This is a genomic window from Bradyrhizobium sp. NC92, from assembly GCF_025200865.1.
Lineage (GTDB): Bacteria > Pseudomonadota > Alphaproteobacteria > Rhizobiales > Xanthobacteraceae > Bradyrhizobium.
In genome coordinates, this window is record NZ_CP104171.1 from 1,360,170 (window position 1) to 1,417,062 (window position 56,893).

The window sequence follows — 56,893 nt, forward strand, 5'->3', positions numbered from 1 at the left end:
GCCGTGAAGGGATCGCAGATCGCGACGCCAAGCCCTGACGACACCATGCCGCACATGATTTCCGACAGCGTGGTCTCAACGCGCAGCACGCGGCGAACATCATGGCGATGGAAGACCTGGTCGACGAGATGACGGCTCGACGATCCCGCGGACAGCGAGATGAAGGTCTCGCCCTCGAAATCGCGCGGCTCCAGGACTTCCTTCTCCGCGAGGCGATGGCCGGTCGGGAGCACTGCAACGCGCGCTGGCGCTGGCAGCCGCTGGCTCGGCAGGCCGGAATGCGCGATCGGCACCTCGGCAAAGCCGACGTCACATTGATTGTTCAGCACCCAGTCGACCACGATCGGCGAGATGACACCGAAGAAGGCCAGGTTGAGGTTGGGCCGCTCCTTCAGAAAGTGACCGGTGAGCCGCGGCAGATAGCCGTTCGACAGCGCCGGCAGTGCTGCGATGCGTAGCGAGCCGGTGCGGCGGCCGCGGATTTCTTCTGCTGCCGCAGTGATGCGCTCCAGGCCGACGAAGGAGCGCTCGACCTCGGTATAGAGCGCCATCGCCGCCGCGGTCGGCACCAGGCCGGTGCCGCGCCGTTCGAACAGCTCCATTTTCAGCAGGGCCTGGAGGTCGCGCAGCAACCGGCTGACGGCCGGCTGCGTCACCTTCATCAGCGCCGCGGCCTCGGTCACGCTGCCCGTCAGCATTGTCGCGCGGAAGGCCTCCACCTGCCGCGAATTGATCCGCGCCATTCCCGATTCCAATCATAACATTTTGGCATGCAGAGGGTGCCATTATTCATTGGACGATGGAAGTATAGGTTGCGATCTTTTTCATCAGGACTGGAGACAGCCCGCTTTTTCGGCAGATTGGAGGGGTTCAAACCTCCAGATCGCGCCAAAAACCCGCCGAACAGGGGCCGGAGCCCTGATCGGAGAGGGTTTGCGCGGAAGGGAATGCGGAAGGTGCTTCAGCCAGCGAGACTCGTCGGCACGTCACCTCATTCCGGTATTGGAGATCGGTCCACATGAAGACTTTTCGCCTTCTGACCGCGGTCAGCATCGCAGCGCTCATTGCCTCCCCATCAGTCGCCTGGGCCCAGCAGAAAACGCTCTATGTCGCCGGCTATGGCGGCTCGTTCGAGAAGACCATCCGCGACGAGGTGATCCCGGCCTTCGAGAAGGAGAACGGCGTCAAGGTCGAATACGTCGCCGGCAACTCCACCGACACGCTGGCCAAACTCCAGGCGCAGAAGGGCAACCAGCAGATCGACGTCGCCATCGTCGATGACGGCCCGATGTACCAGGCAATCCAGCTCGGCTTCTGCGGCAAGCTCGACGGCCTGCCCGCCGATCTCTACGACACCGCGCGCTTCAAGGACGATCGCGCGGTCGCGATCGGCATCGTCGCCACCGGCCTGATGTACAACACCAAGGTGTTCAAGGAGAAGGGCTGGGCGCCGCCGACCTCGTGGAACGACCTGAAGGACACGAAATACGCAAAACAGCTCGTGATCCCGCCGATCAACAACACCTACGGTCTCGAAGCGCTGGTGATGCTGTCGAAGATGAATGGCGGCGGCGAGACCAACGTCGATTCCGGCTTCAAGATCTTCAAGGAGCAGATCAACCCGAACGTGCTGGCCTATGAGCCGTCGCCGGGCAAGATGACCGAGCTGTTCCAGTCCGGCCAGGCCGTGATCGCGGTGTGGGGCACGGGCCGCGTGCAGAGCTTTGCCAATACCGGCTTTCCCGTCGACTTCGTCTACCCCAAGGAAGGCGCGGCGACGCTGCTGACCACGGCGTGTCCGATCAACAAGCCCAATGCTTCGCCGCTGGCGGCGAGCTTCGTCAAGATGCTGCTCGATCCAAAGATCCAGCTCGTGATGCTGAAGGATTACGGCTACGGCCCGGTGCTGAAATCGCTGGTGATCCCCCCGGAGCTCGGCAAGATGGCGCCGATCGGCGAGCGCGCGGCGAAGCTCTACAATCCGGACTGGACCGTGATCAACGAGAAGCGCGAGGAGTGGACCAAGCGCTGGAATCGCGAGGTCGAACGCTGATCGGTCGCCGCGGAGACAGCGCCATGGCCTATCTCGAGCTCGATCGGGTCGCCAAGCAGTTCGGCACGCAGACTGTGGTCGACGACTTCAGCCTGTCGGTGGGGAAGGGGGAGTTCATCTCCTTCCTCGGCCCGTCCGGCTGCGGCAAGACGACGACCTTGCAGATGATCGCGGGCTTCCTCGATCCCACGCGCGGCGCGATCCGCCTCGAGGGCAAGGACCTGACCGCGATCCATCCGGCCAAGCGCGGCCTCGGCATCGTGTTCCAGAGCTACGCGCTGTTTCCGCACATGACCGCGGCGGAGAACGTAGCCTTTGGCCTGGAGATGCGTGGCGTGCCGCGCACCGAACGGGCCGAGCGCGTGCGCGCCGCGCTCGCGATGGTGGGGCTCGCCGGATACGAGGACCGCCATCCGCGCCGCATGTCCGGGGGCCAGCAGCAGCGCGTGGCGCTGGCGCGTGCGCTGGTGATCAAGCCGAGCGTGCTGCTGCTCGACGAGCCGCTGTCGAACCTCGACGCCAAGCTGCGCGAGGAGATGCAGATCGAGCTGCGCCAGATCCAGCGCACCGTCGGCACCACCACGATCCTGGTCACCCACGACCAGAACGAGGCGATGTCGCTGTCCGACCGCATCGTGGTGATGAGCCAGGGCAAGATCGAGCAGATCGGCACGCCGCAAGAGACTTACGAGAAGCCGGCCTCCGCCTTCGTCTCGCAATTCCTCGGCAAGACCAACGATTTTGCCGGAACCATCGACCGGACCGTCTCGCCGACGCAACTGGTGGCGGGCTCCTGGCGCGCACCGGCGCCGGCCGCGCTCGGCGGTCCCGTCACCGTCAGCGTTCGCCCGGAAAGAATCGGCTTTGGCGATACAGGGCTCAGCGCAAAAATCATCACGCGCATCTTCCAGGGCAATCACTGGCTATTCCAGTGCGACAGCGAATGCGGCCCGGCGATCGTGATCCGCCAGAATGACGGCACGGCGCAGCCAGGCGAAGGCGATGCCGTCCGCCTCACCTGGCGGGCCGAGGACATGAGCGTGCGCGCGAGGGCCGGCACATGAGCATGGCCGCCGAGGAGCGCAGCCTACGCGCGCCGTGGGCGCTGACCGCGCCCGCCTTGATGCTGTTCGTCGGCGTGCTGCTGATTCCGCTGGCGATGACGGTGATGCTGTCGTTCCACGATTGGGGCCAGTACAAGGGCATCGAGCCGGTCTTCATCCTGAAGAACTGGCACGAGATGGCGACCGATCCCTATTACGCCGAGATGTTCTGGCGGACGTTCCGCATCGCGATCCTGACCACGCTGCTCACCGCGCTGCTCGGCGCGCCCGAAGCCTACATCCTCAACCGCATGAGCGGCCGCTGGAAGAGCTTCTTCCTGCTGGTCATTCTCGGGCCGCTGTTGATCTCCGTGGTGGCGCGCACGCTCGGCTGGGCACTGCTGTTCGGCGGCAACAACGGTCTCGTCAACAAGCTCCTGATGTCGCTCGGCGCGATCCGTTCGCCTATTCCGTTCATGTTCACCGAAACCGGCATGGTGGTCGCGCTCGCGCATGTGATGATGCCGTTCATGGTGCTCTCGGTGTGGGCGGCGCTGCAGCGGCTCGACCCGCAGATCGAGAATGCCGCGATGTCGCTCGGCGCGGGCCCCGCGACCATCATCCGCCGCATCATCATGCCGCAGATCATGCCGGGCGTGCTGTCGGGCGCCATCATCGTGTTCTCGCTCTCGGCCAGCGCTTTCGCCACACCGGCGATCATCGGTGGCCGCCGGCTCAAGGTCGCCGCGACGCTCGCCTATGACGAGTTCCTCAACACCCTGAACTGGCCGCTGGGAGCTGCGGTCGCAACGCTGCTGCTGGTCGCGCTGGTGCTGATCGTGGTCGGCAGCAATGCGCTGATCGAGCGCCGCTATGCCGAGGTGTTCCGATGAGGCAGAACGGTCCGCTCGCGCTGATCTTCCATACCATCTTCGTCATCGTCATGGTGGCGCCGATCCTGGTGGTCTGCCTCGTCGCCTTCACCCCCGAAGGGTTTCTGTCGCTGCCGACCAACGGGTTTTCGCTGCGCTGGTTCAGGACGATCCTGAACTATCCCGAATTCATTCACGCGTTCTGGGTCAGCCTCGGCCTCGGCGCGCTGTCCTCGCTCGTGGCGCTCCTGTTCGCGGTACCGGCGGCGCTGGCGATCGCGCGCTATCGCTTTCGCGGCCGTGATGCGCTGGCGGCGTTGTTCCTGTCGCCGCTGATGATCCCGCATGTCGTGCTCGGCATCGCCTTCCTGCGCTTCTTCACCTCGGCGGGCCTCGGCGGCAGCTTTGCAGCGCTGATCATCGCCCATGTCATCATCGTGTTTCCGTTCGCGCTGCGGCTGACCTTGGCGGCTGCGACCGGCATGGATCGCTCGGTCGAAATGGCTGCCGTCTCGCTCGGTGCGGGCGGCTGGACGCTGTTCCGTCGCGTGACGCTGCCGCTGATCCTGCCTGGCGTCATCAGCGGCTGGGCGCTCGCCTTTATCCAGTCCTTCGACGATCTCACCATGACCGTCTTCCTCGCCGCGCCGGGCACCGAAACATTGCCGGTGCGGATGTTCCTTTACATCCAGGACAACATTGATCCGCTGGTGACGTCTGTCTCGGCCTGCGTGATCGCGATCACCATGACCGCCCTCATTCTGCTCGACCGCTTCTACGGGCTCGACCGTGTGCTCGCCGGCAAGGGCGATACGGGACGATAGGAGAACCTATGCGAACGGATTACGACGTCGCCGTCGTCGGCGGCGGACTGCTCGGCTCCGCCATTGCCTGGGGGCTCGGCCGGCTCGGCAAGAAGGTCGCCGTGCTCGACGAAGGCGACATCACCAAGCGCGCCTCGCGCGCGAACTTCGCGCTGGTGTGGGTGCAGAGCAAGGGGCTCGGCATGCCCGCCTATACGGTGTGGACCGTGCAGGCCTCGCAGGCATGGGGACGGCTTGCCTCCGAGTTGAAGCAGCAGACTGGCCTCGACGTTGCCCTTCAGCAGAATGGCGGTTTTCACCTCACCCTCGGTGAGGACGAATTCGGCCAGCGCACCGAGCTCGTCAAGCGCATGCACAACCAGGCCGGCGCGGCCGACTACAAGATGGAAATGCTGCGGCCGTCCGAGCTGAAGAAGGCGCTGCCGCTGATCGGGCCCGAGGTCTCCGGCGGCAGTTATTGTCCGCTCGACGGCCATGTCAATTCGCTGCGCACGTTCCGCGCCTTCCACACCGGCTTCGTTGCGTTCGGCATCGATTATTTTCCGGAGCGTTCGGTCTCGGCGATAAGCAAGAGCGGCGGCGAATTTCGCCTGACGACGCCGCAGGGCGAGCTGCGTGCCGCCAAGATCGTGCTCGCCGCCGGCAATGCCAACCAGACGCTGGCGCCGATGGTCGGCCTCTTTGCTCCGATGGGCCCGACCCGTGGCCAGGTCGTCGTGACCGAGCGCACCATGCCGTTCCTGCCGCATCCGCTGACCACGATCCGTCAGACCGACGAGGGCACGGTGATGATCGGCGACAGCAAGGAGGACGAGCTCGACGATCGCACGCTGAAGCCGTCGATCAGCGGCGTCATGGCCGATCGTGCGCAGCGCATGTTCCCGCATCTGGCGAGGCTCAACGTGGTCAGGAGCTGGTCGGGCATTCGCGTCATGCCGCAGGACGGCTTTCCGATCTACGACCAGTCGGAGACGCATCCCGGCGCCTTCGTCGCCTGTTGCCATTCCGGTGTGACGCTGGCTTCCAACCATGCCTTCGAGATTGCGCGCATGGTGGCGCAGGGCGCGCTCGAGCCGGAGCTGGTTGGTGCGTTCTCCGCCAGCCGCTTTGGTGGCGCAGGTGCTGCCAACAGCAGCGGCTACTAGAGATCACAGGAGCCAAGGGCATCCCATGTTTAGACGATCCGAACAGGACAAGCGCCCACAGGTGCAGATCTTCGTCGACGGCGTCGCCGTCGCGGCGCGCCAGGGCGACACCGTCTCGGCCGCGCTGCTGGCCTCCGGCGTTGACGCACGGCGTTCCACCGCAGTCAGCGGCGCACCGCGTCTGCCCTACTGCATGATGGGCGTCTGTTTCGACTGCCTCGTCACCATCGACGGCGTCGGCAATCGGCAAGGCTGTCTCGTGCCCGTCGCCGAGGGCATGCAGATCGAGATTCAGAAGGGCAAGCGGGAGATCGGAAGATGAGTGTGGCTCCCAAGCGCAATGACTACGACGTGGTGGTGATCGGCGCCGGCCCTGCCGGCCTCGCCGCTGCGGCCACATCTGCCGAGGCCGGCCTGTCGACGCTGCTGCTCGATGAGAACATCGGCCCTGGCGGTCAGGTGTTTCGGGCGATCGCCTCGACACCTGTGACGGACCGCAACCAGCTCGGCCCGGACTATTGGGTCGGGGCCGATCTCGTGCAGTCGCTGCGCGCGAGCAATGCCGAGGTGATCCAGCGTGCCACGGTCTGGAGTCTCGACCGCAATCTCGACATCGCCGTCTCGATCGGCGGCGCCTCCGCCTTCGTGAAGGCCAAGCGCGTGATCCTTTCGACCGGCGCGCTTGAGCGGCCGTTCCCGATTCCCGGCTGGACGCTGCCGGGCGTGATGACCGCAGGCGCGGCCCAGACCATGCTGAAGTCGTCAGCCCTGGTGCCCGACGGACGCACGGTGATCGCAGGGCAGGGGCCGCTGCTCTGGCTGCTCGCCGCGCAGATTTTGCGGCTCGGCGGCCGCATCGATCGCATCCTCGACACCACCGAGCGCGGCAATTATTTCGCGGCGCTGCGGCACGCCTTTGCATTCCTGACGTCGCCCTATTTCGCCAAGGGCCTCTCGATGATGCGCGAGGTGAAGGCGAAGGTGCAGGTCGTCTCGGGCGTCACCGAGCTCGCCGCGGCTGGCGACGGCCAGCTCGCGAGCGTCAGCTATGTCGCCGGCGGCAAGCGCGAGACCATTCCGGCCGATCTGTTGCTGCTGCATCAGGGCGTCGTGCCCAACGTCAATCTGGCGATGTCGGCCGGCATCGAGCATCGCTGGGATGATTTACAGCTGTGCTGGTCGCCGGTGCTCGATGCAAGCGGCAATTCGTCGGTCGCGGGCATCGCGATCGCGGGCGATGGCGCGGGAATCGGCGGCGCGAATGCCGCTGTGGTGCGCGGTCGCATTGCCGCGGGCGCCGCGGTGGAAGCACTTGCGCCCGCTTCTGCCGCAAAACTCCCCGCAATGGCGACACTTCGTTCCGACCTCGCCAAGGCCGAGCGCGGCCGACTGTTCCTCGACACGCTGTTCCGCCCGGCGCCGCAGTTCCGCATTCCCGCGGGCGATACCATCGTCTGCCGCTGCGAGGAGGTGACCGCCAAGGACGTTCTGGATTCCGTCGCAATCGGTGCGACCGGGCCGAACCAGCTCAAGGCCTATCGCCGCACCGGCATGGGCCCGTGCCAGGGCCGGCTCTGCGGCCTCACCGTCACCGAGCTGATGGCGCAGGCGCGGGGCAAGAATCCGCAGGAGATCGGCTACTACCGGCTGCGCGCGCCGGTGAAGCCGATCACGCTGGCCGAGCTCGCCGCTGTTCCCAAGAGCGAGGCCGACGTCAAGGCGGTGGTGCGCGGATGACACGAAACGTGGATGCGATCGTCATTGGCGGCGGCATCCACGGGTGCTCGACCACGCTGCATTTGTGTCTCGCCGGCCTGAAGCCGCTGCTGATCGAAAAGGACTATGCCGGCCGTCACGCCTCGGGCGTCAACGCCGGTGGCGTTCGCCAACTCGCCCGGCACATTCCAGAAATCCCACTCTCGATCCGCTCGATGGGCATCTGGGAGAAGATTTCGGACCTCCTCGACGACGATTGCAGCTTCGAGAGCTACGGTCAGGTGCTGGTCGCCGAAAACGAGGACGAGCTCGCGGTCTGCCGTGCGCGTGTCACCGAGCTCAATGCGCTGGGCTTTACCCACGAAGAACTGATCGACGCGGCGGAATTGCGCCGGCTCGTGCCGGCGGTGGCCGAGACCTGTCCCGGTGGCGTGGTCTCCCGCCGCGACGGAGCAGCCAATCCGGCGCAGACGACGACGGCATTCCGGCGCAAGGCGGAGCAGTTAGGTGCGACCGTGCGCGAAGGCGTGGCCGCAGGCAACATCCGCTACAGCGACGGCCTCTGGCATGTCGATGCGGGTTCGGAGAGTTTTGCCGCGCCGGTGCTGGTCAACGCCGCCGGCGCCTGGGCCGGCAAGATCGCGGCTGATCTCGGCGAGCCGGTGCCGGTCGAGACCGTGGCGCCGATGCTGATGATCACCTCGCGCGTGCCACACTTCATCGATCCCGTCGTGATCCTGCGCGGGCGAAAGCTCTCCTTCAAGCAGTTCAAGAACGGCACCGTGCTGATCGGCGGCGGCCATCTGGCAACGCCCTATCAGGACCGCAACGAGACAGTGCTGGACTGGAAGAGCCTTGCGACCAGCGCGCAGACTGTGTTCGAGCTGTTCCCGGTGATGCGCAGCGCCACCATCGTCCGCGCCTGGGCCGGCATCGAAGCCAAGATGAAGGACGACATTCCCGTGTTCGGGCCGAGCTCCCGTCACAAGGGCCTCTATCACCAGTTCGGCTTCTCGCTGCACGGTTTCCAGCTCGGCCCCGGCGCCGGCGCCGTGATGGCGGAGCTGATCGTCAACGGCGGTACCCAGACCCGCGTCAGCGATCTCGGCATCGACCGCTTCCACCCTTCCACGCTCTAAAGAAGAGGACATCATGAGCATTACCCGCAGCATCCGCACGCCCATCATGCACCGCGCCGTCGAAGCCAATGGCTTCGTCTTCCTCGGCGGCACCATCGCCGACGACACCTCGGTCTCGATGGGGGACCAGACCCGCAACATCCTCGGCAAGATCGCCGGCTATCTGAAGGAAGCGGGAACCGACAAGTCGCGCGTGGTCAGCGCCTCGATCTTTGTCACCGATCTCTCCAAGAAGAAGGAGATGGACGCGGCCTGGACCGAATTCTTCGGTGACAACCTGCCGACCCGCGCCACCGTCGGCGTCGCCGATCTCGGCGGCGGCGCGCTGATCGAGGTGGTGGTGACCGCACTGAAGGGCTGATCGCGATCGGCGGGACCGAGATCGGGCGATCGCCCGATCTTGCCAGCGCATTCATGAGAGGGAATTCGACCCGCCGCCAGATCGCATGCGGTAATGATTTTCAAAAGCCCGACGCCCTGCCCCCAGCGCGTCGGGCGGAAAGAATGAGTATCAATCCGTGATCCCAACGCCATTGTTGTGACGCGGACCGCATCGATTTTCTACTCCGGGAAACTACCGCATTGGAACTAGGCGTCGTCTGCTCACCGACTGCGCGGACTACGACGCCGCGCCTCCGCCCGGCTCCAGCGCCTCGCCGATCTCCAGCGGATGCGCCATGGTCTCGTGCAGCGCGTCGCGGTCGAGCTCGCCTTCGGAGATGCTGATGACGACGCAGGCGACGCCATTGCCGATCAGATTGGTGAGCGCGCGGCATTCGCTCATGAACTTGTCGATGCCGACAAGGATCGCGATCGACTGGATCGGGATATCAGGCACGATCGACAGCGTCGCGGCGAGTGTGATGAAGCCGGCGCCGGTCACGCCCGAGGCCCCCTTGGAGGTGATCATGGCGATGCCTAAAATGCCGAGCTCCTGCCAGATGGTCAGATGGGTGTTGGTTGCCTGCGCCAGGAACAGCGTCGCCAGCGTCATGTAGATGTTGGTCCCATCGAGATTGAAGCTGTAGCCGGTGGGGATGACGAGGCCGACCACGGAGCGTGAGGCGCCGAGATGCTCCATCTTCTGGATCATCTGCGGCAGCACGGTCTCGGAGGACGAGGTGCCGAGCACGATCAGGAGCTCGTCCTTGATGTAGGCGATGAAGCGCAGGATCGAGAAGCCGGCGAGCCGGGCGATCGCGCCCAGCACGATCAGTACGAACAGGATGCTGGTCAGATAGAACGTTCCGATCAAAGCGGCGAGATTGAGCAGCGAGCCGAGCCCGTAGGCGCCGACGGTGAACGCCATCGCACCAAAGGCGCCGATCGGCGCGACGCGCACGATGATGCGGATGATGCCGAAGAACATCTTCGCCGCCTTGTCGATCGCGTCCGCAATGGGCTCGCCGGCCTTGCCGAGAAAGGCGATGGCGAAGCCGGAGAGGATCGAGATCAGCAGCACCTGGAGCAGGTCGCCGCGCGCAATCGCGCCCACATAGCTGTCGGGAATGATTGCCATCAGATGGGCGACGATGCCCTCCTCCTTGGCCTTGGTGACGTAGGTCGCCACCGAATTCGGGTCGATCGTGGCCGGATCGATGTTGAAGCCGTGCCCGGGCTGGAGAATCTCGCCGACGAGCAGACCCACCGCGAGGGCCACGGTCGAGACCGTCTCGAAATAGATCAGCGATTTCAGCCCGACCCGACCGACCCGCTTCAGATCGCCCATCGAGGAGATGCCGTGCACCACGGTGCAGAAGATCACGGGCGCGATCATCATCTTGATCAGCGCGATGAAGCCGTCGCCGAGCGGTTTCAAGGCCTTGCCGAGATCGGGATAGACATAGCCGATGAGCACGCCGAGCACGATCGCGATCAGCACCTGGACGTAGAGGATCTTGTACCAGGGCTGGTGCCGGCGCTGGATGGCTGACGGAATTGCGATCTGTGTCATAATGCAGGCTCGGGAACGGATTGATCGTGCACGATTTGCATCATGTGATGGGCGCCGCAGAAGCGATAATCACATTTTTGTCTGTTGGCACGACCATCGATCGTTGCGCCGCAACTTGGGTGGGAACATGACGATCGCAACAGGCTCGGGCGAGCAGGGGCAAGGCTATTTTCCACGTTGGAAGCTCAAGACCTCGGGCGTGATCATGCCGGAGGAGCGGCTGTCCTGGGGGCAGACCATCGTCTCGGGTCTTCAACATTGCGTCGCGATGTCCGGCGCGACGATCATCGCGCCGCTGCTGATGGGGTTCGATCCCAACGTTGCAGTTCTGTTCTCGGGCGTCGGCACGCTGATCTTCTTCGTCGTCGTTGCCGGGCGCGTGCCGAGCTATCTCGGCTCGAGCTTCGCCTTTATCGCCGTCGTCATCGCCGCCACCGGCTATGCCGGGCAGGGGCCGAACCCAAACCTGTCGGTCGCGCTGGGCGGCATCGTCGGCGCCGGGGTGCTGTATGGTCTGATTTCGCTGGTCGTGATGTGGTCCGGCGTCGGCTGGATCGAGCGGCTGCTGCCGCCGGCCGTCACCGGCGCTGTCGTCGCCGCGATCGGCCTCAATCTCGCGCCGGTGGCGGTCAAGGCGGTGAGTGCCAATGCGTTCGACACGGGAATCGGGCTCGCCACCGTGCTGATCATCGGCGTGGTGGCCGTTGCAGCGCCAGGCCTGTGGCGCCGCCTGCCGATCATCCTCGGCGCGGCCGGCGGCTATCTGTTGTATCTGCTGTTCGCGAACGGCCTCGGCTTCGGCAAGCCGATCGACTTCACCCAGCTCTCGGCCGCGCCGTGGCTCGGCCTGCCGAACTTCACCACGCCGAGCTTCCATGCCGATGCGATCTTCCTCATCGCGCCGGTTGCGGTCATTCTCGTTGCCGAGAACCTTGGGCACATCAAGGCCGTCGCCGCCATGACGGGCCGCAGCCTCGATGCCTATCTCGGCCGCGCTTTGTTCGCCGACAGCCTCGCGACCATCGTGGCGTCCTGCGGCGGCGGCACCGGCGTCACCACCTATGCAGAGAACATCGGCGTGATGGCGGCGACCAAGGTCTATTCGACCCTGCTGTTTGCGTTCGCAGCCTTGGTGTCGATCCTGCTCGGCTTCTCGCCGAAATTCGGCGCGCTGATCCTGTCGATCCCGGGTCCCGTCATCGGCGGCCTCTCGATCGTGTTGTTCGGCTTGATCGCCGCGATGGCGGGGCGGATCTGGGTCGAGAACAAGGTCGACTTCGCCAATCCTGCGAACCTGATCACCGTCGCGGTGGCGCTGACCGCAGGTGCCGGCGATCTCACGCTCAAATTCGGTGCGTTCACGATCGGCGGCATCGGCACCGCGACTTTCGGCGCGATCATCCTCTATCAGATCCTGACCTCGCCGCTCGCGCAGCGAGCCGACTAGATCCCAGCACTGCAAGGGATGGAACAAATCGCCGGTTCCATCCATGATGGTGCATCCCGGAGAGAACACATGCCGCAAACCGAACGCTCGACCTCGTTTCCCTCGCGCCTCGTCGGCCAATACGCGCTGGTGACCGGCGCCTCGCAAGGCATCGGCCGCGCCGTTGCCATCCGGCTGGCGCAGGAAGGCGCGACTGTCGCCATCAATTATTTCGATCACGCTGGAAAGGCCGAGGAGACCCTTGCCCTTGCACGAAGCGCGTCGAGCGATCGCGGCCACGGCAGGCTCGACCATATTGTCGTCAAGGCCGATATCGGCAATGAGCAGGACATCGCCGCGATGTTCGAGACCGTCCTGGCGCGCTTCAAGCGCCTCGACTGCCTCGTCAACAATGCCGGCTTCCAGCGGGAATCGCCGAGCGAGGCGCTCGACGTCGAAACCTACCGCCGCATCATCGACGTCAATCTCAACGGTGCCGTGCTGTGTGCGCAGAAGGCGCTGGCGCATTTCGTCGCGCGCGGGGCAGGCGGCAGCATCATCAACTGCTCCAGCGTCCACCAGATCATCCCGAAGCCCGGCTATCTCGCCTATTCCATCAGCAAGAGCGGTATGGCCGGTCTCACCCGCACGCTGGCGCTCGAATTCGCGCGGCACGGCATCCGCGTCAATGCGGTCGGTCCCGGCGCTATCGACACGCCGATCAACGCCGCCTGGACGGGAGATCCCGCAAAGCGCGGCGTCGTCACCTCCCATATTCCCATGGGGCGCGTCGGCGCGCCCGAAGAGATCGCCGCCGTGTTCGCCTTCCTCGCCTCCGACGATGCCAGTTATATCACCGGGCAGACCATCTATGCCTGCGGGGGTCTCACGCTGTTTCCAGAGTTTAGGGAGAACTGGGCAAGCTGAGAATCGGCTTGGGATGACGCGTCCCTCGCGCGGGATAGAGGGGCAGGTCCGGTTGGGGGTCTGCGGCGCCGTGTGCTATCGACCGTGGACGATGCTGCCGCTATTGGCAGGCGCCGACACATGACGGGCTCGTGACCACAACCATCAACATCAATGCCTATAGCGACGCGCTGGTGGTGCTCGGGACCGCCGGCGTGGTGGTGCCAATGGTCCGGCATTGGGGCATCAATCCCGTGCTGGGCTATCTTGGCGCCGGCGCCATTCTCGGTCCGCTCGGGCTCGGCTCGCTCGTTCGCGACATCCCATTCCTGTATTGGTTCACGGTGACGGACGCGCAGAACGTCGAAGGTATCGCCAATCTCGGCATCGTGTTCCTGCTGTTCCTGATCGGGCTCGAGCTGTCGTTGCGCCGGCTCGTCACGATGCGACGCTTCGTGTTCGGGCTTGGCGGCCTGCAAGTCCTTGCGACCTCGGCCATGATTTTCGGCGTGGCGCTTCTCTTTGGGCAGAGCTCCGATACGGCCGTTATCCTCGGGGCGAGCCTTGCGCTGTCCTCGACTGCGATCGTGCTCGAGCTTCTATCCACCGAGAGGCGGCTTGCGACCACAGCCGGGCGCGCCAGCTTCGCGGTGCTGCTGGCTCAGGACCTTGCCGTGGTCCCCGTCCTCGTCCTTGTCGCGGTGCTCGGCGCGGGCAGCGGCGGCTCGGTGGTGGCGCACATCTCCACGGCGATCCTGAAGGCCGTGCTGGCAGTCGTTTTCCTGATTCTGATTGGACGGCTGCTGATGCGTCCGCTCTTCCAGATGGTTGCAGGCACCCATTCGACGGAGCTGTTCGTTGCCGCGACCCTGTTCGTCATTGTCGGCGCAGGGCTTGCCGCCCACCAGGCCGGCCTATCGATGGCGCTCGGAGCATTCGTTGCAGGACTGATGCTGGCGGAGACCGAGTATGGCAAGGCCATCGAGGCCACCGTCGAGCCGTTCAAGGGCCTGCTGCTCGGCATCTTCTTCTTCACCGTCGGCATGGCCATCGACTTCCGCGTGTTCGCGCGGGAGCCCGGTTGGCTGCTGGCGGCCGTTATCGGCATTGTCGTCGGCAAGGCGATCGTGCTCATCATCTTAGGCCGCCTCTTCAGGCTGTCATGGCCGGCGGCGATCGAGATCGGCTTCCTGCTGGGCCCCGTCGGCGAATTCGCCTTCGTCAGCATCGGAATGGCGGCGGCCGGCGACCTGATCGAGCCCCGCGTATCGAGCTTTGCCGTGGCCGTCACCGCCGTGACGATGGCGTTGACACCGCTTCTGAGTATTCTCGGACGAAAATTGGCCGCGAAGCTGGGCAGCGAACGCGCGCCCGATCCGGAGCTTGCGGTTCGGCCGCCCGGCGATCAGGCGCAAGCCATCGTGGTCGGCTACGGCCGTGTTGGAAAAGTCGTCTGCTCGCTGCTGACAAGCCACGGCCTGAACTACATCGCCGTCGATCACGAGGCCGCCAGCGTGGCGCGCGACCGCCGCGACGGCCACAGAGTCTATTTCGGCGATGCGACAGAACCGGGATTCCTCGAAGCCTGCGGCCTGATGCAGACGACCGGCGTGATCATCACCGTCCAATCACGGCCGGCGATCGACGCCGTCGTCGAGCGGATCCGGGCGGTGCGGCCGGATGTGCTGATCGTTTCACGCGCGCGGGACGCCGATCATGCCCGCCACCTTTATGCGATCGGCGCAACCGATGCGGTGCCGGAAACGATCGAGGCGAGCCTGCAGCTCTCCGAAGCCGCGCTGGTCGGCCTCGGCGTTGCGGTCGGCCATGCGATCGCCTCGGTGCACGAGAAGCGGGACGAATTCCGGCGCACGCTGCAGCAGGCCGCCCGCATCGCCGGACAAGAGAAGGCTCCTCCGCCCGATCTCACAGGGCGCCGGTCCTCACGATAGCCACTCGTCCGGACGGCTGTGCGCCGCCGACGCTCGTGATCTGGCAAAATGCACTTGCGCGAACTACATCTACGCCATGACAAATGCTGCGCCGGGAAACAGATCGCTCCAGGATTTTATCGAGCGGCACGAGAACCTGTTCGTGCTGACCGGCGCCGGCTGCAGCACCAATTCGGGCATTCCCGATTATCGCGATAGCCAGGGCAATTGGAAGCGGACCCAGCCCGTCAACTTCCAGGCCTTCATGTCGGACGCGCCTACGCGCCGGCGCTATTGGGCGCGCAGCCTGATCGGCTGGCGGCGGTTCGGCCAGGCGAAGCCGAACGATGCGCATCGCGCATTGGCCCGGCTCGAGGCGAATGGGCGATGCGGAATGTTGCTGACGCAGAATGTCGACCGGCTGCATCAGTCGGCCGGCCACCGGCAGGTGATCGACCTGCACGGCCGGCTCGATCTGGTCCGCTGCATGGGCTGCGGTCGCAAGACCCCTCGCGACGCGTTCCAGCACGCTCTCGGCCGCGCCAATGCGGCATGGCTGACGCTGGATGCCGCGGACGCACCCGATGGCGACGCCGATCTCGAGCACGAGGATTTTTCCTCCTTCGAGGTGCCGCCTTGCGAGGCCTGCGGCGGCATCCTCAAGCCCGACGTGGTGTTCTTCGGCGAGAACGTGCCGCGCGAGGTGGTGGCCACGGCGCAGGATCATCTGGCGCAGGCCGATGCCATGCTGATCGTCGGCTCGTCATTGATGGTCTATTCCGGCTTCCGCTTCGTCCAGGCCGCCGCGAAACGGCAGATTCCGATCGCCGCGGTCAATCTCGGCCGCACCCGCGCCGACGATCTCTTGACGCTGAAGGTCGAGGAGCGCTGCGAAGCGGCGCTGGCGTTTTTGCTCTGAGCGCATGGCCAACAGGGTGGCCTGGCTGTTGATCAGGCTCGGCCCGGCACTGTAGCAAGTCTAGTTTGGAGCAATTGCGGCCTTGTTGCCGGCACGCGCGAGCCCATCTTCGAAAAGTTTTGCCTCCTTGTCGCGGCGCTGCTGTAGTCCGGAGACGGTCGGCCATAGTCTCTTCATCGCCCGAATCTGATCGGCAATCTTGTCAAACTCCCGTTTCTCGATCAGCTCCTTGATGGCTCGCATTTCGATGTAGCGATCACCTTGCGAGTCGAAGGACAGGCCCCTGTTGTATGCGATCGACAGGATCGCTCCGTAGCAATCGGGAGGAAGCTCGCGGGCATTTGGCAGGCGCCCGTCAACCAGGCTCGACCAGCGTTCGATCTGCTTGCCGAATACAATGACCGCGTCATCCCAATCGATCACGATGTCCTGCAAGCTGTTTGCGAGATCGCGCGCGGCTTGCCCTCTGATCGAGACAGCTGTTGTCAGCCGGTTCAGGTCGGCCGAGGCAATCAGGCCGCCCCAGTCCTGATTCATCTGGCTTGGAGAAACCGAACCCAGATCATAACCGATCCCGATGGTGACGCCGCCCATGCCTGTCCATGTTGGATGCGCATAAGTCTTTTCGTAGTTCTCGCGGCCGAGAACCTCAAAGCTCGCTATCATTTCAAGCGCTCTCGGCGAAAGCCTCCGGGATAGCGAGTCGGGAACAGGGAAGTTGGCTGCCCCGGCCGGCGCTGGGAGAACGGGCGCATCCGTTCTTGCAAGGATTCTCGTGACCAGCGCCTTGTCTGTAATGAGTCCGGTTTCAGCAAGGTATCGAATGTTCTTCCGGGATTGCTCGACGTCACCGACGCTGGCCATCTTCAGGATCAATTCGTGCTCCTGCTTCTGGCTTTCCAACTGCTTGGTGCTTTCGAATTTCCTGGTTTCCAGCTCGAGTGAATTGCGGCTCTGCATCGTGGTCGCGACCACGGATCCGAAGATGGTCAGAACCCCCGCCATTAGGGCCGTCGTCAGCGGCGAGAATGCCCGGGCAAGCCAGCCGTTCTCGCGAAGCTTCTGTTCGAGTTCCAACCGCTTGAGCGGGAGCTCGTCGCGCCATCGCTGTTGTTCGAAAAGGAATTTGCGCTCCTCGAGCGGAGTATCATCGGCCATGCAAGTCACTCCTGGGAATGGCTGCTGCGGGAAAATAATCACGGATGCAATCTTTGGTAAAGGCAGAACGCATCCGCTGCTTGGTCGCGCTGCGCCGGCGATCTCCTCGCGTCAGGTCGAGGAGCGCTGCGAAGCGGCGCTTGCATTCCTGCTCTGATCGCTCAGGCGCGAACACGCCTTGCCTATTGCATAGGTGCCGCGCAAAATAGCCGGGCACAGCGCTGCCGGCATGCCTCATGGCACGGGAATTGCTGCTCTTTTTGGACCCAGTCTTGACGACCAGCACGGAGAAAATTGGAATGCTTGAGGGAGCCGAGGTGCGGCTTGCCGTCGATATCGGTGGCACGTTCACCGACATCGTGCTGGACGTGGGACAAGATCGCAAAACCCGCAAGGTGCTGACGACGCCGCAGCGGCCCGAGCAGGCGGTGCTGGACGGCATGCGGCTCATCCTTGCCGATGCACGCGCCCATATCAGCGATATCGACGTCTTCATCCACGGCACGACGCTCGCGACCAATGCCATCATCGAGCGGCGCGGCGCCAAGACGGCGCTGATCGCAACCGAAGGCTTTCGCGACGTGCTCGATATCGGCACCGAGAGCCGCTACGACCAGTACGATCTCGGCATCGACAAGCCGAAGCCGCTGGCCCCGCGCAGCCTCCGCTTGACGGTGCCCGAGCGCATCGACGCCCATGGCGGCGTCCGCCTCCCGCTCGACGAGACGGCCGTGCGCGCGCTCGCGCCGAAATTGCGTGAGCTCGGCGTCGAGAGCGTCGCGATCGCCTTCCTGCACTCCTACGCCAATCCCGAGCACGAGCGGCGCGCGGCCGCAATCATCGCGGAAGAGATGCCCGGCATTTCGGTGACGGTGTCCTCGGCGGTCTGTCCCGAGATCCGCGAATACGAGCGCACCTCCACGGCCGTTGCGAACGCCTATGTGCAGCCATTGATCGACGGCTATCTCGCCCGCATGGCCGATGCCCTGCAGGTCGAGCAGTTTCGCGGCGCGATCTATCTCGTCACGTCGGGTGGCGGCGTCACCTCGATCGAGACCGCGCGGCGCTTTCCGGTGCGTCTTGTCGAGTCCGGTCCTGCTGGCGGCGCGATCTTCGCGGCGCAGATCGCGGCGCGGCTCGGGGAGAGCAGGGTGCTCTCCTTCGACATGGGCGGGACCACGGCGAAGATCTGCCTGATCGAGAAATACCAGCCCGAGACCTCACGCGTGTTCGAGGTCGATCGTGCCGCGCGCTTCCTCAAGGGCTCCGGTCTGCCGGTGCGCATCCCCGTGATCGAGATGGTCGAGATCGGCGCCGGAGGCGGCTCGATCGCCCATGTCGACGCGATGAAGCGCGTCACCGTCGGCCCGGAGAGCGCCTCGTCGGAGCCGGGCCCGGCCTGCTATGGCCGCGGCGGCCAGCGTCCGGCGGTGACCGATGCCGACGTTGCGCTCGGCATGATCGACCCTGACGCCTTTGCGGCCGGCACGATCAAGCTCGATCCGGAGCTGTCGAAACAGGCGCTGCTGCGCGATGTCGGTGCGCCGCTCGGCCTGTCGGCGGAGACGGCCGCCTATGCCGTGCACGAGGTCGTCTGCGAGAACATGGCGAGCGCGGCGCGCGTGCACGCCGTCGAGCGCGGCGCGGTGGTCGGCCAGCACACGCTGATCGCCTTCGGCGGCGCTGCGCCGCTGCATGCGGCGCGCGTCGCCGAGAAGATCGGCGTCTCGCGTGTGATCGTGCCGTCGAATGCCGGCGTCGGCTCGGCGGTCGGCTTTCTGGCGGCGCCGATCGCCTATGAGCTGGTGCGCAGCCGGCACGTCCGCCTCGATGATTTCGACACTGAGGCCGTCTCCGACCTCTTGCAGGAGATGGCAACCGAAGCGCGTGCGCTGGTCGAGCCTGGAGCTGCCGGCGCACCGGTGCGCGAGCGGCGCGCGGCCTTCATGCGCTATGTCGGCCAGGGCCACGAGATCACCGTCGAGCTGCCGAACCGGCGGCTCGCCTCGGCCGATCTCGCCTCCCTGCGTCAGCAGTTCGAAACCGACTATTCGGCGATGTTCGAACGTCCGATTCCGGGCGCGGCGATCGAGGTGTTGAGCTGGTCGGTGCTGGCGACCACGGAGGCGCGCAATCCGCCTGCCGTTGCGGCGGTCGCGCGCAAGGCCGCGGCCAAGGCGTCGGGCAGTCGAAAATTCTTCGACGGCCGGGCCGGAGAAGTGATCGAGATCCCGCTCTATCGCCGCGAGGACATGGCGCCGGGGACGACCATCGCGGGTCCCGCCGTGATCGCGGAAGACGAGACCTCGACCTTCGTCTCCACCAGTTTCGACGCCCATATCGACGGTGCAGGCAGCATCGTCATGGAACGAAAGGCGGCCTGATCATGAGCAAGGCAAATGGCGCGAGCCTGATCGACCTTCAGATCATGTGGCACCGGCTGATCGCCGTGGTGGAGGAGCAGGCGCAGGTGCTTCTGCGCACCGCCTTCAGCCCGATCGTGCGCGAATGCGGCGACCTCTCGGCCGGCGTGTTCGACCTCAGGGGCCGGATGCTGGCGCAGGCGGTGACCGGCACGCCCGGCCACGTCAACTCGATGGCGGAATCGGTCAAGCACTTCATCGCTCACTTCCCGATCGAGACGATGAAGGAGGGCGACGCCTACATCACCAACGACCCCTGGATGGGGACCGGTCATCTCAACGATTTCGTCGTCACCACGCCCTGCTTCAAGGACGGCAAGGTCGTCGCGCTGTTCTCCTGCACCAGCCATCTCATGGACATCGGCGGCATCGGCTTCGGGCCAGACGCCACCGACGTGTTCATGGAGGGGCTCTACATCCCCATGCTGAAGCTGATCGATCAGGGCGCCGTCAACGAGACGCTGATGGCGATGATCCGCACCAACACGCGCCTGCCGATCGATACCGAGGGCGACACTTACTCGCTCGCCGGCTGCAACGACGTCGGCTGCGAGCGCCTGGTCGAGATGATGACCGAGTTTGGCATCGACACGCTCGACGAGCTCGGCGATTACATTTGCGAGCGCTCGCGCGAGGCCGTGCTGGCCGAGATCGCAAAGCTGCCGAAGGGCAGCTGGCGCAACACCATGGTGGTCGACGGCTATGATGCGCCAGTGACGCTGGCCGCGACGCTGACGATCTCGGAGACCGGCATCCACGTCGATTTCGACGGCACATCCGCCGCCTCGAAGTTCGGCATCAACGTGCCGCTGTCCTACACCACGGCCTACACCGTGTTCGGCCTCGGCTGCGTCGTCGCCTCGCAGATCCCGAACAATGCCGGCTCGCTTTCGCCGCTGACGGTGTCGGCGCCGGCGGGCGCGATCCTCAATGCGCCGAAGCCGGCGCCCGTGGCTTCGCGTCACGTCATCGGCCAGATGCTGCCTGACGTCGTGTTCGGCTGCCTGCGCCAGATCATTCCCGAGCGCGTGCCCGCTGAAGGCACCTCCTGCCTGTGGAATCTCAACGTGCGTGGCCAGACCCGCTCCGGCGCCGGCGGCAATTACGGGTTCTCGATGGCGGTCACCTCGAATGGCGGCACCGGCGCGCGCTTCGGCAAGGATGGATTGTCGGCCACCGCTTACCCGAGCGGCGTGCGCGGCACGCCGGTCGAGATCGCGGAGACGCAGACGCCGCTGATCTTCTGGCGCAAGGAGCTGCGTCCGGATTCCGGCGGGGCAGGGCGCACCCGCGGCGGCCTCGGCCAGATCATCGAAGTCGGCAGCGGCGTCGATTCGCCGTTCGACATCCTCGCCGCGTTCGATCGCATCGATCATCCGCCGCGTGGGCGCGACGGCGGCCGGAACGGCGAGGCCGGCTATGTCGGCCTCAAGTCCGGCAAGAAACTGCGCGGCAAAGGCTTCCAGCAGGTGCCGCCGGACGATCGACTGGTCGTGATGACGCCCGGCGGCGCCGGCATCGGCGATCCCAGGGAGCGCGATCGCGCGGCCGTCAACGACGACATCGCGAGCGGTCTCGTGTCGTCGGAGAACGCCGTCAAGGTTTACGGGTAGGCGCGTTGATGCATCGACGTGCTTGGTAAACGGAGATCATGATCGCCTTCGTGCTGCTGCTCACGCTATGGCCCGGCATCGTCACGATCCTGCCGAAGGTGCTCTACGGATAAGGCGGCTCGTTCCGAGAAACTTGGCCGCTCAAAAGCAAAAACGGTCAGCGCCACTGCCGTTTCAAGTTGCCCTGCATCAAATCGCCTTCAGCGCGCATTCCGTGTTTGCACGTTCTTTGATCCGTCGTACACTGTAGCGGCAAGCAGAAGTACAATAGCAACCACTCCGGTGAACGTGGCTCCTCGGCGCGATGCGCCGAGCGAGGGGACGTCTGTTGACGATTCGGTCCGATGGAGGACGATCGACGCTCACTGAACTGCAAATAATCCCTCGCGGCGGCGTTCACGAGACGCAATCAACAAACACAAGAGCGGGAGGAAGTGCAAATGAGGAAACAGTGGCTCAGCTCGGTCTTGCCTGTCGTTGTCGTTGCGACGTTTGCAGCGACGGCGGCATTGGCTCAGTCCGTGGATACGGCCCGTATCGAGAGCGCCGGGCAGAACGATTGGCTCACCTATCACGGCTCGTACAAATCTCATCACTACAGCCCGCTTGCGCAGATCAATGCGAGCAATGTCGGCAATCTGGGCGTGGCGTGGATGCACATTCCCGGACGCTCGACGCGCGGGCTGCAGTCGATGCCGCTCGTAGCCGACGGCGTGCTGTACTATTCGGGCTCTTACAGCCGCGTCTTCGCGCTGAACGGCGCGACCGGCGAAGTCATCTGGTCGTTCTTTCCGGAGCTGGATGAAGCGCTGATCAGCCGGCAGACCCACTCGCCTTACAACCGCGGCGTCGCTCTCGGCGAAGGCAAGGTCTTCGTCGGCACGATGGATGGACGTGCCTTCGGGCTGGACGCCAAGACCGGAAAGGTTCTCTGGGAGACCAGGCTGCTCGACTCGCAGAAGCTCACGGTCGGCTTCACCGGCGCGCCGCTTTACGCGAAGGGCAGCGTGATCATCGGCGCGCAAGGCGGCGAATGGCCGGGCCGCGGCCCGATCTTCGCGCTCGATGCCGCGACGGGAAAGAAGAAGTGGGAGTTCCTGACGGTCGCAGGCACCGACGAGGCCATGAAGACCTGGGGCAACGAGTCCTGGCGCACCGGCGGTGGTGGCGGCTGGATGCCGGGCACCTACGATTCCGAGACCAACACCATCCTGTGGGGCACTGCGAACCCGGCGCCGCTCTACGATTGGTCGGGCGCAGACTACAAGACGCAGGGCGCGCGTCCCGGCGACAATCTCTACACCAGCTCGGTGATCGGGCTCGACATCGACACCGGCAAGCTGAAATTCTACCATCAGGAACTGCCGCACGATGCTTGGGACTTCGACAGCTCCGTCGGCGAGTTCGTGATGCTCGAGCGTGACGGCCAGAAATACGTGGTCCATCCCAACAAGGGCGGCTTCGTCTTCGTCTACGACCGCAATCTCGCCGTGAAGAACGTCTGGCGGCTGGTCGAGAACATCAACTTCGTGAAGGACATCGATCCCAAGACCGGCGCGCTGATCGGCCGTCGCGATTTCCCGGTCGGGAAGGTCACCGAACCACCGCTGTGTCCGTTCATCGGCGGCGGCATCAGCTGGAACGCCGGCTCGTACAGCCCCAAGACCGGTCTCTATTACAAGATCGGACAGGAATGGTGCATGACGCTGGATATCCAGAAGACGACCCCGGTCACAGCGCCGCAGGCCCAGCTCAACATCGGTGCCGATTTCAAGATGGTGCCGCCTCCGGGTGGTGAGATCTACGGACACCTCGACGCGCGCGATCCCATCACGGGCGCGAAGAAATGGGAAGTTCGCTATCCCGAGCCTCCGCTCGGAAGCGTGCTGTCGACCGCGGGCAACCTCGTCTTCGTGCCTGATTCCCGCGGCGTGCTGCACGCCTATGATGCCGAAACCGGCGCTGAGCTGTGGAAGCACAACAACGGAACCGGCCATCAGGGCGGCATCGTCAGCTACTCCGTCGGCGGCAAACAATATATCGCCGTGACGGCGGGCTTCGGCGGGATGCTGGCAGACGAATATGCGCCGAACTTCGGCGGCGTCTACAAGAGCATGCCGCGTGACGACGGCGCCTTGGTCGTCTTCAGCCTGAAATAGGTAAGCCGCAGAGGTTCGGTCATGGAGCGGGCGCAAGCCCGCTCCTCGATCGACGTCGCGGCCCGTGCGTGGATCAGGAATGGAGCGTAGCTGTTGAGACTGCCTTGCAAAACGATTCCGGCGGGGCTCGGCGCCTCGTTGCTGTGGGCTGCGCTGGCCCAGGCACAATCCGCCACGCCCGCGCCGGAGAACGCGGCGTTCGAGGTCGAGCAGGTGTTCGCGGGGACGTGCGGCTTTTGTCACTCTGACGGTGGCCGTGCCGCCGGCAAAGGGCCGCAACTGATGAATTCGCCGCGCGACGACGACTTCATTCGCAATCGCATCAAGCAGGGCAAGCAGGGGGCGATGCCGGCCTTCGACGGCGCCTTCACCGACGCCCAGATCGACCAGATGGTCAAATACATCCGCGCCCTGAAACCGCGCGAGGGTTGAACCGCAGAGAGCGCGGCATGAAGGCATTTGTCCCTGTTATCGTCGCCGCCATCGTGCTGTCGGGGCCGGCGTCGGCGCGAACCCTCGAGGCGATCCGCTCCAGCGGTGTGATCGGGCTCTGCGCCCATCCCAATTCGCTTCCCTTCGCGCACAAGACCGGCGATCCGCCCGGCTTCCAGGTCGAGCTCGGCCGGGTTCTGGCACGCGAGCTCGGTGTCTCCCTGAGGCTCGACTGGATCATCACGCAGTACCAGATGCGCAGCGCCGGCTGCGACATTCTTCTGGACGTCATCGCCGATCGCGAAGCGCAAGGCGAAACCCGCCTGAGAATCTCCAAACCATATTATCGCACGGGCGTCGCGCTTGCCGTGCCTTCATCCAGCACGCTCACGTCCTTCGCGAGCCTCAACGGGTCGACCAAGGTGGGCGTGCAGGTTGGATCGATCGCAGCCATGATCATCGGTCAGCGGCGCGTGCCGATATCGACCTTCGGCTTCGAGAGCGACAGCCTGGAGGCCGTATCGAACCGCGAGATCGATGCCGCCGCGGTCACGCCCACTGCGGCGAGCTATTTCAATCTGACCCATCCGGACAATCCGCTCCGGATCCTGGATCGCGATGAGAGCACGGCCGATCTGAACTGGAACGTCGGCGTCGGCATGGTCCGGCCGGACGATGCGTTGCGCGAGGCCGTCGACGCAGCGATGGAACGGCTGCGCAGCGACGGCACGATCGACCGGATCTATCGCCGCTACGGCATCACGCTGCAGGCGCCGAGATAGCGCGCTGCACGACGGAGCGACGCTGACCCGACTGAGCCGGAATAGCGTCGCTGCCGCGCGAATACGGAGCTCGCGTGCGGCCTCAGGCCGCCGCCTTCTTCCGCGCGAGCTCGGCCTTGTACAGCTCGAACTCCTCGGCGACCGCCCTCGCGAATGACGGCCGCTGACGCAGGCGCTCGTAATACGCCTTCACGTTCGGCCATTTCGCAAGCTCGATCGGCGGCGTCGCCATGGTCCAGTTGATGACCGTGGCGAGATAGGCATCGGCCACGCTGAAATGGTCGAGCAGGAACTCGCGTCCCTCGAGGTATTTGTCGAGATAGTCGAGCCGCGACAGGTTCTTCTCCAGCGCATACGCCTTGGCTTCCTGCGGCGCCTTGCGGTCGAGCAGGGGAATGAAGAGACCCTTGTGCAGCTCGGTGCCGATGAAGCAGAGCCACTGATGCAGCCTTGTGCGCTCGATGCCAACTGTGGCGCCGAGACCGGATTGCGGAAAACGGTCCGCGACATATTGCAGGATGGCGGCGTTCTCGGTCAGCACCACGCCCTCGTCGGTGCGCAGCGTCGGCACGAGGCCGATCGGATTCACGGTGCGGAAGTCGGAGCCGTCGTTCAGCACCGTCTTGGTCGGCGGATCGACTTCGAGATAATTCGCCCCGGCGCCGGCTTCATACAATGCGACGCGCGTCGCCATCGAGCAGGCAAGCGGCGAGAAATAGAGATCCATCTGGTAGCCTCCTTGGGCAATTCCTCTTTGGGTGTCGCTCAACCTGGCCAGATTGATTTTTGTACCATCTTGCATAATATGGATGCGGTCAAGGATTATCTTGCGAAATGGTACAAAAATCGAAGCCGCCAGCTGCTGCCAATCAGCCCGAATCCCGCGGTCAACCCGAGCGCCGCGGCCAGCCTAAGCGCCGCGGCCGTCCGCGCGCCTACGAGCCCGATGTCGCGCTCGGCAAGGCGCTCGATCTGTTCCGCAAGCAGGGTTTCGCGGCCACCTCGCTCGACGATCTCAGCGCAGCCACCGGCATGAACCGGCCTAGCCTCTACGGCGCCTTCGGCGACAAGCGCGAGCTCTACATCAAGAGCTACCAGCGCTATCGCGACGAGGCGGGCGCGGCGATGGTCGCGATCTTCCGCGAGGAGATGCCGCTGCGGCAGCGGCTGGAGCGCATCTACGCTTCCGCGCTGGACATCTATCTGTCCGGCGACACCGGACCGCGCGGTTGCTTCACGGTGGTGACCGCGGCCTCCGAGGCGGTCGGCGATCCCGAGATCCGCGCCATGGTGCTGGACGGCCTCACTGGGCTCGACAAGGCGTTTGCCAGTTGCTTCCGCCGCGCCAAGGAGAAAGGCGAGCTGCCGGAGAGTGCCGATCCGTTCGCCCTGGCGCAGATCGCATCGGCCACCGTCCACACCATTGCCATCCGCTCGCGCGCCCGCGTGCCGCGCAAGGAGCTGGAGGCGATCGTGAAGGGCGCAATCGACGTGATGGTGGGAGCTGGGACCAGGGCCTGAGTTACGCCGCGCGAATCTGCGCGAGGAAACGATCCACCTCTTCGCGCAGCCGCTGCGATTGCTTGGCAAGCTCGACCGCCGAGCCCAGCACCTCTTCGGCGGCGGTACCCGTCGCTGCGATGCCGTCGGTGACGCCCGCGATATTTTGCGAGACTTCGCCGGTGCGGGCCGCGGCCTGCTGGACGTTTTGCGCAATCTCCTGCGTTGCCGTGCCCTGCTGGCCGACGGCGGCGGCGATCGCGGCCGAGATCTCGTCGACCTGCTGGATGGTTGCGCATATCGACTGGATGCCGTCAACCGCGCCTGACGTCTCGCCTTGCACGGCGGTGACCTGTGCGCCGATCTCTTCGGTCGCCTTCGCGGTCTGGGTTGCCAGCGCCTTCACCTCGGACGCCACCACGGCGAAGCCGCGGCCGGCTTCGCCCGCGCGCGCCGCTTCGATCGTCGCGTTCAGCGCCAGCAGGTTGGTCTGACCGGCGATGCCGTTGATGAAGGAGACGACGTCGCCGATCTTCTGCGCGGCGTCGGCGAGGCTCTGCACACGCGCATTCGATCGCTGACCGTCGCTGGCCGCCTTGCCGACCACCTCGGTCGCATGGGCGAGGCGGCGGCTGATCTCGGTCATGGACGAGGATAGCTCTTCGGCGGCTGCCGCAACCGTCTGCACGTTCTCGGAGGCCAGCGCCGAGGCCGACGACACCATCCGGGTCTGCTGCCGCGACTGTTCGACGATGGCCGACATCGATCGCGCCGTATGCTCCATCTCGACCGCGGCCGAGGACACCGTGGTGACGACGTCGCGGATGCTGGCTTCGAAATTGTCGGCGAGCGCCGCGAAAGTCCGCCGCTTCTCCGCCTCGGACTGGGCCTTGGCCTCGAATTGCTCGGCCTGAAGCTTGCCGAAGCTCACGGCATTGTCGCGGAACACCCCGACCGCCTTCACCATCGCGCCGACTTCGTCATTCGCCGTGCTGACGGGAACTTCGACGTCGAGCCGGCCGTCGGCGAGCTCGCGCATCACTGATGTGATCGACAGGATCGGGCGCGAAATGCTGCGAGCGATCAGATAGCCGACGATCGCGGCCAGCACGAGCCCGAGCGCGGCGATCCCGAGCGAAAGCCACCACGCGCGATCGGCGGAAGCGACATAGTCGGCATTGTCCATCACCAGCTCGACGGCGCCGAGCGGCTTGCCGGAAAAGTCCTTGACCGGTCCCAGCAGGGCGGCGACCGGCGTACTGTCGAGCTTGCCCTGCCGCACCGTGAAGTCGCCGCCGGTGGCCCGGCCGTAATCGGTCGCATCGAAGAAGCTCTTGCCCTTCAGCGTGCCGCCAAAGAGCTTGAAGCCCGAACCATCGGCGAGATGGAAGGCGATGTCGACATGGCGGTTGGCTTTGAAGTCGTCGAGGAAGGACTGGCCGAAGCTCAGGCCGAATTCGACGCTGCCGAGATGCTTGCCGGTTTGCGCGATCGGCACCACGCCGCGGATGCCGAGACCGGCGACGCCGCCCTCGAGACCGACCACGACCTTGCGGTCCTGGTTGGAGGCGACGACCGTCTTGCGAAAGCCGGAGAGGTCGTCGCCGAACTTGGCGGGTTGGTGCACGCGCAGGAACGAGGTTGCCGGCGCCACATGAAACTGGAACTGCTCGACGCCGTACTCCGATTTGGTCGCGGTGAACACCGGGCCGAACAGGGTGACGAGCGCGTTGCGGTCCTGTTTCGCCATTGCATCCTGCGTCGCCGGCATCGCGGCAACTACGGTGCCCATGGCGGCGGCGCGGCGGGATTCCTCGGCGATGCGCGACAACAGGGCATCATAATGGCTGCGCAGCTCGCGCTGGTCGGCGCGGTCGATGATCCCGCCGATGATCCACATCGCGCCGAGCACGGCAAACAGGGTGGTCGCTGCGGCCGTCACCGCCAGCGCAACCGTGATCCGCATCCTGAGACCGAGACTCGCCCGCATGTCCGACTCGTTGTTTGAGCGTTGATTAACGAGGCCTATCAACTTCTCGCTAAGAGACGGTGAACGGCATGCCGGAGCCGTGCGACTCTCAGCCGGTCTCAATAGCCCCTTGCGCGGTCCACCACGTTCTCCAGCTTCCCGCCCGCCTCGAACCGCGCGATCTGCTGGGCGACATAGGCCGAGATCGCATCCGCGTCGGTGTCGGCGGCATTGTGCGGCGTCAGCACCACCTTGGGGTGGGTCCAGAACCGGCTGTCCTTTGGCTGCGGCTCCTGCACGAAGACGTCGAGCGAGGCGGCACCCAGCGTGCCGTCGTCGAGGCAGGCGAGAATATCGGCCTCGTTCTGCAGGCCGCCGCGGCCGGCATTGATCAGCACCGGCGCGCCGAGCGGGCTGCTGCGGTTGAGCTTTGCGAAGACGTCACGGTTGAGGATGCCGTGCGTGTCTGATGTCAGCGGCAGCAGGCTGACCAGGATATTGGTCGCGCGCAGGAATGCGTCCATGCCGGCCGTGCCATGGAAGCATTCGACGCCGTCGATCGTGCGCGGGCTGCGGCTCCAGCCGGCGACCCGGAAGCCGAGCCGCCGCAGCACGTCGGCCGCGTCGGCGCCCAACGTGCCCAGTCCCATGACGCCGACCGTGATCGCGCTGGCCGGCCACTGATATCTGGGCTCCCAGCGCTTCTCGCGCTGCGACTCCCGCAAATACAGCTCCTGGCGGTGGTGCATCAGCACGTGCAGCACGACATATTCGGTCATGCGGTTGGTGAGGTCAGGCACGGCGACGCGGACCAGCGGCACGTCGGGCAGGCTCTTGTCGGCCATCAGCGCATCGACGCCCGCCCCGAGATTGAAGATCGCCCGCAGATTGGGGAAGGAGCCGAGATCGCACGGCACCGGCTTCCACACCGCCGCATAATGCACCTCCGCCGGATCGAGCCCGGCGTCCGGCAGCAGCACCACGCGGCGGTCCCCGCAGACGGCGTCAAACCGGGCTTTCCAGCGCTCCGGCAGCCAGTTCTGCTGCGTACTGTTGATCAGGACGGCCAGTGTGCCCATGGTCATTCGAAGTGCCTCTTCAGGTTCCGCTCGAGAAAGCCCTCCTTGGCACGATCTGCCGGATTTTTCTTGCAATTTTTTTCCGCAGCGCTGTCGGCGCGGGGCATATTGGCGCGTCTTCAGAACAGACGAGGGAAGTGCCGGCCATGCTTTACGCCATTCTTTGCTATCACGATGAGGATTTCGTCGGCTCCTGGAGCAAGGACCAGGACGAGGCCGTGATGAAGAAGCTCTCCGTCGTGCAGGAGAAGCTCACCAAGCAGGGCCGGCTCGGGCCGGTGGCGCGGCTGTTGCCGACGACTGCGGCGGCGACCCTGCGCAAGGAGGATCCGCCGCTGGTGCTCGACGGCCCCTATGCCGAGACCAAGGAGCAGCTGCTCGGCTTCTACATCGTCGACTGCAAGAACCTCGACGACGCCCTCGACGTCGCACGCGAGCTGGCTGCCGCCAACCCCGGCGGCGCCTATGAGGTGCGTCCCGTCGGCGTGTTCCGGCCCGGAGGAAACCTGACGTGAGCGAGGCCGATACCTCCTGGATCGAGACTGCGCTGACCTCGGCGCGACCCCAGGCGGTCGGCGCGCTGCTGCGCTATTTCCGCGATCTCGACACCGCAGAGGAGGCCTTTCAGAACGCCTGCCTGCGCGCGCTGAAGACCTGGCCGCAGAACGGGCCTCCGCGCGATCCCGCGGCCTGGCTGATCATGGTCGGCCGCAACGTTGCGATCGACGAAGTGCGACGCGCGCGCAGGCAGCAGCCGCTGCCGGAGGACGACCAGGCGATCTCCGATCTCGACGACGCCGAAGGCGCGCTGGCCGAGCGGCTCGACGGCTCGCACTATCGCGACGACATCTTGCGGCTGATGTTCATCTGCTGCCATCCAGGACTGCCGGCGACGCAGCAGATCGCGCTGGCGTTGCGCATCGTCTCGGGCCTCACGGTAAAGCAGATCGCACGCGCGTTCCTGGTCTCGGAAGCGGCGATGGAGCAGCGCATCACGCGCGCCAAGGCAAAGGTCGCCGAGGCCGGGACACCGTTCGAGGCGCCCGGCGCGGTCGAGCGCTCCGAACGGCTCGCCGGCGTCGCGGCGATGATCTACCTGATCTTCAACGAAGGTTATTCGGCGAGCGGCGACACGGCTGAAATCAGGAAGCCGCTGTGCGAGGAGGCGACCCGGCTGGCGCGGCTGCTGCTGCGGCTGTTTCCGAGCGAGCCGGAGATCATGGGTCTGACCGCGCTGATCCTGTTGCAGCACGCGCGCAGCGCCGCGCGCTTTGCCGCGGACGGTTCGCTGATCCTGCTGGACGATCAGGATCGGTCCTTGTGGAACGGCACCATGATTGCGGAGGGCCTCGCGCTGATCGACAAGGCGATGCGCCACCGCCGCAGCGGGCCCTACCAGATCCAGGCCGCGATCGCCGCGCTGCATGCGCGCGCGGCAACGCCGGAGGAGACCGACTGGACGGAGATCGACCTGCTCTACGGCGCGCTCGAAGTGGTGCAGCCCTCGCCGGTGGTCACGCTCAACCGGGCGGTCGCGGTCTCCAAGGTGCGCGGGCCGCAGGCCGCGCTCGAACTGATCGAGCCGCTGGCGCCGAAGCTCGCCAACTATTTCCATTTCTACGGCGTGCGCGGCGCCTTCCTGATGCAGCTCGGCCGCAACGACGAAGCCCGAATCGCCTTCGACCGCGCCATTGCGCTCGCCAACACCTCGGCCGAAGCCGCCCACATCCGCATGCATCTCGATCGCCTGATCCGGGACAGCCAGCCGAGGGCAAAGGAAAGCGCGAAGACGAAGTAGGGCAGGTGCCCCTAGACCGTCATTCCGGGGCGATGCGAAGCATCGAACCCGGAATCTCGAGATTCCGGGTTCACCCTTCGGGTGCCCCGGAATGACGCTGAAATAATTCCGTTTCCGTCTTGTCGGCCCCAGCCGTTCTCCTTCGTCTTAATCCCGTATCCAGGAGAGCCCTCATGCTGAAAGCCATTGCCGTCATCGCCATCGTTCTCGCCGTCGGCATTGCCGCGGTCCTCGTCTTTGCCCTGACCAAACCCGATACGCTCCGTGTCGAGCGCGCGCTCGTCGTGAAGGCGCCGGCCGCTGCGATCTATCCGCTGGTTGCCGACTTCCATCGCTGGACCGCCTGGTCGCCCTATGAGACCCGCGATCCCGCCATGAAGCGGACGTTCGGCGGAACCGCGGCAGGCAAGGGCGCGACCTATGCCTGGGACGGCAACAACAATGTCGGCGCCGGCCATATGGAGATCCTGGAGGCGAACGGGCCCTCCAAGCTCCGCATCAAGCTCGATTTCGAGCGGCCGTTCGAAGGCCACAACACCGCCGAGTTCACCTTTGTGCCGCAAGGCGATGCCACACTCGTCACATGGGCGATGTACGGTCCGGCCCCGTTCCTGTCCAAGGTCATGCAGGTGTTCATCAACATGGACGGCATGATCGGCAAGGATTTCGAGGCGGGCCTCGCCGGCCTGAAGAAGCTCACCGAGAAGCAATAGGACTGCAACGAAGAGGAGAGAAACGATGCTCAATCCCTATCTGTTTTACCAGGACAATTGCGAAGCGGCGTTCAACTATTACGCCAAGGTTCTCGGCGGCAAGATCGACGCAATGATGCGCGCATCGGATGCTCCGCCGGAGATGCCGGCCGCGCCCGGCCGCGAGAAGATGATCATGCATGCGCGCATGTCGCTCCCCGACGGCAGCGTGCTGATGGCTTCCGACGCGCCGGCCGAGCACTTTCACAAGCCGCAGGGCTTCTCGATCTCGCTCACGGTCAAGGATCCTGCAGATGGCGAGCGCAAGTTCAACGCGCTCGCCGACGGCGGCAGCGTCACCATGCCCTTCAGCAAGACGTTCTGGGCCAAGGGCTTTGGCATGTGCGTCGACAAGTTCGGCATTCCCTGGATGGTGAATTGCCCGGCCGAAGGCATGTGACGGGCGCGAGCGCGATCCGTCGCGTTGCGATCCCCTCTCTCCAATGCTGCGGGAGAGGGGACGTACGCTTCGTTACGTCACGAGTCGATCGGCCGTGTCTCCTCTCACCGGATTGATCCGGTGACGTCCTCTCGCGGCGGCGACGATTCCACGCAGCGAGGACAGATCACGAGCTTGGCGCCGAGCTTTTTGTCGTTCTCCGCCTGTATCTCGTCCTGGACCGCCCACCACGCCTCGGAATATGGGCGCAATGTGCCGAGCACCTTTTCCCGCTCCTGATTGGGATCACTTGCGGCCGGCGCGCCGGTCGTGACGCGCCGCTTGGCGACATGCGGACGGTTCGGATCCTTGCCGAGACCATCCCATGCGATGGCGCGGCGCTCCTGCGCCTCTGCGCAGCCGATCAGCGCTGTGCAAAAAGTAAGCACGATGAAGCCGTGTCGAATCATGCCGGGCTTTTGCCTCCATAAGCGGCGCGCGAGAGACACGCGCCTCATCGGTTCAATGGAACTCAAGGCAAAACAAGCTTGCCGGCATGGCCGAATATGAGTCGTGCTTTCGCATCACTTTGCGGACGCAGTGAGGCGCCGGCTGCATCGCACAACAATTGGCGCAATATTGGGCTGTGATATGCACGTCAGAATCGCTATTGGTGAGTCATAAAAGCTACAAACTGGGATGGACGTCACGTGGAAGGGGAGCGACCGATGGCGGCGGCGCTACAGATCAACTTTGCTCTCTGGGGAATGCTCATTTGCGCCAGCGCGAAGCTGGCGCCGGTGATCCAGACGCTCTTTTGAAAGCGGTTGGCGGCTGCCGGCTGTATCAGCGGCAACGCGGATAGATCGCGGCGAGATCGCGCCCCTTCAACAGGAGCAGCCGCGAGCTAAGACCGCCACGGCGGCTGATCCAGTCGCGCACCGGGCCTGGATAGGCGGCAAGCACCGCGACCGATGCTTCCGGTTCGGCATAGAAGCGGCCGCGCCGGTCCACCGATCGCGCGGCGTGGAAGCCGAGCACGGCGCGCTTGGTGACGCAGATGCGCTCGCCCGGCACGATGCTCAGCACCAGCGTGCAGGCGGACAGGCAGGGGCCGTCGATCACGACGCGCTCGCCGCTCTCGCGCACTTTCTCGAACAGATCGAGGAACGGCCCGACCTGTCCACCCGGGGATTGGATGATGCGGATCTCGGCCGCCGCCGGCGCGGCGACGAGCAGCGCGGATGCAAGCATCAGGGTTTTGAGGAAGGTGATGCGTTGCATGGTACTCTCCACGAACTCGATTCCGGTAGGGTGGGTTAGCCGACGGATGCGCGAAGCGCAGTCCGTTGGCGTAACCCACCATCTTTCTGACCGCGTGAGAAGTGGTGGGTTATGCGCCGCGACCGCGCTTCGCGCAGCCGCAGCGCTAACCCACCCTACAAATTCTACCCGTTGCGCCTCTGCCCGCGCAGCGTCGGCAGGCCGATACCCGCCGCATCGAAGCCGCCGTCCACGGCCAAAATTTGGCCGGTGATGTAGCTCGCGCTGCCCGAGCACAGGAAATAGATCGCTTCCGCGAGTTCCTCCTCCAGGCCGTAGCGGTTGAGCGGAATGGCGTCGTGATAGTCGGCGCGGATTTCCTTGGTGTGCACCTGCTTGGCCATGGCGGTGTCGACCGGTCCCGGCGCGACCGCGTTGACACGGATGTTGAGCGAGGCGAGCTCGACTGCGAGCTGCTTGGTAAGGTGCGCAAGGCCTGCCTTGCTGGTGCCGTAGGCCGAGCGCAGCGTCGAGGCGCGCACGGCCGAGATCGAGGTGACGTTGACGATGGCCCCGCCATTGCCGTCGCGCATCAAGGGCACGGCCGCCTTGGTGCAGAGGAACGGACCGGAGAGGTTGACCTCGAGCACGCGGCGCCAGTCGGCCTCCGACGTCTCCATCAGCGGCGCGAACACTGCGATGCCTGCATTGTTGACCAGCGCATCCAACCGGCCGAACCGCCCCTCGATCCCCGTCATCGCATCGCTGACTGCGGCAGCGTCGGAAACGTCGCAGGTGAGCGCCAGCGTTACCTCGCTCTGGCCGATCTCGGCAACCGCGCGGCCGAGCAGCTCGCCCTCGATGTCGAGCAGCGCCACGCGCCAGCCTTCTGCGAGGAACTTCTTCGCGGTGGCAAGCCCGATGCCGCGGGCGGCTCCGGTGACGAGGGCGACTTTTTGCGTGGCTTGCGGCATCGGCTGATCTGTCCTGTGTCGGGGAGGGGCGTGCGAGAGCGCCGGCCCCTTTTACTGCGCTTTCGTTTCGGCATGAAAGGCCTCGCGCCGTGCCGATCGAGCCCGGTGTGGCCCAGAATGCGCCAGACGCGGCTGCGCCCGCGGCCTCCAAATAATTTCTGTCCCGCTGTCGGCCCGGCAGGAGGTCGTTCGTCTTGGAGGGGAGCGCGGGCCAGCCGTTTCCGCCCGCAGGACATATCGGAATGGACTGACAGCGAGGAGCCCCATGCGATTCATGATGCTGATGATCCCGCTCGGCTACGAGAATGCGCCGCCGGAGGTGCAGCTCGATCCCGAGCGCGTTGCGGCGATGATGCGCTACAACGAGGCGCTGAAGGATGCGGGCGTGCTGATCACGCTGGACGGACTGCACCCGCCGTCGACCGGCGCGCGCGTCTCGTTCGCGACCGGCAAGCCTGTGGTGACCGACGGGCCCTTCGCGGAAGCCAAGGAAGTCCTGGGCGGCTATTGGATGATCGAGGTCGCTTCGCGCGAGGAAGCGATCGCGTGGGCCAGGAAGTGTCCGGCTTCGCCGAACGAGATCGTCGAAATCCGGCAGGTGCACGAGATCGCCGATTACTCGCCCGAGGTGCAGGAGATCCTCGCCGGGTTTGGCGACCTGAAGACGTAGACGACACAGCCGCTGCGTGATGTCCCCAATCTTTCAACCCCCAGGAGAAAACCATGAGCACCGAACACAAATTCCTCGCCATCTATCTCGGCAGCACGACCGGATCGAAAATGGCGGCGTGGCGCGCACTGCCCGAGGCCGAACGGAAGGCGAAGGAGCAGGAGGGCATGGCGGCCTGGCAAGGCTGGGTCGAGAAGCACAAAGCCGTGATTGTCGAGATGGGCGGCCCGCTCGGCAAGACCCGCAGGATCGACGCCAATGGCATCACCGAGATCAGCAACGCGCTGACCGGTTTCACGGTGGTGCGCGCCGCCTCGCAGGAGGACGCTGCAAAGCTGTTCGAGAACCACCCGCATTTTGCGATCTTCCCGGGCGAGGCCATCGAGGTCATGCCCGTGCTCCCGATTCCGCAGATGTAGCTTCCGGCGATCGTCATTCCGGGGCGGCTCTTCGAGCCACTTCGGAACGACTGCGGAGACTACGGGGTTAATCATGCCCCATCGCCGCTAGTGACCTTCACGCCCGGCTCATGTAAAGGTCGTTCACATGAGCTGGCGCAAGGAGCAGCGCCGCGCCGAGCGCGGCTATCACCACGGCAATCTGAAGGAAGCCCTGTTGCAGGCGGCCCTCGGGCTGATCGCCGAGAAGGGGGCTGCCGGCTTCACCTTCGCCGATGCCGCGCGCATGGCCGGCGTCAGTGCGGCGGCGCCCTATCGGCATTTCCGCGATCGTGAGGAGCTGTTGTCCTCGATCGCGCAGCGCGGCTTCGAGCAGTTCGAGGCGCGCCTGTCCGCGGCCTGGGACGACGGGCGGCCCGATACGGTCACCGCGTTCGAGCGCGTCGGCAAGGCCTATCTCGCCTTCGCCCGCGAGGAGCCGGCCTTCTACAATGCGATGTTCGAATCTGGCGTGCCGGTCGATGCCAATGCCGCACTTCAGGCGGCCAGCGAACGCGCCTTCAACATCATCCGAGCCGCAGCCGAGCGGCTCGCCGCGCTGACGCCACCCGGCACGCCCCGACCGCCGGCCATGATGATGGCGCTGCACATCTGGTCGATGGCGCATGGCGTGGCCTCGCTGTTCTCGCGGGGCGATGCCGCGCGACGCAAGCTGCCGATGTCGCCGGACGAGCTGCTGGAGGCCGAAGTGCTGATCTATCTGCGCGGCCTCGGTTTCCCGACCGACCGCCGTCCTGCGGGCAAGGGCGCCGCGCCGCCGCCGGTGCCGCCGGAGGCTCCCTCCGGTTCGGGCGTCCCGCCCGGCGGTCCCTGGGGCAAGCCGAAATAAGATTGCGCGAATAATCACGCGGGCGTGTCTGGCGGCCAGCTTGACAAAATCGCGGGATAGTCTAGCTATGTAAATGTTATTTACATTCACAACGGCGCAGTTGCCGTGATGGAGATGGGAAATGGCCTACACCGCTGATGTCAATCGATGGCGCGGCCCTTCGGACCAATACCAACAGTACGAGCGCCCCCGCATGCTCGATACGCCCTGGCATCCCGGCTGGATCGCCGTGACCATTCTCGGCTTCATCATCTGGTGGCCGATCGGACTTGCCCTTCTCTTTTTCACACTCGGGAGCAGAAGAATGTCGTGCTGGAGCCACCACGATCGCTGGCAGAACAAGATGGAAAAGATGCAGTACAAGATGGATCGCATGCGCGACCGCATGGATCGCCGCGGCTTCGGCTTTGGCTTCGGCCCGCCGTCCTCCGGCAACCGCGCCTTCGACGAATATCGCGCCGAGACGCTGCAGCGCCTCGAGGAAGAGCAGCGCGAGTTCAAGGATTTCCTGACCCGCCTGCGTCACGCCAAGGACAAGGAAGAGTTCGACCAGTTCATGGCGCAGCACAAGACGCGTCCGACCCCGCCGCCGACCGACCAGCAGCAGGGTTGATCCGAAGAAGTCCACCTCTCAAAGCCTTCAGGCGCATGCCCCCAAAGTCCTGATGGCCCCGAGCCGCCCGCCTGCGCAACCCGCAGGCGGGCGGTTTGGTTCTTGGGGGGAGTGCGGCTGGGCAGCCGCGACGTTCAGATGGCCTTGCAGGTCACCCTGGTCAGCGCGCGGTGGCGAGCTGCGCGCGAACCGACGTCAGGAAATGCTCGTAGGCGTGGTCCACAATCTCGTTGAGCGATCGCGTTCGCGCGAACATCGCCCTGGCTTCGGCGAGAAACTCGTCGCGGGTCGGGATCTTCGGCAGATGCAGATGCGTCAGCGCATCGACGCTCTCGTGGGCGCGATTAAAGATGTCGTGCAGCGTCGGCAGTTGCAGCTGGGCCATGTCGGCCCTGTGCAGCGCCGACGAGATCGCGTGCGCCAGCGCGTGAGCGTCGAACTGTCCGGCGAGCTGGCGGGCTGCCCTGTTGATGACCCGTGCGCCGAGCTGCTGCTCGTTGCGCAGCACCAGTTCGGGCGGCGCCTTCATGTTCCAGACGATGCCGAACCAGGACAGGACCTTCAGGATGTAATAGGTCACGTCGACCTCCCACCAGCGAAAGCCTTGTCGCACGCTGCTCTGGTAGGCGTGGTGATTGTTATGCCAGCCCTCTCCCAGGGTGAGTAAGGCCAGCAGCCAGTTGTTGCGGGAATCGTCGCCTGTCACGTAGCGCTTGCGTCCATGGACATGGGCCAGCGAGTTGATGCAGAAGGTCGCGTGATAGACCAGCACCGTGCTCCAGAGGAAGCCGACGATCAGACCTGACCAGCCCGCAACCAGGAAGCAGAGCGCTGCAAGCACGACGGCCGGCAGAAGCTCCAGCCGATGCAGCCACATCAGCTCCGGATAGACCGTGAGATCGCCGACCTTCACGAGGTCGGTCGCGTCGTGCTGCCGGTAAAAAATCCAGCCGACATGGCTGTACAGGAAGCCGCGTTGGCGCGGTGAGTGCACGTCCAATTCGGTATCGGAATGGAGATGATGGTGCCGATGCTTGGCCGCCCACCATAGAACGCTCTTCTGTGCGCTGCTCTGCGCGAGACAGGCCAGGATGAATTGAAACGCGCGCCCTGTCGCAAAGGCCCGATGAGAGAAATAGCGGTGGTAACCTGCCCCGATTGCAAACATGCGCACGACGTACAACGAACCGCAGATCGCGACGGCCTGCCAGGTGACGCCCGACCAGATGGCCGCGAAGCAGCCGAAATGGACCAGCACGAACGGTATGGCGGAGGGGTACATGACGTCGTCATGGTGGTCGTCGGCGAGCGCGTTGGGCGACATGTCTTGGCGTGACCTTGGGTGAGGGGGATCGGGTATTCGCATCGGCCGCGCAGGACGTCGGGTGCGAAAAACCCGCGGATGGCGGACCACCGCAGGGGCTTGAGATGCTCTGCGTGTACATCCCCGGCCAACGCAGCGCCGGCCGAATAGCAAGCGAACTATATGGTCGCGGGTGCCTGGCATGCAAGCTCGTAGCCTCACGGGGAGCTGCGGCATGCTGTTTGGGGGCCACGCGTGCGCCGTGGCGCGGGGGCCAGCCACGTCCTATATTCGGCACCTGAGTAGGACGCGCAAGAATACCGGAGGCGGCAATGGCGGAAGCTGCGATCATGGCGAGCGACAGCCTCTGGCGGAGACTTCGCAGCGAGGCGCAGCGCGCGGCCGCTGCCGATCCCGTGTTCGGCAAGGCGCTCGCCGGCGCCATTCTCGCTCATGATAATTTTGCCGCAGCCTTATCCGATCTGATCGGCCAGCGCCTCGGCAGCAATGCCGCCGAACGCGCGCGCTTCGCATCCTTTGCCCGCGACGCCTTTCACGGCGAGCCGGACCTGATCGAGACCGCCAGCCGCGACTTGCAGGCCATCGCATCTCGCGATCCCGCCATCGCCGAGCTGCTGCCGCCCTTGCTGCACTACAAGGGCTACGTCGCGCTGCAAGCCTGGCGCGTCTCGCACTGGCTGTGGCATCGTGGCCAAATCGATGCGGCGCTGCTGTTTCAGAACGAGGCGTCGAATGTCTTGCAGGTCAGCATTCATCCGGCCGCCAGCATCGGATCGGCGGTCTATCTCGACCACGCCACGGGCATCGTGATCGGCGCCAACGTCGTCATCGGCGACGAGGTCACCATCCTGCAGAACGTCAGCATCGGCCGTCGCAGCGAGCTGCCGACACGCTCGCCGCGGGTCGGCCGCGGCGTCTTCATCGGATCGGGCGCGACCATTCTCGGCGACATCGCTATTGGCGATTTTGCCAAGATCGGCGCCGGCACGGTCGTGACGCGCGACATCCCCGCTGGCTGCACGGCGGTCGGCAATCCCGCGCGGCTGACCAACTGCCCCGAGGCAGCATCGGCCGCCTGAAGGGCCCTCGCTTACGCGGCGCGGCGATGTTCGCCGCCGTGATGCGGGTTGACCGGCTCTGAGCTGGTCTGGCCCGGCGCATCCAGCACCGCGACGTGGTGGCGGTAGACCATCTCCCAGCCCTTCCATCCGGTGAACAGGAGGATGCCGACCACGACCAGGGAGAGCACGACGCCCCACGGCTTGATCGACGCCTCCGCGCCTTGGGCGTAGCGGAGATAGAAATTGACCAGGGCCAGCACGACCGCGGCGAGATTGCCGACCATGTGATACCAGGCATCGTTCAGGCGACGGATGCGGGGCTCGCTGAAGAAGTCGGTGAAGCCGGCTGCGGCGGCAACCAGCGCCATGACGACGCCGGCGCCGATCAGCCACATCGCGGCGCGCGCCCAGAAACTGTCACCGGTTCCGATGAACGCCAGATCGGCGATGGGCGCGCCGACCAGGAACGCGACCGGGAACGGGATGAGCATGGGGTGGAGCGGGTGATCGCCGATGGCGGCGGTCGTCTTGGGGTTGATGGACATGGCAAGACCTCGCTGAAAGTGATTTTCCGGACAATTTTTGGGGCGAAAGCTGGTTCCTCCGGCCATACCATGGACGCGGAACCCGTGCCGATCCCCCTGCACGGCCTAGGTTTCCCGCAGCCAAATGCGCCGCCGGTAACCCCGCATTAACCATCGGCGGGCTCTGGTAAGGCTGGACAGGCGTGCCCGGAGCCCGACGTCAAGGCCTGGGGTCAAGGCCCCTTAGTTTTGACATCTTGGCGGGGAATGCAGGCGGCCGGCTTTGGACTAGCCCTGCACCCCAGAAAGACAAGGCTTTGAGCGGGCTTGCCGGCCGCGCGGGTCCAGCGCGGCTGTTGGGGAATACCGGCTGAGATTTGCTGGCCGAAGGACATTAGGTAACGATCGCCTTGAGAGGATACTGCTTATGAATCCGGCCGAATTGGCTCAGTCAGCCCTTCCGGTTGCTGCCTCCGCCGACGTGTCGCTGATTGCGCTGTTCTGGCAGGCTCACTGGATCGTGAAAGCGGTGATGCTGGGACTTCTGTCCTGCTCGGTCTGGGTCTGGGCGATCGCCATCGACAAGATCTTTCTCTACGCGCGCACCCGCCGCTCGATGGACCGGTTCGAGCAGGCGTTCTGGTCCGGCGAGTCGATCGAGGAGCTCTATCGCACGCTGTCGGCCAAGCCGACGCATTCCATGGCGGCCTGCTTCGTGGCGGCGATGCGCGAGTGGAAGCGCTCGTTCGAGAGCCATGCCCGCTCGGTCGCAGGGCTTCAGATGCGCATCGACAAGGTGATGAACGTCTCGATCGCGCGCGAGGTGGAGCGGCTGGAACGGCGCCTCTTGGTGCTCGCGACCGTCGGCTCCGCCGGCCCCTTCGTCGGCCTGTTCGGCACGGTCTGGGGCATCATGTCGAGCTTCCAGTCGATCGCGGCGTCGAAAAATACCTCTCTGGCGGTGGTCGCCCCCGGCATCGCCGAGGCGCTGTTTGCGACCGCCGTCGGCCTCATCGCCGCCATTCCTGCCACTATTTTCTACAATAAGTTCACCTCCGAGGTGAACCGGCAGGCCCAGCGGCTCGAGGGCTTTGCTGATGAATTTTCAGCCATCTTGTCCCGTCAGATCGACGAGCGGGGCTGAACGACGGCATGTATAGTGTGAAGGGCAATTTGGGCACGCGATCATGGCCATGAACGTTGCGAGTTCGTCCGGCGGCGGCGGGCGCCGCGGCCGGCGCAAGCCGGTCGTGGCCGAGATCAACGTCACGCCGATGGTCGACGTCATGCTGGTGCTGCTCATCATCTTCATGGTGTCGGCGCCGATGTTGACCGTCGGCGTGCCGCTCGACCTGCCCCAGACCCAGGCCAAGAGCCTCGAAAACAACGACCAGAAGCCGATCCAGATGTCGGTCGACATCAAGGGCAAGGTGTTCATCAACGATACCGAGATTGCGCTGAACGAGCTGATCCCGAAGCTGAAGGCGATCACCGATGCGCGCGGCGGCCTCGAGGAGCGCATCTATCTGCGCGCCGACAAGAAGGCGGATTACGGCACCGTCGCCAAGGTGATGGGCCAGCTCTCGGGCGCCGGATTCAAGAAGCTGGCGCTCGTCACGGAAGCGGATCAGGGGTCTTGAGGCCGTGAAGGTGAACGTCGACAAGACACTCGTTGCGTCGATTGCCCTGCATGTCCTCGTGCTGGGATGGGGGCTCGTCACCTTCAGCAGCAAGGCCTACATCGCGCCGGAGGAGTCGCTTCCGGTCGACATCATCTCCACCGATCAGCTCGCCAAGATGATGGCGGGGCAGAAGACCGGCAAGAAGGAAGAACCGAAACCCAAGGTCGAGAAGATCGCCGAACCGAAGCCCGAGGAAGACGCCGTCGGCAAGGTCACCGAGAAAAAAGAGCTGATCAAGACCAACTCGCAGCCGGAGCCGCCGCCGAAGCCCGTCGAGAAGCCGGTCGAGAAGAAGCCGGAGCCGCCCAAGCCGGTGGCGGAAGCCAAGCCGAAGGAAGAGCCGAAGCCGCAGGACAAGAAGCCTGATCCGGCCAAGGAAGATCCGATCGCCGAGCTGCAGAAGAAGATGGAGACCAAGAAGCCGCCGCCGAAGCCCGTGGAGCAGAAGGTCGCGGCGGTGCAGCCGCAGCAGCAGCCCAAGCCCAAGGAGCGCACCTTCGATCCCGCGCAGATCCAGCGCGACCTCGACAAGCGCGCCGCGACCCGGCACGAGCTCGCCGGGTCGACGCTGAACGCGTCGGCATCGCTGGGGGCGGCGACCGGGACGGCCGCCACCAATGTCGCGACCTGGCGCGGTGCATTCCAGGGCGCCGTCAAGCGCTGCTTCACCCCCACCTATAACGGGCAGGATGCCGATCAGTACGAGGCTGACATCGACATTCCCATGAAGATCGACGGATCGCTCGCCTCCGAGCCGATCGTCGTCGCAGTGCGTGGACCGTCGCGGTCGATCGCACAGGCGGTGGCGGAGAGCGCCAAGCGTGCCATCGTGCAGTGCCAGGTCTATTCCTTCATGCCGAAGCAGCAGTACGAGAGCTGGAAGCTCATTCCGATGACTTTCGGCCTGAAAGATATGTTGTGACATCCGAACAAAAGAATTTTGCGATGAATGACGTGAGCTCGATGAACCGCCGCCGCTTCATGACCCTGACCGGATCGACGCTCGCGATGCTCGGGAGCGGACGCGCCTTCGCTCAAGGGCAGGAGGGGCGCCTGCGCATCGATCCCACGGCATTCCAGCCGATCCCGATCGCGATCACCAGCTTCCTGCCGGGCTCGCCGTCCGACGGCGACGTCGGCAACGGCGTCACGCAGGTCATCACCAACAATCTGAAGCGCTCGGGCCTGTTCGCGCCGATCGACCAGGCCGCCTTCATCGAGCGCATCAGCAACATGGACGTCGCGCCGCAATTCCAGAACTGGAAGACCCTCAACGCGCAGGCGCTCGTCACCGGCCGCATGACGCGGCAGCCGGACGGCCGTCTCAAGGCCGAATTCCGTCTGTGGGACGTCATCTCCGGCCAGCAGCTCGCCGGCCAGCAATATTTCACCTCGCCGGAATATTGGCGCCGCATCGCCCACATCATCTCCGACCAGATCTACGAGCGCATGACCGGCGAGAAGGGCTATTTCGACAGCCGCGTCGTGTTCGTGGACGAGACCGGGCCGAAGGAGCGCCGCGTCAAGCGGCTCGCGATCATGGACCAGGACGGCGCCAATGTGCGCTATCTGACCCGCGGCTCCGACCTCGTGCTGACGCCGCGCTTCTCGCCGAACTCGCAAGAGATCACCTACATGGAGTTCGGCCAGGGTGATCCGAAGGTCTATCTCTACAACATCGAGACCGGCCAGCGCGAGATCGTCGGCAATTTCCCCGGCATGACCTTTGCGCCGCGCTTCTCGCCGGACGGCCAGCGCGTCATCATGAGCCTGCAGCAGGGCGGCAATTCCAACCTGTTCGTGATGGATCTGCGCTCGCGCTCGACCACGCGTCTCACCGACACGCCGGCGATCGACACCTCGCCGTCCTATTCGCCCGATGGCAGCCGGATCTGCTTCGAGTCCGATCGTGGCGGCAGGTCGCAGATCTACGTGATGAGTGCGGGTGGCGGACAGGCGCAGCGCATCTCCTTCTCCAAGGATGACACCAACGCCAGCTACTCCACCCCGGTGTGGTCGCCGAAGGGCGATTACATCGCCTTCACCCGGCAGGGCGGCGGTCAGTTCGCGATCGGCGTCATGAAGCCCGACGGCTCGGGCGAGCGGCTGCTCACCTCCGGCTTCCACAATGAAGGCCCGACCTTCTCGCCGAACGGCCGCGTGCTGATGTTCTTCCGCGATCCCGGCGGCAACGGCGGGCCGTCGCTGTACTCGGTCGACATCTCCGGCCGCAACGAATTGAAGGTGCCGACGCCGGGCTTCGCCTCGGACCCGGCATGGTCGCCGCTCTTGTCCTCGACCTCGGGCTGACGACATCTGAAACATCGCGCGTTCAGACGCGCGATGTTTTCGAAAAAACGCGCCGATTTTTCCGCGTTCTCTACGAAGGGCAACACTTCCTTCACCTTGGGCCCCGGCGAGAGTTTCCTACCTGCCTGATATATCAGGCGAAAGCCATTTCGTCGTTGCCGAAAACAACTCGACTTTAACGATGTTCCCTCAGAAAGGCTTCACCTGAAGTGGGTAAAAGTACGCGGCAAACAGGACGCGCGTACAAACACCAATGCAGTTCGCAAGCCAGAGCAGAGAGCCGGACCAGGCCTCGCCGACGATCTCGGCGGCGCTGACCGATTCGCTGTTCGAAGCTCCCGGCACGGTGCTTACCGGCATTGTGTTCTCGGCATTCTCGGCCTCGCTGACGGCGCTCAAGACCGGACAGGTGCTGCTCTGGGGCTTTGTTCCGCTTCTCATTCTTGCGGGAGCTATACGCGCTTTCGATCTCAGTCGATACCAGGCTCAAAAATCGGTTCTGAGCGCCGAACGAGCGGCGCGTTGGCAGAAGCGCTACCAGATTGGAGCGCTCATTCAGGCGGCCGTAATCGGTCTCTGGTGTTCCACGACGCTGTTGAGCAATGAAGATGCCGTCGCCCACATGATTGCGCTCTCGGTCACCACCGGAATCGTGGCGGGAGGGGCCGGGAGAGCTTATGGACGGCAGTGGATATTTCGTCTGCAAGCCACTCTGATCTTCGGACCGGCCGTGATCGCGCTGGCGCTGCACCGCACGCCCTATTACGTCGCGATGTCCGTCGTCTGCGCCGCGTTCCTCCTTTCGGTCATGCGGCTGTCCGGCAATCTGCACAAGATATTCTTGCGCGCGGTTGTCGCACGCGAACGCGAGGCTGCGCTCGCCGGCCAGTTCGACACGGCGCTCAACAACATGCCGCACGGGCTCTGCATGTTTCGCATCGACGGCCAGCTCGCGGTGATGAACCACCGCTTTGCTGCCATGATGAAACTGCCCGGCAATCTCACCCAGAGCAGCATGACAGCGCGCGACATCGTCGCCGCATGTGTCGAGGGGGGATCGATCTCGGCCGCGAGCGGCGCTGCGATCATTGCCGATATCGAAAACGCGCATGCGAAAGAGATCATCACCGCCGACCCCGATTCACAAAGGAACCGTTCGCTGTCATGGACCGTACAGCCGATGGCTGACGGCGGTGCGGTGGTGCTGCTCGAGGACATTACGGAGCGGCGCACGGCGGAGGCCAGGATCAGCCATCTGGCCCGCTTCGACGATCTCACGGCGCTGCCGAACCGCGTCAGCTTCCGCGACGAGATCGAGCGACTGCTGGCGAGCACGCATCATGCCGAGCGGCTCTCCGCACTGCTGTTCATCGATCTGGACCAGTTCAAGCAGGTCAACGACACGCTCGGCCATCCCTGCGGCGACCAGCTCCTGTGTGCGGTGGCCAACCGCCTGCGCGAGATGCTGCGGCCCGAAGATTTCGTCGCCCGCTTCGGCGGCGACGAGTTCGTCGTGTTCCAGCAGAACCTCGCTTCGCCGGAGGACGCGGCGGCGCTCGCCCGCCGCATCGTAGAGCGGCTGAGCGAGCGCTATCGCATCGACAATCACCTGGTCGAGATCGGCGCCAGTGTCGGCATCGCGCTGACCTCGCCGGATGGCACCAGCGCCGACACGCTGCTCAAGAATGCCGACATGGCGCTGTACCGTGCCAAGGCCGACGGTCGCGGCACCTTCTGCTTCTTCCGCGACGAGATGGCGGCGACCGTCGAGGCCCGCCGCATCCTCGAGCTCGACCTGCGCAAGGCGCTCGCCAACGAGGAGTTCGAGCTGTTCTATCAGCCGCTGGTCAATCTGAAGTCCGGCAAGATCACCACCTGCGAAGCGCTGCTGCGCTGGAATCACCCGGTGCGCGGCACGGTGTCGCCGATCGACATCATCCCGGTCGCGGAGGACATGGGCCTGATCGTCGATCTCGGCCGCTGGATCCTGCGCCGCGCCTGCGTGGAATGCATGAAGTGGCCGGAAGGCGTCAGCGTCGCCGTCAACTTCTCGCCGCAGCAATTCCACCAGCGCGACGTCCTGAGTGAAATCCGCTATGCCCTCGAAGTGTCGGGCCTGCCGGCGCATCGGCTCGAGATCGAGATCACCGAGTCTTCGCTGTTGCGCAACACCCAGCTGACGCACGACATCCTGTCGCAATTGCACGCGCTCGGCGTGCGCATCTCGCTGGACGATTTCGGCACCGGCTATTCCAGCCTCAGCTATTTGCACAACTTCCCCATGCAGAAGGTGAAGATCGACCGCTCCTTCCTGGAAGGCATCGACTCGGACCGTCCGCTGACGCTGCTGCGGGGGGTGGCGCGGCTATCCGCCGACCTCGGTATGTCGGTGGTGGTGGAAGGAATTGAATCCAACGAGCAACTCGAGCTCATCAACGCCGACGGGACAGTGACCGAAGCGCAGGGATACCTGTTCAGCCGGCCAGTCCCTGCCGTGCGCATTCGTCAGCTGCTCAATGCCTCCTACGGCGTTCGCGGCGGCAACGATCAGTCCCTCGCAGCTTCGGCGCGATCGATCGCCTGACCTCCCTTCCGACTTCACAAAGGCTCTTCTTGTCGGTGTTTTTACGGGGCGCAAAAGGTTAACCCTAACGTTTCTAACGCTTTGCAATTTCTTTAAGGAACTATTAACTTGTGCTCACTCGCAGAAGTTGCTTGCAGCGTAGGGGTTATCGATGAAGTCCGGGGCCGAACCGCAAACGGCGCTTGTTCCACGCGGAGCCGCGCTGTTTGAGCGTGTGGATTATCGGCTCATCGAAACGGAAGAGGACAAGGATCGCCTCCATCGGATGCGTTACCATGCCTATTTGCACGCCGGGCTGATTCCGCCGTCGGAATCCCAGCGGGTGACCGACCGTTTCGACGACGCGCCCAACGTCTGGAATTTCGGAGTCTACGTCGACAACGAACTCTGCAGTGCCGTCCGCATCCACGTTCTGACATTCGAATGGCGGATGTCCTACACGACCGAGGTGTTCGGTGACGTGCTGCATCCCCGCCTGGACCGGGGCGAGGTCTTCATCGACCCCTGTCGATTCGTCGCTGATCCGGAAATGCAGCAGCGGTTCCCCGAACTGCCTTATCTGACGGTGCGGCTTCCCTTCGTCGCCTGTGAGCACTTCAACGCCGATGTCGGACTCTCGATGGTGCGCACCGATCATCAGGCGTTCTACCGCCGCGTGTTCCTGTCCGAGACTCTCACCGAGCCGCGTTCATTTCCGGGCTGGCCGACCAAGAAAGCCGTCCTGATGGCTTCGGACTATCCTAGAGTCCGGGAAAAGATCCTCACGCGTTTTCCCATCATGCGATCCAGTGCGTTCGAGCGGCGGATGCTGTTCGAACGTAGCGCCCCCCGGATTGCCCCATCGCGGCCGGTTCTCGTTGCCGGCGCGGCTGCGCCGGCCTGAACCCTTCAGTCCGTGAGCGGCTTCAGCCGCTCGGCCGCCGGGGTCGATCCTGGCGGAACGGTGTTTTGATCATCGACCGGCTTGCCTTCACCCTCGCGCCACATTTACAACCCATTAACCATGGCGTTTGCTTTTCGCTGGTTGGGGGCATTTGACCGGCTGTGGCAAGGTTCCGTCAAGGTTGACGGAACGTTCGCTTAACCAACCCCCTGTAGACCGGACAGCAGTGGACTAACGTGAGCGTGGAGGCTCCGGAATGAAACATCCTATGCGTATCCTCCAGGGATTGAAGCTGGCCGCGGTGCTCGCCGTCGCGCTGTCGATGGGCGCCTGCGCCAACAAGAATGCCGCGACGGATGCGATGGCCAATGCGGCGACGCCGGGCAGCCAGCAGGACTTCGTCGTCAATGTCGGCGACCGCGTGTTCTTCGAAAGCGACCAGACCGATCTGACCCCGCAGGCGATCGTGACCCTGGAGAAGCAGGCGCAGTGGCTCCAGACCTATCCGCGCTACTCCTTCACCATCGAAGGTCATGCCGACGAGCGCGGCACCCGCGAATACAACATCGCGCTCGGCGCCCGGCGTGCCCAGTCGGTGCGTTCGTTCCTCGCCTCGCGCGGCATCGACCCGAACCGCATGCGCACGATCTCCTACGGCAAGGAGCGGCCGGTCGCCGTCTGTAACGACATCTCCTGCTGGTCGCAGAACCGCCGCGCAGTCACTGTCTTGAACGCGAGCTCCTGACGATCGGTCAGGTCGCGGGCGGTCAGTCAGGTGCCGTTCAGCTTTGGAATTGGATGATGCCGGCGCCCTCTCGGGCGCCGGTTTCGTTTCAGCATTCTGTGACTGAAAACCCCTTGGTATCAGTCACATTTTTGGCGTACTCCACTTCAATGTGTGGCGCGTCGAGGGTTCCGTCGCAGGCCATTTCGCTTTCGTCGTCAGGGCAAGATGTCATCCAGATTTAAGGTCTTTACCGGCACCGTGGCGACCGCCGCGCTGCTCTCCTTGTGCTCGCCCGCACTTGCGCAATCGGGCTACGGGCAGTCGGAAGATGCCGACCCGGAGATGCGGATCGAGCGGCTGGAGAACCGGCTGCGCCAGCTCACCGGCCAGAACGAAGAGCTGCAATATCGCAACCGCCAGCTCGAAGAGCGGCTGCGGGCGCTCGAGGGCGGCGCGCAAGCCGCGCCCGGGCAGGCACCCAACGTCGCGGCGATGCCGCCGGCGCAGATCGCCCCGAGCCAGATTGCGCCAGGTCAGGTCGCGCCCGGCTACCGCCAGCCGCCGTCGCAACAGCAGGCCGCTCAGCCTGCTTACGAGCAGCCGCAGATCGCCGCGCCCGCGCCGATCGTTCAGGAGCAGCCGGCGCCCGGCGCACCCGGCACGCGCCGCCGCGGCGATGCCTTCGACCCCAACCAGAACCCGAACGCGCCCGGTGCGCCGCGCGCACTCGGCGGCGGGCAGCAGCCGATGCCGGCGGTCACGCCCGGCGGCGGCCGCAATGCCGGCGAGCCGCTCGATCTCGCCAACACCAGCCCCCGCTACCAGCAAGGTGTGCCGCCGGCCGCGCAGCCCGGCTATCCGCCGGCGCAATCGGGTTATCCCGCACCGGCCGGGGGCGCTGCCTTGGCCACCCTGCCGCCCTCGGCGACGCCGCGCGACGAGTTCGACCTCGGCATCGGCTACATGCAGCGCAAGGACTACGCGCTGGCCGAGCAGACCATGAAGAACTTCACGCAGAAATATCCGAGTGACCCGCTGCTTGGTGACGCGCAATATTGGCTCGGCGAGAGCTATTTCCAGCGCCAGCAATATCGTGACTCCGCGGAAGCCTTCCTCGCCGTCACCACCAAATACGAGAAATCGGCCAAGGCGCCGGATGCGCTGCTGCGGCTCGGCCAGTCGCTCGCCGCGCTGAAGGAGAAGGAGGCCGCCTGCGCCGCCTTCGGCGAGATCGGCCGCAAATATCCGCGCGCCTCGGCGAGCGTCAAATCCACTGTCGATCGCGAGCAGAAGCGGGTGAAGTGCTGATCCGCTGACAAAACCGATGGCGTTGCGCTAAACACTCGGTCCATCCGCGGACGATTGCAGCGTCATGTCAGACGACGACAATTCACCGATCTCGGCGCGCGAGGCGAGGCGGCTCTTCGCGGGCCTGAAAGATGCGCCGGCGCTGGTGCTCGCGGTCTCCGGCGGGCCCGATTCGGTTGCGCTGATGTGGCTTGCGGCCCGCTGGCAGCGCAGCCTCGCGCGAGCCCCGCAAATCACGGTCGTGACGATTGATCACGGCCTGCGCCCGGAAGCCGCCCGCGAGGCGCGCGAGGTCAAGCGGCTCGCCGCCGCGCTCGGATTGCCGCACCGGACTCTGCGCTGGCACGGTGAAAAGCCGAAGACGGGGTTGCCTGCCGCTGCGCGCGAGGCCCGCTACCGTCTGCTTGCAAAGGCCGCGCGTGCCGCCGGCGCGAGCCATGTCCTGACGGCCCACACCCGTGACGATCAGGCCGAGACCCTGTTGATGCGCCTGTTCCGCGGCAGCGGACTTGCCGGGCTCTCGGCCATGGCTCCTTTCACCGCGCGCGACGGAATCGTGCTGGCGCGTCCGTTGCTCGATGTCCCCAAATCGCAGCTGATCGCGACCTTGCGGCGGGCGAAGATCGGCTTTGCCGAGGACCCCAGCAACCGGGACGCCGCCTTCACCCGGCCGCGGCTGCGCGCGCTGCTGCCGCTTCTCGCAGCCGAGGGCGGCGATGCCAGAAATCTGGCGCGGCTCGCGGCAAGGCTGGCGCGGGCCAACGCGGCGATCGAGGTGCTCGCCGACGGCGCCGAGCGCTTCCTCCGCGTGCGGGATCGCGGCGATGCGCCGCAGGTGGGCGTCCGTAGCTTCGAGGCCTCGGCTTTTGCCGCCTTGCCGGAGGAGGTGCGGCTGCGGCTGCTGCTGCGGGCCATCAACGCGCTCGGTCATGAAGGGCCGGCGGAACTCGGCAAGGTCGAAACCCTGATGTCCGTGCTTGATCGGGCGGCCGCCAGCCCCCGTGCAGCCGCAAATGGCCGGCCGGTCCTGAAGCAAACCCTTGCGGGAGCCTTGATCAGCCTTGCCGGCGGGCGTATCCAGATCGCGCCGGCGCCGGCCCGGCGGCGCAAGGGCAAATGAGCGCGAAAGAGAAGCGGATGATGACACCGGTCAATTCGCGTCCGTGCCCGTCAGGCCACCTTAACCAGGCAGGAAAAACCCCGGTTTGGGCGCCATTATTTCAGCGGGAATCGCGGTAAGATGGGATAAATAGTCCCATCTCGTTCCCTTGGCAGCGACCGGGGCGGCACCTAAATTGTATGCGTCCAACGATGAGGATTCCTTGGGATTTCCTCGCATTGACGGAAGTAACGACCCAAGGATCAGGGCCGCGATCCGCGCGACCACGAAGGAAGATCGATGAACGCCAATCTGCGCAATTTCGCCCTCTGGGTCATCATTGTTTTGCTGCTGTTGGCGTTGTTCACGCTCTTCCAGAATCCGGGTCAGCGGGCTTCCTCGCAGGACATCGCCTTCTCGCAGCTGCTGAGCGAGGTTGACCGCGGCAATGTGCGCGACGTCGTGATCCAGGGGCCGGACATCCACGGCACCTTCACCAACGGTTCCAGCTTCCAGACCTACGCGCCGAACGACCCGACGCTGGTGAAGCGCCTCTATGACAGCAAGGTGCAGATCACCGCGAAGCCGCCCGGCGACAACGTGCCGTGGTTCGTCTCGCTGCTGGTCTCCTGGCTGCCCTTCATCGCGCTGATCGGCGTCTGGATCTTCCTGTCGCGGCAGATGCAGGGCGGCGCCGGCAAGGCGATGGGCTTCGGCAAGTCGCGAGCGAAGATGCTGACGGAGGCCCATGGCCGCGTCACCTTCGAGGACGTCGCCGGCGTGGATGAGGCCAAGCAGGACCTGCAGGAGATCGTCGAGTTCCTGCGCGATCCCGGCAAGTTCCAGCGCCTCGGCGGCCGCATCCCGCGCGGCGTGCTGCTGGTCGGCCCTCCCGGCACCGGTAAGACCCTGATCGCGCGCGCGGTCGCGGGCGAAGCCAACGTGCCGTTCTTCACCATCTCGGGTTCTGATTTCGTCGAGATGTTCGTGGGCGTCGGCGCCAGCCGCGTCCGCGACATGTTCGAGCAGGCCAAGAAGAACGCGCCCTGCATCATCTTCATCGACGAAATCGACGCCGTCGGTCGTCACCGTGGCGCCGGCCTTGGCGGTGGCAATGACGAGCGCGAGCAGACGCTGAACCAGCTGCTGGTCGAGATGGACGGCTTCGAGGCGAACGAGGGCGTGATCCTGATCGCCGCGACCAACCGTCCCGACGTGCTCGATCCCGCGCTGCTGCGTCCGGGCCGCTTCGACCGTCAGGTCGTGGTGCCGAACCCCGACGTCGTCGGCCGCGAGCAGATCCTGAAGGTGCATGTTCGTAAAGTTCCGCTGGCCCCCGATATCAACCTCAAGACCATCGCGCGCGGCACTCCGGGCTTCTCCGGCGCCGACCTGATGAACCTCGTCAACGAGGCCGCACTCACCGCTGCCCGCCGCAACAAGCGCATGGTGACGCAGGCCGAGTTCGAGGAGGCCAAGGACAAGGTGATGATGGGCGCCGAGCGCAAGTCGCTCGTCATGACCGAGGAAGAGAAGCTGCTGACGGCCTATCACGAGGGCGGCCATGCCATCGTCGGCCTCAACGTGCCCGCGACCGATCCGATCCACAAGGCGACCATCATCCCGCGCGGCCGTGCACTCGGCATGGTCATGCAGCTGCCGGAGCGCGACAAGTTGTCGATGTCGCTGGAGCAGATGACCTCGCGCCTCGCCATCATGATGGGCGGCCGCGTCGCCGAAGAGCTGATCTTCGGCCGCGAGAAGGTGACCTCGGGCGCGGCCTCCGACATCGAGCAGGCCACGCGCCTTGCCCGCATGATGGTGACGCGCTGGGGCCTGTCGGAAGAGCTCGGCACCGTCTCCTACGGCGAGAACCAGGACGAGGTCTTCCTCGGCATGTCGGTGTCGCGCACGCAGAACGCCTCCGAAGCCACCGTCCAGAAGATCGATTCCGAGATCAAGCGCCTGGTCGAGGAAGGCTATAAGGAAGCGACCCGCATCCTCACCGAGAAGCGCGCCGATCTCGAGACGCTGGCCAAGGGCCTGCTCGAGTTCGAGACGCTGACCGGCGATGAGATCGTCGACCTGCTCAAGGGCAAGAAGCCGAACCGCGAGTCCGTGCTCGAGCCGACCACCCCGCGCGCCTCCGCCGTGCCCCCGGCCGGCAAGCCGCGCCCGCGTCCGGATCCGGATCCCGGCCTCGAGCCGCAGCCGCAGGCGTAATTCCAAGCGGCAACTGAGATTGAAAAACGCGGCGGCAACGCCGCGTTTTTTTGTTGGCTGGCCCCCGGGGCGCAAGCCAGCGCGCGCGGCCTGAAGCGGGCGGCAGAAGCGCACTTGCGCTCCGGGGCAAATGCGCGAAACCCTAAAGAAGAACTTAACGCTTGCGGCCTACCTTGGCCCGCCATGACTGATCAGGTCGTCCACAGCGCGGTTCAACCGTTTTCGGCACGTGCAGCGCTCCCTTGGGCGGTGGGGCTGTTGCTCTATGCCGTGCTGCTGGCCATCGGGCCGCGGCTGCTCGGGGATCCCGACAGCTATTCCCACATCGAGGTCGGACGCTGGATCATCGCGCATGGCACCCTGCCGACGAGCGACCCGTTTTCATTTTCGAAGCACGGCGCGCCCTGGATCACCTTCGAATGGTTGTCCGAGGTCATCTATGCCGCCGTCTACGCGCTGGCCGGCTGGCCGGGCGTCGTCGCCATCGCCGCCGCGGCGATAGCACTCGCCTTTGGCCTGCTCACGTTCTTCCTGCTGCGCGAGCTTTCGCCGGCCCTGACCATGCTGATGGTGATCGCGGCCATCGTTCTGCTGGCGCCACACATGCTGGCGCGGCCCCATGTCCTCGTGCTGCCGCTGATGGTGACCTGGGCGGCCGCGCTGGTTCGCTGCATGGACCGCAGCACGCCTCCGCCCTATTGGGCCCTGCCGCTTCTGGTGCTGTGGACCAACCTGCATGGCAGCGTGGTGCTGGCGCTCGGGCTGATCGGCCCGGCGGTGCTCGAGGCGCTGCTGCGCGAGCAGCGAAGCGAGTGGCCGCGCGTGCTGCTGCGATGGCTGCCGTTCTCGGCACTGGCCCTGGCGGCGTCCTGCCTGACGCCGCACGGCCCGGAACCGCTGCTGATGCCGCTGACCACGCTCGGCCTCGGCTCCGCGCTCGCCTGGATCGCGGAATGGCGGCCGCAGGATTTCAGCCATGTCGGCGGGTTCGAGCTGCTGCTGCTGGGGAGCATCTTCGCGCTCTCGCGCGGCGTGACGCTGCCGGTGGTGCGGACCCTGGTGGTGATCGGCTTGCTGCATTTCGCGCTGGCGCAGATGCGCAATGCGGATCTGCTGGCCATGCTGGCGCCGCTCTATCTGGCGGCCCCGCTGGGCCGCACCTTCGGCGGGCCGAGCGAGAGCGAGACCGACGGCTCCGCGCGCGGCTTGAATCTCGCTGCATTCGGCGTCTTGGCCGCGATCAGCGGCCTGGCTTTGACGCGCGACATCCGGCCCGCGCCGATCATCACCCCCGAGGCCGCCATCGCCCAAGCCGGCCTCGCCAAGGCGGAGCGTGTGCTCAACGATTATTCCTTCGGCGGCTATTTGATCTATGCCGGCATTCCCACCTTCATCGATGGCCGCGGCGAGCTCTACGGCGGGCCGTTCATCGACCGCTACAACCGTGCGCTGGCGCTGGTCGACCTCGGAGATCTTCTCAAGCTGCTCGATGAATACAAGATCGGCGCGACGCTGCTTGCGCCTGGCACACCGGCCGTCGCGTTGCTCGACCGGCTGCCCGAATGGCAGCGTGTCTACGGCGACGATGTGGCGGTCGTGCACAAGCGGCGGGCGACGCCGCAATAATTCAAGCGGTCCCGAACGCGGCGTATTGGCCTCCGAGCCAGACCCCGCTCAACGCTGCTTCAAGGCGCCGCGCCGGTTTGGTGTCCCAGGGCAGCAGCAGGAAATGCCGCGCGCCGATCTCGCGCAGGCCGCTCGCCGCCATCAGCTTCCGGGTCGTGCCGGCGCCGAGCAACACGGCGTCCCGGTCGAACTCGCAGCGCGCAACGGCGAGGCGCGTCAGCGGGTTGTACGGATTGTGCTCGATCACGCAGACGAGCCCGCCAGGGCGCGTCACCCGCCGCATCTCGGCCATGAACTGCGCCCATTCGGCCGGCACGATATGGTGCATCACGCAGATGGCCGTGACCAGGTCGAAGCTGGCGTCGGCGTACGGAAAGGTGCGGCCGTCATACTCCCGGTAGTCGACCGCGGCGTTGTGAGTGCGCGCCTGAATCAGGCTGGCGGACGAGACGTCGATGCCGCTGAGGCGGCCGACCATGCCGTGCAGCAGCGGATGAAGGCTGCCGACGCCGCAGCCGACGTCCAGCATGTCGGGCCTTTCCGCGCCGAGCCGCTGCGCGATCAGATCGCGCAGCAGGTCGGCCTTCGCGCGCATGAAGAAATCATGCGGCAGGCCCGAGAAGTCGATCGAGGATTGGACCACATCACGGTAATTGTCGTGATAGCCGTCGAACAGTTCGGCCATGCGCTGGGTCACTCGTTGACGGCGTGGATTGCGGGTGTCGCCGCGGCCTCGCCGCGATCGAAGCCGATGCGTGCCTGCACCACGTAGAGCGGGCGGCGTTTGACCTCGGCATGGATGCGGCCGACATAGAGTCCCACGATGCCCGTCATCAGCATGTTGATGCCGCACAGCAGCGACACGACGACGATCGTCGAGGACCAGCCGGTCACGAGATGGCTGTCCTTGCTGAGCCACAACAGAACCACCCAGCCGCCGTAGAGCAGCGCAAGTCCGGAGACCGTCAATCCGCACCAGATCGCCAGCCGCAACGGCAGATCGGAAAAGCCGAGCGCGGCGTTCACTGCGAGGCGGACCATCTTGAACAGCGGGTATTTGGTCTCGCCCGCGGCGCGCTCGAGGCGATGGAAGGCGACCTCGGCCTGGCGGAAGCCGAGCCAGGCGATCATGCCGCGCACGAAACGGTCCTGCTCCGGCATCTGCCTGAGCGCGTCCAGCACCTTGCGATCGATCAGGCGGAAGTCGCCGACATCGGCGGGAATGCCGACGGAGGACATCCTGCCGAGCAGCCGGTAGAACAGATGCGCGGTCGCTCGCTTGAAACGGCTTTCGCCCTCGCGCGACAGGCGGCGGGCGTGGACGATGTCGTTGCCTTCCTTCCACTTCGCGATCAATTGCTCGATCACTTCGGGCGGATCCTGCAAATCGGCGTCCATGACGATGATAGCGTCGCCCTGCGTGGCGTCCATGCCGGCGGTGATGGCGATCTGGTGGCCGAAATTGCGCGACAGGCCGATGTAGCGAAAGCGCTCGTCACGCGCGGCGAGCGCCCGCAGCACGATCGAGCTGGAATCGCTGCTGCCGTCGTCGACGAAGATCGCTTCGGCCGGCCCGTCCAGCTTGGACATGACCTGGTCGAGCCGGCGCAGCAGCACCGGCAACACCGCTTCCTCGTTGAACACGGGGATGACGAGGCTGTAGCGGATCGATCTGGAATTGGCCGCCATGCGAAGGAATCCGGCTGGGTTGCAGGGGCGGAAGTCTATGAGCAGGTGGTTAAGGCCGCCTTGCCGCAACCGTTAAGGGTCTATCGCCCGGAGCATTGGTGATGGCGGCGGACCGGAATGGTGAAGTGCGGTTAACCACGCTTTGCGGCCGCGGCTTCGCGCTAGGGCGTGCGGCGAATCCTGTAGAGGACGAATCGCTTCGAGGTCTCCAGCACCTCCAGCCGATCCGGCAGCGGATTTGCGGCCGGCGATCCCAGCACATAGAGGTAGTCGAAATCCCGGTGCCAGGTGCGGACGAATTGCGGAGCGTCCGCCGCCGGCTGGCCCATCGCGATCGCGGCAAGCAGGCCCGACGGCACCGGGCCGCCATAGGGAATGGCAATATTGCGCACTGCCTCGCGCGGCCGCACCGGCTGCTTGCCCGTTTCGGTGAACAGGTTGGGCACGAACGCGTCGGCATAGTGCACCGCCAGCGTCGGCGCATAATACATCGGATAGGAGGTGAGGTCGGCGAAGGGTGGATCTCCCTTGTCATCCGTGCTGCCGACGAGAACGCGCGAGCCGCGATCGATCTTCTGGAACGAGGCGATCATCGCCGCATAGTCGGCGCGGTAAGGCAGCCAGACCGCCAGAACGACGGCGACATTGAGCAATATGATGCCACTGATCGCAGCGAGCGCAGCCATTCTCCAGGCCCGGCTCGGCAAGGACAGCGAGCAGAACGCCGGCAGGATCAGCGCCGCGGCGGGAATCATGCGAAGGTCGACGAACGAGGTTCCGAACAGTTTTGAGGGAATGACGAGGTAAAGCAGCGCGAAGCCGATCGCGAGCCAGACCCCCGCCGGCTCGAGCCTGAGAACGCCGCGCCTTGCGGCGAACAGCAAACCGGTCATCAGCGCCAGGCCGGTTATCGCCGCGATCGTCAGATTGTAGCCGTTCATGATACGCAGCGGCCAGACCGGCTTGAATGCGGCGAACCAGCTGTTGCCTTCGCTTCCGATCGAGCCTGCGGTGAGATGCATGATTGCAAGCAGCGCAAGCGCCGGCAGGGCGAGCGCGCCGAGCCGCGCGGCC

General features: G+C 65.1%; 53 protein-coding genes (2 of these 53 only partly in view). 39 read left to right on the plus strand and 14 right to left on the minus strand.

Annotated elements, in window-relative coordinates:
* Positions 1–743, minus strand: partial view of a LysR substrate-binding domain-containing protein gene (locus N2602_RS06390; RefSeq protein WP_128264216.1) — the 5' portion only. It extends 157 nt beyond the left edge of the window; the window shows 743 of its 900 coding nt (coding positions 1–743); its start codon is at positions 741–743; its stop codon lies off the left edge, out of view.
* Between the two features lie 275 nt (positions 744–1,018).
* On the opposite strand from N2602_RS06390, the gene N2602_RS06395 reads away from it, so the two are divergent.
* From N2602_RS06395 to N2602_RS06435, 9 genes are read left to right on the plus strand one after another with little or no spacing between them, the layout of a single operon-like run.
* Positions 1,019–2,053, plus strand: a complete 1,035-nt coding sequence (locus N2602_RS06395; RefSeq protein ID WP_172784818.1) for an ABC transporter substrate-binding protein — start codon at positions 1,019–1,021, stop codon at positions 2,051–2,053.
* A gap of 23 nt (positions 2,054–2,076) precedes the next feature.
* The gene (locus N2602_RS06400) at positions 2,077–3,117 is read left to right on the plus strand and encodes an ABC transporter ATP-binding protein (RefSeq protein WP_260382097.1); all 1,041 of its coding nucleotides are present in this window, start codon (positions 2,077–2,079) and stop codon (positions 3,115–3,117) included.
* On the plus strand, positions 3,114–3,989 hold the full coding sequence (locus N2602_RS06405; RefSeq protein ID WP_260382098.1) for an ABC transporter permease: 876 nt from the start codon (positions 3,114–3,116) through the stop codon (positions 3,987–3,989). Before N2602_RS06400 ends, N2602_RS06405 begins: the two co-directional genes overlap by 4 nt.
* Positions 3,986–4,792: an ABC transporter permease gene (locus N2602_RS06410; RefSeq protein ID WP_172784815.1), complete on the plus strand. Its 807-nt coding sequence runs from the start codon at positions 3,986–3,988 to the stop codon at positions 4,790–4,792. The genes N2602_RS06405 and N2602_RS06410 overlap by 4 nt, the downstream gene beginning before the upstream one ends.
* Before the next feature lie 8 nt (positions 4,793–4,800).
* Positions 4,801–5,937 carry an FAD-binding oxidoreductase gene (locus tag N2602_RS06415; protein WP_260382099.1) on the plus strand — a complete coding sequence of 379 codons (1,137 nt, stop codon included), beginning with the start codon at positions 4,801–4,803 and terminating at the stop codon, positions 5,935–5,937.
* 25 nt (positions 5,938–5,962) lie between these two features.
* Positions 5,963–6,259, plus strand: a complete 297-nt coding sequence (locus N2602_RS06420; protein WP_172784813.1) for a (2Fe-2S)-binding protein — start codon at positions 5,963–5,965, stop codon at positions 6,257–6,259.
* Entirely contained in the window at positions 6,256–7,674 is a 1,419-nt protein-coding gene (locus tag N2602_RS06425; RefSeq protein ID WP_260382100.1) for an NAD(P)/FAD-dependent oxidoreductase, read from the plus strand. Before N2602_RS06420 ends, N2602_RS06425 begins: the two co-directional genes overlap by 4 nt.
* Complete coding sequence (locus N2602_RS06430; RefSeq protein WP_260382101.1) at positions 7,671–8,792, plus strand: FAD-binding oxidoreductase; 1,122 nt, start codon at positions 7,671–7,673, stop codon at positions 8,790–8,792. The genes N2602_RS06425 and N2602_RS06430 overlap by 4 nt, the downstream gene beginning before the upstream one ends.
* A 13-nt stretch (positions 8,793–8,805) precedes the next feature.
* A complete protein-coding gene (locus tag N2602_RS06435; RefSeq protein WP_025034068.1) occupies positions 8,806–9,153 on the plus strand; it encodes a RidA family protein in 348 nt (115 codons plus the stop codon).
* Between the two features lie 258 nt (positions 9,154–9,411).
* Here N2602_RS06435 and N2602_RS06440 read toward each other — a convergent pair whose 3' ends face one another.
* Positions 9,412–10,746, minus strand: coding sequence for a dicarboxylate/amino acid:cation symporter (locus N2602_RS06440; protein WP_260382102.1), 1,335 nt, complete (start codon positions 10,744–10,746; stop codon positions 9,412–9,414).
* A 127-nt stretch (positions 10,747–10,873) separates the two neighbouring features.
* Between N2602_RS06440 and N2602_RS06445 the strand changes: the two genes are divergently transcribed.
* The 4 genes from N2602_RS06445 to N2602_RS06460 all read left to right on the plus strand — a co-directional run bounded on the left by N2602_RS06445 (position 10,874) and on the right by N2602_RS06460 (position 15,928).
* On the plus strand, positions 10,874–12,193 hold the full coding sequence (locus tag N2602_RS06445; protein ID WP_260382103.1) for a uracil-xanthine permease family protein: 1,320 nt from the start codon (positions 10,874–10,876) through the stop codon (positions 12,191–12,193).
* A gap of 69 nt (positions 12,194–12,262) precedes the next feature.
* Positions 12,263–13,099 carry an SDR family oxidoreductase gene (locus N2602_RS06450; RefSeq protein ID WP_260382104.1) on the plus strand — a complete coding sequence of 279 codons (837 nt, stop codon included), beginning with the start codon at positions 12,263–12,265 and terminating at the stop codon, positions 13,097–13,099.
* 131 nt (positions 13,100–13,230) lie between these two features.
* Positions 13,231–15,030 (plus strand): cation:proton antiporter, encoded by a 1,800-nt coding sequence (locus N2602_RS06455; RefSeq protein WP_212254237.1) that lies wholly within the window; start codon positions 13,231–13,233, stop codon positions 15,028–15,030.
* Positions 15,031–15,106: 76 nt separating this feature from the next.
* Positions 15,107–15,928, plus strand: a complete 822-nt coding sequence (locus N2602_RS06460; RefSeq protein WP_260382105.1) for an NAD-dependent protein deacetylase — start codon at positions 15,107–15,109, stop codon at positions 15,926–15,928.
* Between the two features lie 60 nt (positions 15,929–15,988).
* Here N2602_RS06460 and N2602_RS06465 read toward each other — a convergent pair whose 3' ends face one another.
* Positions 15,989–17,086, minus strand: coding sequence for a hypothetical protein (locus N2602_RS06465; RefSeq protein WP_260382106.1), 1,098 nt, complete (start codon positions 17,084–17,086; stop codon positions 15,989–15,991).
* A 299-nt stretch (positions 17,087–17,385) separates the two neighbouring features.
* Here N2602_RS06465 and N2602_RS06470 point away from each other — a divergent pair, with 299 nt between their 5' ends.
* From N2602_RS06470 to N2602_RS06490, 5 genes are all read left to right on the plus strand, one after another.
* A complete protein-coding gene (locus N2602_RS06470; RefSeq protein ID WP_260382107.1) occupies positions 17,386–19,470 on the plus strand; it encodes a hydantoinase/oxoprolinase family protein in 2,085 nt (694 codons plus the stop codon).
* 2 nt (positions 19,471–19,472) lie between these two features.
* Positions 19,473–21,122 carry a hydantoinase B/oxoprolinase family protein gene (locus N2602_RS06475; protein ID WP_260382108.1) on the plus strand — a complete coding sequence of 550 codons (1,650 nt, stop codon included), beginning with the start codon at positions 19,473–19,475 and terminating at the stop codon, positions 21,120–21,122.
* Positions 21,123–21,562: 440 nt separating this feature from the next.
* Positions 21,563–23,281 carry a PQQ-binding-like beta-propeller repeat protein gene (locus N2602_RS06480; protein WP_212254242.1) on the plus strand — a complete coding sequence of 573 codons (1,719 nt, stop codon included), beginning with the start codon at positions 21,563–21,565 and terminating at the stop codon, positions 23,279–23,281.
* 138 nt (positions 23,282–23,419) lie between these two features.
* Positions 23,420–23,713, plus strand: coding sequence for a cytochrome c (locus tag N2602_RS06485; RefSeq protein ID WP_246708779.1), 294 nt, complete (start codon positions 23,420–23,422; stop codon positions 23,711–23,713).
* A gap of 17 nt (positions 23,714–23,730) precedes the next feature.
* Positions 23,731–24,495, plus strand: coding sequence for an ABC transporter substrate-binding protein (locus tag N2602_RS06490; RefSeq protein WP_212254243.1), 765 nt, complete (start codon positions 23,731–23,733; stop codon positions 24,493–24,495).
* A gap of 82 nt (positions 24,496–24,577) precedes the next feature.
* Here the strand turns inward: N2602_RS06490 and N2602_RS06495 are convergent, their stop codons facing one another.
* Positions 24,578–25,222 carry a glutathione binding-like protein gene (locus N2602_RS06495; protein WP_260382109.1) on the minus strand — a complete coding sequence of 215 codons (645 nt, stop codon included), beginning with the start codon at positions 25,220–25,222 and terminating at the stop codon, positions 24,578–24,580.
* Between the two features lie 107 nt (positions 25,223–25,329).
* Between N2602_RS06495 and N2602_RS06500 the strand changes: the two genes are divergently transcribed.
* Positions 25,330–26,016 carry a TetR/AcrR family transcriptional regulator gene (locus N2602_RS06500; protein WP_260382110.1) on the plus strand — a complete coding sequence of 229 codons (687 nt, stop codon included), beginning with the start codon at positions 25,330–25,332 and terminating at the stop codon, positions 26,014–26,016.
* Between the two features lies 1 nt (position 26,017).
* Here the strand turns inward: N2602_RS06500 and N2602_RS06505 are convergent, their stop codons facing one another.
* Both N2602_RS06505 and N2602_RS06510 read right to left on the minus strand, forming a co-directional pair.
* Positions 26,018–27,985 carry a methyl-accepting chemotaxis protein gene (locus N2602_RS06505; RefSeq protein ID WP_260382111.1) on the minus strand — a complete coding sequence of 656 codons (1,968 nt, stop codon included), beginning with the start codon at positions 27,983–27,985 and terminating at the stop codon, positions 26,018–26,020.
* 98 nt (positions 27,986–28,083) lie between these two features.
* A complete protein-coding gene (locus N2602_RS06510) occupies positions 28,084–29,049 on the minus strand; it encodes a glyoxylate/hydroxypyruvate reductase A (protein ID WP_260382112.1) in 966 nt (321 codons plus the stop codon).
* Positions 29,050–29,189: 140 nt separating this feature from the next.
* Between N2602_RS06510 and N2602_RS06515 the strand changes: the two genes are divergently transcribed.
* The 4 genes from N2602_RS06515 to N2602_RS06530 all read left to right on the plus strand — a co-directional run bounded on the left by N2602_RS06515 (position 29,190) and on the right by N2602_RS06530 (position 31,993).
* Positions 29,190–29,558 carry a YciI family protein gene (locus N2602_RS06515; protein WP_172784796.1) on the plus strand — a complete coding sequence of 123 codons (369 nt, stop codon included), beginning with the start codon at positions 29,190–29,192 and terminating at the stop codon, positions 29,556–29,558.
* Complete coding sequence (locus N2602_RS06520; RefSeq protein WP_260382113.1) at positions 29,555–30,841, plus strand: RNA polymerase sigma factor; 1,287 nt, start codon at positions 29,555–29,557, stop codon at positions 30,839–30,841. Before N2602_RS06515 ends, N2602_RS06520 begins: the two co-directional genes overlap by 4 nt.
* A gap of 173 nt (positions 30,842–31,014) precedes the next feature.
* Positions 31,015–31,554 carry an SRPBCC family protein gene (locus N2602_RS06525; protein WP_260382114.1) on the plus strand — a complete coding sequence of 180 codons (540 nt, stop codon included), beginning with the start codon at positions 31,015–31,017 and terminating at the stop codon, positions 31,552–31,554.
* 25 nt (positions 31,555–31,579) lie between these two features.
* Positions 31,580–31,993 carry a VOC family protein gene (locus tag N2602_RS06530; protein WP_172784793.1) on the plus strand — a complete coding sequence of 138 codons (414 nt, stop codon included), beginning with the start codon at positions 31,580–31,582 and terminating at the stop codon, positions 31,991–31,993.
* A gap of 104 nt (positions 31,994–32,097) precedes the next feature.
* Here N2602_RS06530 and N2602_RS06535 read toward each other — a convergent pair whose 3' ends face one another.
* The 3 genes from N2602_RS06535 to N2602_RS06545 form a co-directional block, all read right to left on the minus strand.
* Positions 32,098–32,442 carry a hypothetical protein gene (locus N2602_RS06535; protein ID WP_212254251.1) on the minus strand — a complete coding sequence of 115 codons (345 nt, stop codon included), beginning with the start codon at positions 32,440–32,442 and terminating at the stop codon, positions 32,098–32,100.
* A gap of 376 nt (positions 32,443–32,818) precedes the next feature.
* On the minus strand, positions 32,819–33,256 hold the full coding sequence (locus N2602_RS06540) for a hypothetical protein (RefSeq protein WP_172784791.1): 438 nt from the start codon (positions 33,254–33,256) through the stop codon (positions 32,819–32,821).
* A gap of 164 nt (positions 33,257–33,420) precedes the next feature.
* Entirely contained in the window at positions 33,421–34,209 is a 789-nt protein-coding gene (locus N2602_RS06545; RefSeq protein ID WP_260382115.1) for an SDR family NAD(P)-dependent oxidoreductase, read from the minus strand.
* A gap of 265 nt (positions 34,210–34,474) precedes the next feature.
* Between N2602_RS06545 and N2602_RS06550 the strand changes: the two genes are divergently transcribed.
* The 4 genes from N2602_RS06550 (at position 34,475) to N2602_RS06565 (ending at position 36,779) form a co-directional block, all read left to right on the plus strand.
* Positions 34,475–34,879: a YciI family protein gene (locus N2602_RS06550; RefSeq protein ID WP_172784789.1), complete on the plus strand. Its 405-nt coding sequence runs from the start codon at positions 34,475–34,477 to the stop codon at positions 34,877–34,879.
* Between the two features lie 53 nt (positions 34,880–34,932).
* Positions 34,933–35,298, plus strand: coding sequence for a YciI family protein (locus N2602_RS06555; RefSeq protein WP_172784788.1), 366 nt, complete (start codon positions 34,933–34,935; stop codon positions 35,296–35,298).
* A 127-nt stretch (positions 35,299–35,425) separates the two neighbouring features.
* Entirely contained in the window at positions 35,426–36,166 is a 741-nt protein-coding gene (locus tag N2602_RS06560) for a TetR/AcrR family transcriptional regulator (RefSeq protein ID WP_172784787.1), read from the plus strand.
* Between the two features lie 121 nt (positions 36,167–36,287).
* On the plus strand, positions 36,288–36,779 hold the full coding sequence (locus tag N2602_RS06565) for a DUF2852 domain-containing protein (protein ID WP_260382116.1): 492 nt from the start codon (positions 36,288–36,290) through the stop codon (positions 36,777–36,779).
* A gap of 160 nt (positions 36,780–36,939) precedes the next feature.
* Here N2602_RS06565 and N2602_RS06570 read toward each other — a convergent pair whose 3' ends face one another.
* Complete coding sequence (locus tag N2602_RS06570; protein WP_260382117.1) at positions 36,940–38,103, minus strand: fatty acid desaturase; 1,164 nt, start codon at positions 38,101–38,103, stop codon at positions 36,940–36,942.
* Positions 38,104–38,414: 311 nt separating this feature from the next.
* Between N2602_RS06570 and N2602_RS06575 the strand changes: the two genes are divergently transcribed.
* Positions 38,415–39,182, plus strand: a complete 768-nt coding sequence (locus N2602_RS06575) for a DapH/DapD/GlmU-related protein (RefSeq protein WP_260382118.1) — start codon at positions 38,415–38,417, stop codon at positions 39,180–39,182.
* A gap of 11 nt (positions 39,183–39,193) precedes the next feature.
* Here N2602_RS06575 and N2602_RS06580 read toward each other — a convergent pair whose 3' ends face one another.
* Complete coding sequence (locus N2602_RS06580) at positions 39,194–39,709, minus strand: DUF2231 domain-containing protein (RefSeq protein WP_172784783.1); 516 nt, start codon at positions 39,707–39,709, stop codon at positions 39,194–39,196.
* A 406-nt stretch (positions 39,710–40,115) separates the two neighbouring features.
* Here N2602_RS06580 and tolQ point away from each other — a divergent pair, with 406 nt between their 5' ends.
* The 11 genes from tolQ to N2602_RS06635 all read left to right on the plus strand — a co-directional run bounded on the left by tolQ (position 40,116) and on the right by N2602_RS06635 (position 54,130).
* A complete protein-coding gene (gene tolQ, locus N2602_RS06585; RefSeq protein ID WP_172784782.1) occupies positions 40,116–40,832 on the plus strand; it encodes a protein TolQ in 717 nt (238 codons plus the stop codon).
* A gap of 43 nt (positions 40,833–40,875) precedes the next feature.
* Positions 40,876–41,328 carry a protein TolR gene (gene tolR, locus N2602_RS06590; protein ID WP_025034102.1) on the plus strand — a complete coding sequence of 151 codons (453 nt, stop codon included), beginning with the start codon at positions 40,876–40,878 and terminating at the stop codon, positions 41,326–41,328.
* A 4-nt stretch (positions 41,329–41,332) separates the two neighbouring features.
* Entirely contained in the window at positions 41,333–42,292 is a 960-nt protein-coding gene (locus tag N2602_RS06595) for a protein TolA (RefSeq protein ID WP_260382119.1), read from the plus strand.
* A 41-nt stretch (positions 42,293–42,333) separates the two neighbouring features.
* Entirely contained in the window at positions 42,334–43,680 is a 1,347-nt protein-coding gene (gene tolB / locus N2602_RS06600; RefSeq protein WP_172785222.1) for a Tol-Pal system beta propeller repeat protein TolB, read from the plus strand.
* 253 nt (positions 43,681–43,933) lie between these two features.
* Positions 43,934–46,264 (plus strand): bifunctional diguanylate cyclase/phosphodiesterase, encoded by a 2,331-nt coding sequence (locus N2602_RS06605; RefSeq protein WP_172784779.1) that lies wholly within the window; start codon positions 43,934–43,936, stop codon positions 46,262–46,264.
* Between the two features lie 151 nt (positions 46,265–46,415).
* Positions 46,416–47,147: an N-acyl amino acid synthase FeeM domain-containing protein gene (locus tag N2602_RS06610; protein ID WP_212254258.1), complete on the plus strand. Its 732-nt coding sequence runs from the start codon at positions 46,416–46,418 to the stop codon at positions 47,145–47,147.
* A 256-nt stretch (positions 47,148–47,403) separates the two neighbouring features.
* The gene (gene pal, locus N2602_RS06615) at positions 47,404–47,892 is read left to right on the plus strand and encodes a peptidoglycan-associated lipoprotein Pal (protein WP_018641585.1); all 489 of its coding nucleotides are present in this window, start codon (positions 47,404–47,406) and stop codon (positions 47,890–47,892) included.
* 207 nt (positions 47,893–48,099) lie between these two features.
* Positions 48,100–49,182 carry a tol-pal system protein YbgF gene (gene ybgF / locus N2602_RS06620; RefSeq protein ID WP_260382120.1) on the plus strand — a complete coding sequence of 361 codons (1,083 nt, stop codon included), beginning with the start codon at positions 48,100–48,102 and terminating at the stop codon, positions 49,180–49,182.
* Between the two features lie 64 nt (positions 49,183–49,246).
* On the plus strand, positions 49,247–50,302 hold the full coding sequence (tilS, locus tag N2602_RS06625; RefSeq protein WP_260382121.1) for a tRNA lysidine(34) synthetase TilS: 1,056 nt from the start codon (positions 49,247–49,249) through the stop codon (positions 50,300–50,302).
* A gap of 279 nt (positions 50,303–50,581) precedes the next feature.
* On the plus strand, positions 50,582–52,504 hold the full coding sequence (gene ftsH / locus N2602_RS06630; RefSeq protein ID WP_035998585.1) for an ATP-dependent zinc metalloprotease FtsH: 1,923 nt from the start codon (positions 50,582–50,584) through the stop codon (positions 52,502–52,504).
* Between the two features lie 183 nt (positions 52,505–52,687).
* Positions 52,688–54,130, plus strand: coding sequence for a hypothetical protein (locus tag N2602_RS06635; RefSeq protein ID WP_260382122.1), 1,443 nt, complete (start codon positions 52,688–52,690; stop codon positions 54,128–54,130).
* A gap of 1 nt (position 54,131) precedes the next feature.
* Here N2602_RS06635 and N2602_RS06640 read toward each other — a convergent pair whose 3' ends face one another.
* From N2602_RS06640 to N2602_RS06650, 3 genes are all read right to left on the minus strand, one after another.
* The gene (locus tag N2602_RS06640; RefSeq protein WP_260382123.1) at positions 54,132–54,815 is read right to left on the minus strand and encodes a class I SAM-dependent methyltransferase; all 684 of its coding nucleotides are present in this window, start codon (positions 54,813–54,815) and stop codon (positions 54,132–54,134) included.
* Positions 54,816–54,823: 8 nt separating this feature from the next.
* The gene (locus N2602_RS06645; RefSeq protein WP_260382124.1) at positions 54,824–55,819 is read right to left on the minus strand and encodes a glycosyltransferase family 2 protein; all 996 of its coding nucleotides are present in this window, start codon (positions 55,817–55,819) and stop codon (positions 54,824–54,826) included.
* Between the two features lie 161 nt (positions 55,820–55,980).
* Positions 55,981–56,893 carry the 3' portion of a hypothetical protein gene (locus N2602_RS06650; protein ID WP_260382125.1) on the minus strand. The gene runs 650 nt beyond the window's last position, so the window shows 913 of its 1,563 coding nt (coding positions 651–1,563); its start codon lies beyond the right edge, outside the window; its stop codon occupies positions 55,981–55,983.

Coding starts and splice junctions, on each gene's coding strand:
- N2602_RS06395 (WP_172784818.1), top strand. CDS start 1,019: ATGAAGACTTTTCGCCTTCTGACCGCGGTCAGCATCGCAGCGCTCATT.
- N2602_RS06400 (WP_260382097.1), top strand. CDS start 2,077: ATGGCCTATCTCGAGCTCGATCGGGTCGCCAAGCAGTTCGGCACGCAG.
- N2602_RS06405 (WP_260382098.1), top strand. CDS start 3,114: ATGAGCATGGCCGCCGAGGAGCGCAGCCTACGCGCGCCGTGGGCGCTG.
- N2602_RS06410 (WP_172784815.1), top strand. CDS start 3,986: ATGAGGCAGAACGGTCCGCTCGCGCTGATCTTCCATACCATCTTCGTC.
- N2602_RS06415 (WP_260382099.1), top strand. CDS start 4,801: ATGCGAACGGATTACGACGTCGCCGTCGTCGGCGGCGGACTGCTCGGC.
- N2602_RS06420 (WP_172784813.1), top strand. CDS start 5,963: ATGTTTAGACGATCCGAACAGGACAAGCGCCCACAGGTGCAGATCTTC.
- N2602_RS06425 (WP_260382100.1), top strand. CDS start 6,256: ATGAGTGTGGCTCCCAAGCGCAATGACTACGACGTGGTGGTGATCGGC.
- N2602_RS06430 (WP_260382101.1), top strand. CDS start 7,671: ATGACACGAAACGTGGATGCGATCGTCATTGGCGGCGGCATCCACGGG.
- N2602_RS06435 (WP_025034068.1), top strand. CDS start 8,806: ATGAGCATTACCCGCAGCATCCGCACGCCCATCATGCACCGCGCCGTC.
- N2602_RS06440 (WP_260382102.1), bottom strand. CDS start 10,746: ATGACACAGATCGCAATTCCGTCAGCCATCCAGCGCCGGCACCAGCCC.
- N2602_RS06445 (WP_260382103.1), top strand. CDS start 10,874: ATGACGATCGCAACAGGCTCGGGCGAGCAGGGGCAAGGCTATTTTCCA.
- N2602_RS06450 (WP_260382104.1), top strand. CDS start 12,263: ATGCCGCAAACCGAACGCTCGACCTCGTTTCCCTCGCGCCTCGTCGGC.
- N2602_RS06460 (WP_260382105.1), top strand. CDS start 15,107: ATGACAAATGCTGCGCCGGGAAACAGATCGCTCCAGGATTTTATCGAG.
- N2602_RS06465 (WP_260382106.1), bottom strand. CDS start 17,086: ATGGCCGATGATACTCCGCTCGAGGAGCGCAAATTCCTTTTCGAACAA.
- N2602_RS06470 (WP_260382107.1), top strand. CDS start 17,386: ATGCTTGAGGGAGCCGAGGTGCGGCTTGCCGTCGATATCGGTGGCACG.
- N2602_RS06475 (WP_260382108.1), top strand. CDS start 19,473: ATGAGCAAGGCAAATGGCGCGAGCCTGATCGACCTTCAGATCATGTGG.
- N2602_RS06480 (WP_212254242.1), top strand. CDS start 21,563: ATGAGGAAACAGTGGCTCAGCTCGGTCTTGCCTGTCGTTGTCGTTGCG.
- N2602_RS06490 (WP_212254243.1), top strand. CDS start 23,731: ATGAAGGCATTTGTCCCTGTTATCGTCGCCGCCATCGTGCTGTCGGGG.
- N2602_RS06495 (WP_260382109.1), bottom strand. CDS start 25,222: ATGGATCTCTATTTCTCGCCGCTTGCCTGCTCGATGGCGACGCGCGTC.
- N2602_RS06500 (WP_260382110.1), top strand. CDS start 25,330: ATGGTACAAAAATCGAAGCCGCCAGCTGCTGCCAATCAGCCCGAATCC.
- N2602_RS06505 (WP_260382111.1), bottom strand. CDS start 27,985: ATGCGGGCGAGTCTCGGTCTCAGGATGCGGATCACGGTTGCGCTGGCG.
- N2602_RS06510 (WP_260382112.1), bottom strand. CDS start 29,049: ATGACCATGGGCACACTGGCCGTCCTGATCAACAGTACGCAGCAGAAC.
- N2602_RS06515 (WP_172784796.1), top strand. CDS start 29,190: ATGCTTTACGCCATTCTTTGCTATCACGATGAGGATTTCGTCGGCTCC.
- N2602_RS06525 (WP_260382114.1), top strand. CDS start 31,015: ATGCTGAAAGCCATTGCCGTCATCGCCATCGTTCTCGCCGTCGGCATT.
- N2602_RS06530 (WP_172784793.1), top strand. CDS start 31,580: ATGCTCAATCCCTATCTGTTTTACCAGGACAATTGCGAAGCGGCGTTC.
- N2602_RS06535 (WP_212254251.1), bottom strand. CDS start 32,442: ATGATTCGACACGGCTTCATCGTGCTTACTTTTTGCACAGCGCTGATC.
- N2602_RS06540 (WP_172784791.1), bottom strand. CDS start 33,256: ATGCAACGCATCACCTTCCTCAAAACCCTGATGCTTGCATCCGCGCTG.
- N2602_RS06545 (WP_260382115.1), bottom strand. CDS start 34,209: ATGCCGCAAGCCACGCAAAAAGTCGCCCTCGTCACCGGAGCCGCCCGC.
- N2602_RS06550 (WP_172784789.1), top strand. CDS start 34,475: ATGCGATTCATGATGCTGATGATCCCGCTCGGCTACGAGAATGCGCCG.
- N2602_RS06555 (WP_172784788.1), top strand. CDS start 34,933: ATGAGCACCGAACACAAATTCCTCGCCATCTATCTCGGCAGCACGACC.
- N2602_RS06560 (WP_172784787.1), top strand. CDS start 35,426: ATGAGCTGGCGCAAGGAGCAGCGCCGCGCCGAGCGCGGCTATCACCAC.
- N2602_RS06565 (WP_260382116.1), top strand. CDS start 36,288: ATGGCCTACACCGCTGATGTCAATCGATGGCGCGGCCCTTCGGACCAA.
- N2602_RS06570 (WP_260382117.1), bottom strand. CDS start 38,103: ATGTCGCCCAACGCGCTCGCCGACGACCACCATGACGACGTCATGTAC.
- N2602_RS06575 (WP_260382118.1), top strand. CDS start 38,415: ATGGCGGAAGCTGCGATCATGGCGAGCGACAGCCTCTGGCGGAGACTT.
- N2602_RS06580 (WP_172784783.1), bottom strand. CDS start 39,709: ATGTCCATCAACCCCAAGACGACCGCCGCCATCGGCGATCACCCGCTC.
- tolQ (WP_172784782.1), top strand. CDS start 40,116: ATGAATCCGGCCGAATTGGCTCAGTCAGCCCTTCCGGTTGCTGCCTCC.
- tolR (WP_025034102.1), top strand. CDS start 40,876: ATGGCCATGAACGTTGCGAGTTCGTCCGGCGGCGGCGGGCGCCGCGGC.
- tolB (WP_172785222.1), top strand. CDS start 42,334: ATGAACCGCCGCCGCTTCATGACCCTGACCGGATCGACGCTCGCGATG.
- N2602_RS06605 (WP_172784779.1), top strand. CDS start 43,934: ATGCAGTTCGCAAGCCAGAGCAGAGAGCCGGACCAGGCCTCGCCGACG.
- N2602_RS06610 (WP_212254258.1), top strand. CDS start 46,416: ATGAAGTCCGGGGCCGAACCGCAAACGGCGCTTGTTCCACGCGGAGCC.
- pal (WP_018641585.1), top strand. CDS start 47,404: ATGAAACATCCTATGCGTATCCTCCAGGGATTGAAGCTGGCCGCGGTG.
- ybgF (WP_260382120.1), top strand. CDS start 48,100: ATGTCATCCAGATTTAAGGTCTTTACCGGCACCGTGGCGACCGCCGCG.
- tilS (WP_260382121.1), top strand. CDS start 49,247: ATGTCAGACGACGACAATTCACCGATCTCGGCGCGCGAGGCGAGGCGG.
- ftsH (WP_035998585.1), top strand. CDS start 50,582: ATGAACGCCAATCTGCGCAATTTCGCCCTCTGGGTCATCATTGTTTTG.
- N2602_RS06635 (WP_260382122.1), top strand. CDS start 52,688: ATGACTGATCAGGTCGTCCACAGCGCGGTTCAACCGTTTTCGGCACGT.
- N2602_RS06640 (WP_260382123.1), bottom strand. CDS start 54,815: ATGGCCGAACTGTTCGACGGCTATCACGACAATTACCGTGATGTGGTC.
- N2602_RS06645 (WP_260382124.1), bottom strand. CDS start 55,819: ATGGCGGCCAATTCCAGATCGATCCGCTACAGCCTCGTCATCCCCGTG.